Source organism: Microbacterium pollutisoli (genome assembly GCF_053586795.1).
This window is the reverse complement of the sequence record NZ_JBNYWT010000008.1, coordinates 1-54,084: the sequence shown is the minus strand read 5'-3', so window position 1 is coordinate 54,084 and position 54,084 is coordinate 1. Positions and strand designations below refer to the sequence as shown.

General features: G+C 71.5%; 54 protein-coding genes and 1 tRNA gene. 45 read left to right on the top strand and 10 right to left on the bottom strand.

Features of this window, described 5'->3' with window-relative positions:
• Positions 1–174: 174 nt before the first annotated feature.
• On the bottom strand, positions 175–789 hold the full coding sequence (locus ACQ143_RS14475) for a TetR/AcrR family transcriptional regulator (RefSeq protein WP_449571409.1): 615 nt from the start codon (positions 787–789) through the stop codon (positions 175–177).
• A gap of 106 nt (positions 790–895) precedes the next feature.
• On the opposite strand from ACQ143_RS14475, the gene paaZ reads away from it, so the two are divergent.
• From paaZ to ACQ143_RS14425, 10 genes are all read left to right on the top strand, one after another.
• Positions 896–3,028, top strand: a complete 2,133-nt coding sequence (paaZ, locus tag ACQ143_RS14470) for a phenylacetic acid degradation bifunctional protein PaaZ (RefSeq protein WP_449571408.1) — start codon at positions 896–898, stop codon at positions 3,026–3,028.
• A gap of 17 nt (positions 3,029–3,045) precedes the next feature.
• Positions 3,046–3,423 carry a hydroxyphenylacetyl-CoA thioesterase PaaI gene (gene paaI / locus ACQ143_RS14465; protein WP_449571411.1) on the top strand — a complete coding sequence of 126 codons (378 nt, stop codon included), beginning with the start codon at positions 3,046–3,048 and terminating at the stop codon, positions 3,421–3,423.
• Between the two features lie 82 nt (positions 3,424–3,505).
• A complete protein-coding gene (gene paaA, locus ACQ143_RS14460) occupies positions 3,506–4,477 on the top strand; it encodes a 1,2-phenylacetyl-CoA epoxidase subunit PaaA (protein ID WP_449571407.1) in 972 nt (323 codons plus the stop codon).
• A gap of 40 nt (positions 4,478–4,517) precedes the next feature.
• Positions 4,518–4,823 (top strand): 1,2-phenylacetyl-CoA epoxidase subunit PaaB, encoded by a 306-nt coding sequence (gene paaB / locus ACQ143_RS14455; protein WP_449571406.1) that lies wholly within the window; start codon positions 4,518–4,520, stop codon positions 4,821–4,823.
• On the top strand, positions 4,820–5,647 hold the full coding sequence (gene paaC, locus ACQ143_RS14450) for a 1,2-phenylacetyl-CoA epoxidase subunit PaaC (RefSeq protein WP_449571405.1): 828 nt from the start codon (positions 4,820–4,822) through the stop codon (positions 5,645–5,647). The genes paaB and paaC overlap by 4 nt, the downstream gene beginning before the upstream one ends.
• Complete coding sequence (gene paaD / locus ACQ143_RS14445; protein WP_449571404.1) at positions 5,644–6,144, top strand: 1,2-phenylacetyl-CoA epoxidase subunit PaaD; 501 nt, start codon at positions 5,644–5,646, stop codon at positions 6,142–6,144. Before paaC ends, paaD begins: the two co-directional genes overlap by 4 nt.
• A complete protein-coding gene (gene paaE / locus ACQ143_RS14440; RefSeq protein WP_449571403.1) occupies positions 6,144–7,370 on the top strand; it encodes a 1,2-phenylacetyl-CoA epoxidase subunit PaaE in 1,227 nt (408 codons plus the stop codon). The genes paaD and paaE overlap by 1 nt, the downstream gene beginning before the upstream one ends.
• Before the next feature lie 8 nt (positions 7,371–7,378).
• Positions 7,379–8,149 carry an enoyl-CoA hydratase/isomerase family protein gene (locus tag ACQ143_RS14435; protein WP_449571402.1) on the top strand — a complete coding sequence of 257 codons (771 nt, stop codon included), beginning with the start codon at positions 7,379–7,381 and terminating at the stop codon, positions 8,147–8,149.
• Between the two features lie 167 nt (positions 8,150–8,316).
• Positions 8,317–9,477, top strand: a complete 1,161-nt coding sequence (locus ACQ143_RS14430) for an alpha/beta hydrolase (RefSeq protein ID WP_449571401.1) — start codon at positions 8,317–8,319, stop codon at positions 9,475–9,477.
• 101 nt (positions 9,478–9,578) lie between these two features.
• Complete coding sequence (locus ACQ143_RS14425; protein ID WP_449571400.1) at positions 9,579–10,766, top strand: AI-2E family transporter; 1,188 nt, start codon at positions 9,579–9,581, stop codon at positions 10,764–10,766.
• A gap of 27 nt (positions 10,767–10,793) precedes the next feature.
• Here the strand turns inward: ACQ143_RS14425 and ACQ143_RS14420 are convergent, their stop codons facing one another.
• Both ACQ143_RS14420 and ACQ143_RS14415 read right to left on the bottom strand, forming a co-directional pair.
• Positions 10,794–10,907, bottom strand: a complete 114-nt coding sequence (locus tag ACQ143_RS14420) for a helix-turn-helix domain-containing protein (protein WP_449571399.1) — start codon at positions 10,905–10,907, stop codon at positions 10,794–10,796.
• Positions 10,904–11,461 carry a flavin reductase family protein gene (locus tag ACQ143_RS14415; protein ID WP_449571398.1) on the bottom strand — a complete coding sequence of 186 codons (558 nt, stop codon included), beginning with the start codon at positions 11,459–11,461 and terminating at the stop codon, positions 10,904–10,906. The genes ACQ143_RS14420 and ACQ143_RS14415 overlap by 4 nt, the downstream gene beginning before the upstream one ends.
• Before the next feature lie 140 nt (positions 11,462–11,601).
• Here ACQ143_RS14415 and ACQ143_RS14410 point away from each other — a divergent pair, with 140 nt between their 5' ends.
• From ACQ143_RS14410 to ACQ143_RS14395, 4 genes are all read left to right on the top strand, one after another.
• A complete protein-coding gene (locus ACQ143_RS14410; RefSeq protein WP_449571397.1) occupies positions 11,602–12,459 on the top strand; it encodes a sulfurtransferase in 858 nt (285 codons plus the stop codon).
• 16 nt (positions 12,460–12,475) lie between these two features.
• Positions 12,476–13,039, top strand: coding sequence for an NAD(P)H-dependent oxidoreductase (locus ACQ143_RS14405; RefSeq protein WP_449571396.1), 564 nt, complete (start codon positions 12,476–12,478; stop codon positions 13,037–13,039).
• A gap of 200 nt (positions 13,040–13,239) precedes the next feature.
• Positions 13,240–14,253, top strand: coding sequence for a pyridoxal-phosphate dependent enzyme (locus ACQ143_RS14400; RefSeq protein ID WP_449571395.1), 1,014 nt, complete (start codon positions 13,240–13,242; stop codon positions 14,251–14,253).
• 83 nt (positions 14,254–14,336) lie between these two features.
• Complete coding sequence (locus ACQ143_RS14395; RefSeq protein WP_449571394.1) at positions 14,337–15,491, top strand: cystathionine gamma-synthase; 1,155 nt, start codon at positions 14,337–14,339, stop codon at positions 15,489–15,491.
• A gap of 10 nt (positions 15,492–15,501) precedes the next feature.
• Here the strand turns inward: ACQ143_RS14395 and ACQ143_RS14390 are convergent, their stop codons facing one another.
• Entirely contained in the window at positions 15,502–16,104 is a 603-nt protein-coding gene (locus ACQ143_RS14390; protein WP_449571393.1) for a DnaJ family domain-containing protein, read from the bottom strand.
• A 148-nt stretch (positions 16,105–16,252) separates the two neighbouring features.
• Here ACQ143_RS14390 and ACQ143_RS14385 point away from each other — a divergent pair, with 148 nt between their 5' ends.
• The 7 genes from ACQ143_RS14385 to ACQ143_RS14355 all read left to right on the top strand — a co-directional run bounded on the left by ACQ143_RS14385 (position 16,253) and on the right by ACQ143_RS14355 (position 24,434).
• On the top strand, positions 16,253–16,870 hold the full coding sequence (locus tag ACQ143_RS14385; protein WP_449571392.1) for a PadR family transcriptional regulator: 618 nt from the start codon (positions 16,253–16,255) through the stop codon (positions 16,868–16,870).
• On the top strand, positions 16,867–17,586 hold the full coding sequence (locus ACQ143_RS14380) for an ABC transporter ATP-binding protein (protein ID WP_449571391.1): 720 nt from the start codon (positions 16,867–16,869) through the stop codon (positions 17,584–17,586). The genes ACQ143_RS14385 and ACQ143_RS14380 overlap by 4 nt, the downstream gene beginning before the upstream one ends.
• Positions 17,583–20,483 (top strand): FtsX-like permease family protein, encoded by a 2,901-nt coding sequence (locus tag ACQ143_RS14375; RefSeq protein WP_449571390.1) that lies wholly within the window; start codon positions 17,583–17,585, stop codon positions 20,481–20,483. The genes ACQ143_RS14380 and ACQ143_RS14375 overlap by 4 nt, the downstream gene beginning before the upstream one ends.
• Positions 20,484–20,646: 163 nt before the next feature.
• Positions 20,647–21,627 carry a Gfo/Idh/MocA family protein gene (locus ACQ143_RS14370; protein WP_449571389.1) on the top strand — a complete coding sequence of 327 codons (981 nt, stop codon included), beginning with the start codon at positions 20,647–20,649 and terminating at the stop codon, positions 21,625–21,627.
• Positions 21,628–21,693: 66 nt separating this feature from the next.
• Positions 21,694–22,608, top strand: a complete 915-nt coding sequence (locus tag ACQ143_RS14365; RefSeq protein ID WP_449571388.1) for a sugar kinase — start codon at positions 21,694–21,696, stop codon at positions 22,606–22,608.
• A gap of 102 nt (positions 22,609–22,710) precedes the next feature.
• The gene (locus ACQ143_RS14360) at positions 22,711–23,331 is read left to right on the top strand and encodes a bifunctional 4-hydroxy-2-oxoglutarate aldolase/2-dehydro-3-deoxy-phosphogluconate aldolase (RefSeq protein WP_449571387.1); all 621 of its coding nucleotides are present in this window, start codon (positions 22,711–22,713) and stop codon (positions 23,329–23,331) included.
• Positions 23,332–23,411: 80 nt separating this feature from the next.
• On the top strand, positions 23,412–24,434 hold the full coding sequence (locus ACQ143_RS14355) for a zinc-binding dehydrogenase (RefSeq protein ID WP_449571386.1): 1,023 nt from the start codon (positions 23,412–23,414) through the stop codon (positions 24,432–24,434).
• A 7-nt stretch (positions 24,435–24,441) separates the two neighbouring features.
• Here the strand turns inward: ACQ143_RS14355 and ACQ143_RS14350 are convergent, their stop codons facing one another.
• Positions 24,442–24,627 carry a hypothetical protein gene (locus ACQ143_RS14350; RefSeq protein ID WP_449571385.1) on the bottom strand — a complete coding sequence of 62 codons (186 nt, stop codon included), beginning with the start codon at positions 24,625–24,627 and terminating at the stop codon, positions 24,442–24,444.
• 49 nt (positions 24,628–24,676) lie between these two features.
• On the opposite strand from ACQ143_RS14350, the gene ACQ143_RS14345 reads away from it, so the two are divergent.
• The 9 genes from ACQ143_RS14345 to ACQ143_RS14305 all read left to right on the top strand — a co-directional run bounded on the left by ACQ143_RS14345 (position 24,677) and on the right by ACQ143_RS14305 (position 35,627).
• Entirely contained in the window at positions 24,677–25,696 is a 1,020-nt protein-coding gene (locus ACQ143_RS14345) for a LacI family DNA-binding transcriptional regulator (RefSeq protein WP_449571384.1), read from the top strand.
• A gap of 185 nt (positions 25,697–25,881) precedes the next feature.
• Positions 25,882–26,892 carry a substrate-binding domain-containing protein gene (locus ACQ143_RS14340; protein ID WP_449571383.1) on the top strand — a complete coding sequence of 337 codons (1,011 nt, stop codon included), beginning with the start codon at positions 25,882–25,884 and terminating at the stop codon, positions 26,890–26,892.
• A gap of 114 nt (positions 26,893–27,006) precedes the next feature.
• Positions 27,007–28,608, top strand: a complete 1,602-nt coding sequence (locus tag ACQ143_RS14335) for a sugar ABC transporter ATP-binding protein (protein WP_449571382.1) — start codon at positions 27,007–27,009, stop codon at positions 28,606–28,608.
• Complete coding sequence (locus tag ACQ143_RS14330; RefSeq protein ID WP_449571381.1) at positions 28,605–29,672, top strand: ABC transporter permease; 1,068 nt, start codon at positions 28,605–28,607, stop codon at positions 29,670–29,672. The genes ACQ143_RS14335 and ACQ143_RS14330 overlap by 4 nt, the downstream gene beginning before the upstream one ends.
• The gene (locus tag ACQ143_RS14325; protein WP_449571380.1) at positions 29,669–30,739 is read left to right on the top strand and encodes an ABC transporter permease; all 1,071 of its coding nucleotides are present in this window, start codon (positions 29,669–29,671) and stop codon (positions 30,737–30,739) included. The genes ACQ143_RS14330 and ACQ143_RS14325 overlap by 4 nt, the downstream gene beginning before the upstream one ends.
• Positions 30,736–31,434, top strand: a complete 699-nt coding sequence (locus tag ACQ143_RS14320; protein WP_449571379.1) for an L-ribulose-5-phosphate 4-epimerase — start codon at positions 30,736–30,738, stop codon at positions 31,432–31,434. The genes ACQ143_RS14325 and ACQ143_RS14320 overlap by 4 nt, the downstream gene beginning before the upstream one ends.
• On the top strand, positions 31,431–33,134 hold the full coding sequence (locus ACQ143_RS14315) for a xylulokinase (RefSeq protein ID WP_449571378.1): 1,704 nt from the start codon (positions 31,431–31,433) through the stop codon (positions 33,132–33,134). The genes ACQ143_RS14320 and ACQ143_RS14315 overlap by 4 nt, the downstream gene beginning before the upstream one ends.
• Before the next feature lie 39 nt (positions 33,135–33,173).
• Positions 33,174–34,676: an L-arabinose isomerase gene (araA, locus tag ACQ143_RS14310; RefSeq protein ID WP_449571377.1), complete on the top strand. Its 1,503-nt coding sequence runs from the start codon at positions 33,174–33,176 to the stop codon at positions 34,674–34,676.
• A gap of 3 nt (positions 34,677–34,679) precedes the next feature.
• Positions 34,680–35,627 carry an aldose 1-epimerase family protein gene (locus tag ACQ143_RS14305; RefSeq protein WP_449571376.1) on the top strand — a complete coding sequence of 316 codons (948 nt, stop codon included), beginning with the start codon at positions 34,680–34,682 and terminating at the stop codon, positions 35,625–35,627.
• Between the two features lie 169 nt (positions 35,628–35,796).
• Here the strand turns inward: ACQ143_RS14305 and ACQ143_RS14300 are convergent, their stop codons facing one another.
• Complete coding sequence (locus ACQ143_RS14300; protein WP_449571375.1) at positions 35,797–36,636, bottom strand: SDR family NAD(P)-dependent oxidoreductase; 840 nt, start codon at positions 36,634–36,636, stop codon at positions 35,797–35,799.
• A 67-nt stretch (positions 36,637–36,703) separates the two neighbouring features.
• Between ACQ143_RS14300 and ACQ143_RS14295 the strand changes: the two genes are divergently transcribed.
• Both ACQ143_RS14295 and ACQ143_RS14290 read left to right on the top strand, forming a co-directional pair.
• Complete coding sequence (locus tag ACQ143_RS14295; protein WP_449571374.1) at positions 36,704–37,315, top strand: asparagine synthase; 612 nt, start codon at positions 36,704–36,706, stop codon at positions 37,313–37,315.
• A 38-nt stretch (positions 37,316–37,353) separates the two neighbouring features.
• Positions 37,354–37,426: transfer RNA gene (locus ACQ143_RS14290), tRNA-Arg, on the top strand.
• A 110-nt stretch (positions 37,427–37,536) separates the two neighbouring features.
• On the opposite strand, the gene ACQ143_RS14285 is transcribed toward ACQ143_RS14290, so the two are convergent.
• On the bottom strand, positions 37,537–38,739 hold the full coding sequence (locus ACQ143_RS14285; protein WP_449571373.1) for an MFS transporter: 1,203 nt from the start codon (positions 38,737–38,739) through the stop codon (positions 37,537–37,539).
• A gap of 115 nt (positions 38,740–38,854) precedes the next feature.
• On the opposite strand from ACQ143_RS14285, the gene ACQ143_RS14280 reads away from it, so the two are divergent.
• The 12 genes from ACQ143_RS14280 (at position 38,855) to ACQ143_RS14225 (ending at position 48,684) form a co-directional block, all read left to right on the top strand.
• Positions 38,855–39,082 (top strand): RNA-binding S4 domain-containing protein, encoded by a 228-nt coding sequence (locus ACQ143_RS14280; protein ID WP_449571372.1) that lies wholly within the window; start codon positions 38,855–38,857, stop codon positions 39,080–39,082.
• Between the two features lie 138 nt (positions 39,083–39,220).
• Positions 39,221–39,802 (top strand): MarR family winged helix-turn-helix transcriptional regulator, encoded by a 582-nt coding sequence (locus ACQ143_RS14275; RefSeq protein ID WP_449571371.1) that lies wholly within the window; start codon positions 39,221–39,223, stop codon positions 39,800–39,802.
• On the top strand, positions 39,799–40,338 hold the full coding sequence (gene idi, locus ACQ143_RS14270) for an isopentenyl-diphosphate Delta-isomerase (RefSeq protein WP_449571370.1): 540 nt from the start codon (positions 39,799–39,801) through the stop codon (positions 40,336–40,338). Before ACQ143_RS14275 ends, idi begins: the two co-directional genes overlap by 4 nt.
• Positions 40,335–41,423: a polyprenyl synthetase family protein gene (locus ACQ143_RS14265; protein ID WP_449571369.1), complete on the top strand. Its 1,089-nt coding sequence runs from the start codon at positions 40,335–40,337 to the stop codon at positions 41,421–41,423. Before idi ends, ACQ143_RS14265 begins: the two co-directional genes overlap by 4 nt.
• Entirely contained in the window at positions 41,420–42,328 is a 909-nt protein-coding gene (locus ACQ143_RS14260; protein ID WP_449571368.1) for a phytoene/squalene synthase family protein, read from the top strand. The genes ACQ143_RS14265 and ACQ143_RS14260 overlap by 4 nt, the downstream gene beginning before the upstream one ends.
• Positions 42,325–43,950 carry a phytoene desaturase family protein gene (gene crtI, locus ACQ143_RS14255; RefSeq protein WP_449571367.1) on the top strand — a complete coding sequence of 542 codons (1,626 nt, stop codon included), beginning with the start codon at positions 42,325–42,327 and terminating at the stop codon, positions 43,948–43,950. Before ACQ143_RS14260 ends, crtI begins: the two co-directional genes overlap by 4 nt.
• Entirely contained in the window at positions 43,947–44,291 is a 345-nt protein-coding gene (locus ACQ143_RS14250) for a lycopene cyclase domain-containing protein (protein ID WP_449571366.1), read from the top strand. The genes crtI and ACQ143_RS14250 overlap by 4 nt, the downstream gene beginning before the upstream one ends.
• On the top strand, positions 44,288–44,617 hold the full coding sequence (locus tag ACQ143_RS14245) for a lycopene cyclase domain-containing protein (RefSeq protein WP_449571365.1): 330 nt from the start codon (positions 44,288–44,290) through the stop codon (positions 44,615–44,617). The genes ACQ143_RS14250 and ACQ143_RS14245 overlap by 4 nt, the downstream gene beginning before the upstream one ends.
• Positions 44,614–45,516 carry a prenyltransferase gene (locus ACQ143_RS14240; RefSeq protein WP_449571364.1) on the top strand — a complete coding sequence of 301 codons (903 nt, stop codon included), beginning with the start codon at positions 44,614–44,616 and terminating at the stop codon, positions 45,514–45,516. Before ACQ143_RS14245 ends, ACQ143_RS14240 begins: the two co-directional genes overlap by 4 nt.
• A gap of 44 nt (positions 45,517–45,560) precedes the next feature.
• Positions 45,561–46,724 carry a type III polyketide synthase gene (locus ACQ143_RS14235; RefSeq protein WP_449571363.1) on the top strand — a complete coding sequence of 388 codons (1,164 nt, stop codon included), beginning with the start codon at positions 45,561–45,563 and terminating at the stop codon, positions 46,722–46,724.
• A complete protein-coding gene (locus ACQ143_RS14230; RefSeq protein ID WP_449571362.1) occupies positions 46,721–47,449 on the top strand; it encodes a methyltransferase domain-containing protein in 729 nt (242 codons plus the stop codon). The genes ACQ143_RS14235 and ACQ143_RS14230 overlap by 4 nt, the downstream gene beginning before the upstream one ends.
• Positions 47,449–48,684: an FAD-dependent oxidoreductase gene (locus tag ACQ143_RS14225; protein WP_449571410.1), complete on the top strand. Its 1,236-nt coding sequence runs from the start codon at positions 47,449–47,451 to the stop codon at positions 48,682–48,684. Before ACQ143_RS14230 ends, ACQ143_RS14225 begins: the two co-directional genes overlap by 1 nt.
• 26 nt (positions 48,685–48,710) lie before the next feature.
• On the opposite strand, the gene ACQ143_RS14220 is transcribed toward ACQ143_RS14225, so the two are convergent.
• Complete coding sequence (locus ACQ143_RS14220) at positions 48,711–49,574, bottom strand: UbiA family prenyltransferase (protein ID WP_449571361.1); 864 nt, start codon at positions 49,572–49,574, stop codon at positions 48,711–48,713.
• The gene (locus ACQ143_RS14215) at positions 49,575–51,071 is read right to left on the bottom strand and encodes a DUF3459 domain-containing protein (protein ID WP_449571360.1); all 1,497 of its coding nucleotides are present in this window, start codon (positions 51,069–51,071) and stop codon (positions 49,575–49,577) included.
• A gap of 82 nt (positions 51,072–51,153) precedes the next feature.
• Here ACQ143_RS14215 and ACQ143_RS14210 point away from each other — a divergent pair, with 82 nt between their 5' ends.
• Positions 51,154–51,519, top strand: a complete 366-nt coding sequence (locus ACQ143_RS14210; RefSeq protein WP_449571359.1) for a VOC family protein — start codon at positions 51,154–51,156, stop codon at positions 51,517–51,519.
• Between the two features lie 258 nt (positions 51,520–51,777).
• On the opposite strand, the gene ACQ143_RS14205 is transcribed toward ACQ143_RS14210, so the two are convergent.
• On the bottom strand, positions 51,778–53,853 hold the full coding sequence (locus ACQ143_RS14205) for a prolyl oligopeptidase family serine peptidase (protein WP_449571358.1): 2,076 nt from the start codon (positions 53,851–53,853) through the stop codon (positions 51,778–51,780).
• Between the last annotated feature and the right edge of the window lie 231 nt (positions 53,854–54,084).

Sequence of the window (54,084 nt, the reverse complement as noted above, 5' to 3'; positions counted from 1 at the left end):
CCCGCACGCTGCCCACCGACACCGCCAGTCGCAACACCCCCACACGAGACTCCAACAACACCTCAGGACCCACGCCCCACCTCCAGATTCAGGTGTTGCACTGACCCCCTGAATCTGCCGCATCCATTCCCCACATGCGCGCCAAGTTGCGACGAAGAAGCAGCAGCAGCCGGGCTACGCGCGGGGGTGCAGGCCGTCGAGGGCGACGCGCAGCACGTCCTGGGCGAGCAGGTCGGGGTCGACGCGGCCGTCCGGGCGGTACCACTCAACGACGGAGTTGATCATCCCGAAGATGAGGCGCGTCGCGACCCCGGCGTCGACGTCGGCGCGGATGAGCCCCTCGTCCTGGGCGGCGCGCACCAGCGCGGTGACCTGCTGGTCGAACACGCGGCGGCGCTCGAGTGCGGCGGTCTCGACCGCGCTGTTGCCGCGCAGGCGCAGCAGCAGGGTCACCGAGGGCAGTTCGGCCGTCAGCACCTTCACGGCCCCGGAGATCACCGCGGTCAGGCGGTCGGATGCCGTTCCTTCGCGCTGCCGGGCGTCGGCGAGGACTGCTTCCAGACCGCTCAGTGCGGTCTCGAGGGCGATCGCGAGCAGCTCCTCCTTCGAGGAGAAGTGGTGGTACAGCGCGGACTTGGTCAGCCCCAGACGGGCGGCGAGGTCGGACACCGAGGTCGCGTCGTAGCCCTGCTCGTTGAACAGCTGCACCGCCACGGCGAGCACCTGGTCGCGGTCGTAGCCCGGGCGCCCGCGCCGCGTGGGGCCCTGGTCGGTCGGCTGCACAGTCATCGGCTCAGTCTCCCACTGCCTCGTTCTGCGGAACGGTTGCCCGCTCCGATCCCCTCTGAGAGTATTACTGAACGATAGGTCTGTAATCCCAACGGAGGGCGCACACATGACCGGCATCCTGCCCAGTTATCTCTGCGACCGATGGTGGATGCCGGAGCACGACGCCGAAGCCACCGTCATCCACGACTCCTCGACGGGCGAACCGATCGCACAGGTGAGCACCCGCGGCATCCCGCTCGCCGAGGCCCTCGAGCACGCCCGCACCGTGGGGCAGCGCAGCCTCGGCGCCCTCACCTTCCACCAGCGGGCCCTGCTGCTCAAGCAGTTCGCGCTCGTGCTCACCCAGCACAAGGCCGCGCTCACCGAATTGTCCAAGCGGGCCGGCGCCACCGCGCGCGACTCGCTCAGCGACGTCGACGGGGGCATCGGCGTGCTGTTCACCTACGCCTCGAAGGGGCGCCGCGAGCTGCCCAACGCCCAGGTCTACCTCGACGGTGATGTCGAGCCGCTGTCGAAGGACGGGACATTCCTCGGCCGCCACGTGTACACCCGGATGCCGGGGGTCGCGGTGCAGATCAACGCTTACAACTTCCCGATGTGGGGCGCGCTCGAGAAGTTCGCGCCCGCGTTCCTGGCCGGTGTACCGAGTGTCGTCAAGCCGGCGACCCCGACCGCGTACATCGCCGAGGCGTGGGTGCGTGTGCTCGTCGACGCCGATGTGCTGCCCGCCGGGACATTGCAGCTGGTCAGCGGCGGCGTGCCCGACCTGTTCGATCACCTGCGACTCGGCGATCTGGTCGGCTTCACCGGCAGTGCCGCCACGGCGGCCAGGCTGCGCGCGCAGGCGGGGCCGGGCGTGCGGTTCACGACCGAGACCGACTCGATCAACGCGTCGGTGCTCGGCCCCGACGCGGCCGTCGGCACGCCGGAGTTCGATGCCTATGTGAAGCAGCTGCTGGTCGAACTGACCAGCAAGGCGGGCCAGAAGTGCACCGCGATCCGGCGGGCGATCGTGCCGCACGCAATGGTGGATGCCGTGGCCTCCGCGCTGCAGGAGAAGATCGCCGAGCGGGTGGTGATCGGCGACCCGCACGCCGACACGGTCACGATGGGCCCGCTCGTGTCGGTCGCCCAGCGTGAGGAGGTGCGCCGGCAGGTCGCCGCGCTGCAGGATGCCGGTGGCCGCATACTGCTCGGCTCGACCGACGAGCCGGAGGTCGTCCGCGCCGACGGCACGACCGGCCCCGCGCCCGGCGGCGCCTTCGTGCAGCCGGTCGTGCTCGGCTTCGACGATCCGCGTACCCCGGCCGTGCACGAGATCGAGGCGTTCGGCCCCGTCGCGAGCATGCTGGGCTACGACACCGTGGCGGAGGCCGCGGAGCTCGTGAACCTCGGCGGCGGGTCGCTCGTGACCAGTGTCGCCACCGGCGACCCGGCCGTCGCCGCCGAACTGGTGGCCCGCATCGGCGCGTACAACGGCCGCGTCCTGATCCTCGGCAGCGAGAACGCCCGCACCTCGACGGGCCACGGCGCGCCCGTGCCGCACCTCGTCCACGGCGGACCGGGCCGCGCCGGCGGGGGCGAAGAGCTCGGCGGCATCCGCGCGGTGCTGCACCACATGCAGCGCACCGCGGTGCAGGGCTCGCCCGAGGTGCTCACCGCGATCACCGGGGTATGGCACTCCGGCGCGGCCGCGACCGACGGCATCCACCCCTTCCGCAAGTCGCTCACCCAGCTGCGCCTGGGCGACCGCTTCGCCTCGCCGCCGCGTGAGGTCACCCTCGACGACATCGAGACCTTCGCGCACTTCACCGGCGACACCTTCTATGCGCACATGGACGAGACCGCGGCCGCCGCCAACCCGTTCTTCCCCGGCCGCGTCGCCCACGGCTACCTGCTCGTCTCGTTCGCGGCGGGCCTGTTCGTGGACCCGGACCCTGGTCCCGTGCTGGCCAACTACGGGCTGGAGAACCTGCGGTTCACCACGCCGGTGTCGCCGGGCGATCAGATCCGCGTGACGCTGACCGCAAAGCAGATCACGCCGCGGGAGACGGACGAGTACGGCGAGGTGCGATGGGACGCCGTCATCCACAACCAGCGCGACGAGGTCGTCGCCGCCTACGACGTGCTGACGCTCGTCGCCAAAGAAGGGGTGGATGCCGCCGGCTCGGCCGACCGGGTGGATGCCACAGGCGCGGCCGGTGCCGATGCTGCGGCCGCAGGGGGAGCGGCCTCGTGAACGCCGACGTGCGTCCGATGATGCGTCGCGACCGCGCCTCGGCGGCGCTGGGCATGGCGGTCGAACTCGACGAGCCCGGACGTGCGCGCGTGCGGATGCCGGTGCGCGAGGACATGCTCAACGGGTTCGACATCACCCACGGCGGTTTCGTGTTCGCGCTCGCCGACACCGCCTTCGCCATCGCCTGCAACGAGGATGACCGGGTGACCGTCGCCGCCGGGGCCGACATCACGTTCCTCAAGGCGACCCGGTCCGGGCAGACCCTCACCGCGACCGCCGAACGTCGCACGGTCTCGGGCCGCACCGGGGTCTACGACGTCACGGTGACCGACGAGACCGGCGCGGTCGTGGCCGAGTTCCGCGGCCGCTCGCTGCGCACCGACCGCTCGCTCTGACCGGCCGGCACCGCGCCCCCTTGTCACTCCCACGGGGCGGCGACTACACTTACTGACCGAACGTTCTGTAATTAGGGGGTCGATGATGACCACGACGCAGATCGGCGCCGACGCCGAACAGCAGGCCGAGTTCGATGCGCTCATCGCCGCCGACCAGCGCATCGAGCCGCGCGATTGGATGCCGGAGGGCTACCGCAAGACCCTCATCCGTCAGATCTCGCAGCACGCGCACTCCGAGGTCATCGGCATGCAGCCCGAAGGCAACTGGATCACCCGCGCACCGAGCCTCAAGCGCAAAGCGATCCTCATGGCCAAGGTGCAGGACGAAGCCGGCCACGGGCTGTACCTGTACTCGGCGGCGCAGACCCTCGGCATCACCCGCGACGAGATGACGCAGCAGCTCATCGACGGCCGGGCGAAGTACTCGTCGATCTTCAACTACCCGACCCCGACCTGGGCCGACATGGGAGCGATCGGCTGGCTCGTCGACGGCGCCGCCATCGTGAATCAGGTGCCGCTGTGCCGCGCATCGTACGGCCCGTACGGCCGGGCGATGGTGCGCATCTGCAAGGAGGAGTCGTTCCACCAGCGACAGGGCTTCGAGATCCTGCTCGCGCTGATGCAGGGCACCGCCGCACAGCGGGAGATGGCACAGGATGCCGTCGACCGCTGGTACTGGCCCTCGCTCATGATGTTCGGGCCACCCGACGACGCGTCGCCCAACTCGGCGCAGTCGATGGCGTGGAAGATCAAGCGGTTCAGCAACGACGACCTGCGCCAGCGGTTCATCGGCATGCTCGTGCCGCAGGCCGAGATCCTCGGCGTCACCCTGCCCGACCCGGAACTGCGGTGGGATGCCGGGGCGCAGCGCTGGCACACGAGCGACATCGACTGGGACGAGTTCCACGAGGTGCTGGCCGGCCGCGGGCCGATGAACGCCGAACGCATCCGTCACCGCCGCGACGCCCACGACGAGGGCGCGTGGGTGCGGGAGGCCGCTGCCGCGTACGCCCGCAGGCAAGCCGACCGCGCGGCGAAGGAGGCGGCGGCATGAACGCACGGCACAGCCGGCATCCGGACAAGGAGGTGGCCGCATGACGACCCCCGGCGCATCCGACCGCGAGACGTGGCCGCTGTGGGAGGTGTTCGTCCGCGCGAACCGCGGGCTCAGCCACGTGCACGCGGGTTCCCTGCACGCGCCCGACGCCGACCTCGCCCTGCGCAACGCCCGCGATCTGTACACCCGGCGCGGGGAGGGCACGAGCGTGTGGGTCGTCCCCGCCGAGGCCATCACCACGAGCGACCCCGGGTCCAAGGGTGCGTTCTTCGAGTCGCCGGCGGGCAAGAACTTCCGCCACGCGACCTACTACACCGCCAGCGAGGGGGTGCCGCACCTATGAGTCATCCGCTGCAGACCCACGGCGAGGTCACCGTCGATCGCGTCGAACTGGCCGCCGAACTCATCGGCGCCGGTGACCGTGCGGCCACCGCCGACGTGGCCGCCTACTCGCTGTGGCTGGGGGACGACGCGCTGATCCTCGCGCAGCAGCTGAGCGCCTGGATCTCCCGTGCGCCCGAGCTCGAAGAGGATATGGCGCTGGCGAACATCGCGCTCGACCTGCTCGGCCACGCCCGCTCCCTCCTGCACTATGCGGGCACCTTCGACGGCCGCTGCGAAGACGACCTCGCGTACTTCCGCGACGAGCACGAGTTCCGCAGTGCGTGGCTGTTCGAGCAGCCCAACGGCGACTTCGCGCAGACCATCGCGCGGCAGCTGCTGGCATCCGCGTATCACTTTGAGCTCTACACCGCGCTGGCCGCCTCGACCGATCCGACGCTGCGCGCGATCGCGGCGAAGGCTGTCAAAGAGGTCGAGTACCACCGCGACCATGCCGTGCAGTGGACGCTGCGGCTGGCCGGCGGCACCGACGAGTCCCGGCACCGCTTCGCGCGCGGACTGCGCGACATGTGGCCGTACGTCGACGAGCTGTTCCGTGACGACGAGCTCACCGACCGGCTGGCGGGCGTCGCCGTGGCACCGTCGACGCTGCGAGCCGGCTTCGACGAGGTCGTCGCCGCCGTGCTGGCGGCGGCGGAGCTGGAGACCCCCTCCGTCATGCCGTCGGCCGGCGGTGGACGCCACGGGCGGCACTTCTCGCACCTGGGCTTCGTGCTCGCCGAGATGCAGGTGCTCGCCCGGCAGCATCCGGGGGTGACGTGGTGACCATCGCCGAACCGCTCACCGCCGACCTCGGCCACGCGTGGGCTGTAGCCGCGGCCGTCCGCGACCCCGAAGTGCCCGTCCTCACGATCGAGGACCTCGGAGTGCTGCGCGACCTCGAGGTCGACGGCACGCGGGTGACGGTCACCATCACCCCCACCTATTCGGGCTGCCCCGCCACCGACGCGATCCGCGACGACATCGTGGTCGCGCTCACGGCCGCCGGCTTCGCCGACGTCGAGGTGCGCATCGCGCTCGCACCGGCCTGGACCACCGACTGGATGAGCGCCGCCGGCGCCGCCAAGCTGCACGGATTCGGCATCGCCCCGCCGACCGGGCGCCGGGCGGTCGGCCCGATCCCGCTGACGCTGGCGGTCCGGTGCCCGCAGTGTGGATCGCTCGACACCCGCGAGATCTCCCGCTTCGGTTCGACCGCCTGCAAGGCGCTGTATGAATGCCGCGCGTGCCTCGAGCCGTTCGACCACTTCAAGGTGCATTGATGGCGGCGCACTCGAAGGCGGACGCCGGCGCCGTGGGCACGGCCGACGCGCCGGGCGTCGCCGCCGAGGCGGCCGGGGTGGATGCCGCGCCCATCGCCGACGCGTTCCTGCGCAGCGCGGTCGGCGGACCCACCGTTCCGGGCCGGCGGCGCACCCGCTTCCACTCGCTGGAGGTGCGCGAGGTGCGCCCGCTCACCGCCGACGCGATCGAGGTGACCTTCGCCGTCCCGGCCGAACTGCAGGGGGAGTACGACTACCTGCCCGGCCAGCACGTCGCGCTGCGCGCCACGCTGCACGGCCGTGAGCTGCGCCGGTCGTACTCGCTGTGCCGCCCGCCGCAACCCGGTTCGATCTCGATCGCCATCAAGCGCGACGCCGGGGGTGCCTTCTCGACCTGGGCGCAGACCGGGCTGCACGCCGGAGACCGGCTCGACGTGATGAGCCCGCAGGGCACCTTCACCTCCACGCTCGCCGCGCTCGACGGCGCGCACGTGGCGGGCATCGCAGCCGGCTCGGGCATCACGCCGCTGATGGCCCTGGCATCCACTGTTCTGGCGAGATCCGAGACCTCGCGGTTCACGCTCGTCTACACGAACCGATCGACCGTCGATGTGATGTTCGTCGAAGAGCTCGCCGACCTGAAGGACCGCTACCCCACGCGACTGGCACTGCACCACGTGCTCTCGCGCGAGCAGCGCTCGGCACCCGTGCTGTCGGGCCGCATCGACGAGCAGAAGCTGCGCACCATCCTCGACGCGCTCGTGCTCCCCGAGACGATCGACGAATGGTTCCTGTGCGGGCCGCTCGAGCTCGTGCAGCTGTGCCGCGACGTGCTGGCCGACATCGGCGTCTCCCACGAGCACGTGCGCTACGAGCTGTTCACCACCGGCGAGAACACCCCACCGGCGGGCGCCCGGCCGGTCGCCGTGCGCCCCGATGCCGAGGTCGTCACGATCGACTTCGCCCTCGACGGACAGTCGTCGCGGGTGACCAGCCCGGTCGACGCCCACGAATCGATCCTCACCGCGGCGCTGCGGGTACGGCCCGACGTGCCGTTCGCGTGCGCCGGGGGAGTGTGCGGCACCTGCCGCGCCCGCCTGGTGAGCGGGTCGGTGACCATGACGGAGAACTACGCGCTCGAACCCGACCAGCTCGAGAACGGCTACATCCTCACCTGCCAATCGCACCCGACCACCGCGACGGTGTCGGTCGACTACGACGTCTAGGAGTCCGCATGATCGAGCTGCACATCCGCGACGAGGTCGCGCACATCACCCTCGCCCGTCCCGACAAGCTCAACGCGCTCGACGAGCAGGCGGTGCGCGACCTGGGCGATGCGTACGCCGACGCCGAATCGGCCGGCGTGCGCGCGCTCGTGCTGCGCGGCGAGGGCCGGGCGTTCTGTGCGGGGCGCGACATCTCGGGCGTCGACCCGCGCACCGACGACGTGTCGGGATATCTGGACGGGCTCGTCACGCCCGTCCTGCAGCGCATGGCCTCCTTTCCCGCGCCGACCTTCGCCGCCGCGCACGGCGCCTGCCTGGGCGTGGGGCTGGGCCTGCTCATCGCCACCGATGTCGTCTACGTCGCGGAGAACGCGAAGATCGGGTCGCCGTTCGCGGTGCTCGGCGCGACCCTCGACTCGGGGGGCCACGCCCTGTTCTTCGAACGGCTCGGCGCGCACAAGACCCTCGACCTCATCTACACCGGCCGGCTCATGACCGGCGCCGAGGCGGTGCAGTCGGGCCTGTTCTCGCACGTGTTCCCGGCCGACGAGGTGGGTGAGGCCACGGTCGCTGCGGCGACCGCCGCGGCTGCCGGGGCGACGGCCGCGTTCCTCGCGAGCAAGCAGCTCATCGCCCAGGTGCGCGACGAACGGCTCGGGCTGTGGCGGTCGATGGATGCTGAGAACGCGGCCCAGGCCGCCCTGTGCGACACCGAGGACTATCGCGAGGGCTTCGCCGCCTTCCAGGCCAAGCGCCCCCCGGTGTTCCGCGGCCGCTGACCCGCCGCGCCCGCGCTCCGCCTCCTTGTCGCCGAGCCGCCTATATGTGTACGAGACGCCGAGCTCCGTACCGGCCGAAGGTAGGCGGCTCGTACGGAGGTAGGCGTCTCGCGAAGGGGTGGGGGAGGGGTTTACACGCAGGTGTGGGGGACGTAACGTGGCCCACCGTGTCTTACGGCTATCTCATCGGTCTTGCGATCCAGGGCGCCCTCGTCGGGCTCACCCTGTGGGCTCCGCGCCGGCCGTACTGGCTGGGCGGGCTGGCCTACCGGGTCGCCGCCGCGTACAACGAAGCTCCCCTCCTCTTCCTTGCCATCGTGCTGGTCTCGGCGGTCGCCACGTTCCTCGAGTATCCGCTGGTGACTCCAGCCGCGTGGCTGATGCTCGCCCTCACGGCCGCGCTCGTGGGCGCCCTCGTCGTCATCATCGTGCGGGGCGCGGCGGCCCGCCCGGTCATCGCCCGCAGCCTCGACGCGGGCCTCGGCGCCGGCTGGCGCGACGAGATCGACCCGTCGCTGCGCACCGGACTGCGCACGCGCCCGCCGTGGGGCCGCATCGTGCTGACCTTCGTGTTCCGCCCGCGCGGGATCGAGCGGCGCCGCAACGTCCCGTACGGTCCGGCCGGCCGCTTCCACCTGCTCGACGTGTACCGGCGCCGCGGCGGCAGTCCCGCGAAGGCCCCCGTGCTGGTGCACTTCCACGGCGGCGGCTACGTCGGCGGCGCCAAGAGCTTCGAATCGCGGGCGCTGCTGTTCCACCTCGCGCAGCGCGGCTGGGTCACGATCACCGCGAACTACCGCCTCCGCCCGGATGCCGGGTTCGGCGAGCATCTCTCCGACGCGAAGCGGGTCATCGCCTGGGTGCGTGCCCACGCCGACGAACTGGGCATCGATCCGGCCATGATCGTCCTCGCAGGGGGATCGGCCGGCGGACACCTCTCGACCATCGCGGCCCTGACCGCGAACGACCCGCGCCACCAGCCCGGCTTCGAAGACGCCGACACCACCGTGTCGGCGGTCGTCAGCCTCTACGGCTGGTTCGGCGGGTACTACGAGGTGGGCGGCGCGGACTCCGTCGCAGGACCGCTGGGACACTCCGCGGCGACCGCCCCGCCGATGTTCATCGCACACGGCGAGAAGGATTCGCTCGCGTATGTCGAGACCGCCCGCCGCGCGGTCGCCCACCTGCGCGCGGGCTCGGCCCACCCGGTCGTCTACGCCGAACTGCCCGGGGGTCAGCACTCCTTCGACCTGTTCCACTCGCTGCGGTACTCGGCCGTGGTGGACGGGGTGGACGCGTTCACCGCCTGGGTGCGCTCGCGCGCCTGATCCCGCCCCGCCGGCACAGCTTCGGCCACGGGCACGGCGCCCGGCATCCACTCGCCGTCCGCAACGCGGACATCCGGCATCCATCGTCTAGCGTCGTACCCATGGGACTGTTCAGCTCGACACCCAAGACCGTCCGCCTCGACAGTCGTGCGGAGCCGCTGCGCGTCGCAGCGCCCGGCAGGCCGTGGAGCCTGTGGGCCGACGGGCTGGGCGTGCTCGCGATCCGCGCGCTGCAGGTGATGATCGTCGTCGCGATCGCCGCGGCCGTGATCATCGGCATCCGACAGGTCACGGTGGTGACCATCCCCCTGGTGATCGCGCTGATCCTCGCCTCGGCGTTCGCGCCGGTGATGTCGTGGATGCGGCGGCGCGGAGTCCCGCCGCTGCTGGCGACGCTGCTCGCCCTGGCAGCGATCCTCGTCCTCCTCGGCGCGGTGTCGTGGCTCATCGTCTGGGCCGTCCGCGACCAGTGGGACGAGCTGTACACGCAGGCCGAACAGGGCTTCCAGGATCTGCTCGCGTGGGTGAACACGCTGCCGTTCCAGATCGATCAGGCCCAAGTCGACGAGTGGATCGCGGCCCTGACCGACTTCCTCACCAGCGCCCAGTTCGGCTCGGGCGCCCTGGCCGGCGTCAGCGCCGTCGCCAACTTCGTCACCGGCATGGTGCTCATGGTCGTCATGCTGTTCTTCTTCCTGAAGGACGGGCCGCAGATGTGGGCGTTCGTGCTGCGGCCCTTCCGCGGCGCCAACTACGAGCGTGCGGTGCGCATCGGCGACAAGACGGTGTCCACCCTCGGGTCGTACGTGCGGGGCACGGCGACGGTCGCGGCGGTGGACGCCATCGGCATCCTCATCGGCCTGCTCATCCTGCAGGTGCCGCTGGCGGTGCCACTGGCCGTGCTCGTGTTCCTGCTGGCGTTCATCCCGATCGTCGGGGCGACGCTGGCCGGATTCCTCGCCGCACTGGTCGCCCTTGTCGCGCACGGCTGGGTGGTCGCGCTCATCGTCGTGGGTGTGGTCGTGCTCGTGAACCAACTCGAAGGCAACTTCCTGCAGCCGGTGCTGATGGGGCGCTCGATGAAGCTGCACGCCTTCGTCGTGCTGGTCGCGCTGACGGTCGGCACCGTGCTGGCCGGCATCATCGGCGCGGTCTTGGCCGTGCCGCTCACCGCCGTGGCGTGGGGCATCATCCAGGTATGGGACGGCCCGCACACCCCCGCCCGCTGGGCGCGGCCCAAGCGCCGCGACCGGATGGTCGACCAAGGGACGCGAGCACCCATCGCGTGAGGTCAGCGGTGTGCGGATGCCGGAGGCTCAAACGCCGGGCTCCCACCGCAGCAGATCGCCGGGCTGGCACTCCAAGGCCTGACACAGCGCGTCGAGGCTGATCGATCTCGGGCCGGTGCGCAACCCCAGCCCCGCGGTCACCCGATCAGCGAATGCGCGCCCAGGCGGTGCCACGTGCGGTTGTGATAGACCAGCGCATCGGCGTCGTCGCGGGCGACCTGCGACTGCAGTGCGTGTGCCGCGATCACGGTGGAGCCGCCGGCATCCATGCGCCCGATGACCGCGCACCGCACCCAGGCCCGCACATCGTGGTAGACCGGCTCGCCGGTCACCAGCCGTGACCAGCGGTGGGTCTCGGCGAACCGGTCGATGCCGCTCGTGGCGCCCAGCTTCGCCACGTCGATGTCGTGCGCGTCGAGCAGGTGCACCACGACCGTCTCGGCCTCCAGCAGCACCTCCGACGCCGAGGACAGCGCCGACACCGAGAAGATCAGCAGCGGCGGCTCGGCGCTCACCGACGACACCGAGGTCGCCGTCAGGGCGACCGGCCCGTCGCCGGCATCGGCGGTGATGACGGCCACGCCCCCCGGATGGCCGCGGAACAGCCCCTTGAACTCCTCCGCCGACAGCGACATGCCGAAGCGGTGCTCCGGCGTCGGGGTGTCGGGGATCTGGTTCGCGGCGGGCGTTGTCATGTCCTCGAAGATAGGCGTGGATGCCGGTGCCCGGGGCCGGTGTGAGGGTTCGTGACCGTGTGTGAACGAATATGACGTCACGCGTTTCCGAGTGTTGCGACCCGCCTCGCATCTGCGGGGCGCCTGGGCACCATGGGGACATGTCCGCACTCGTCCGCGTCGATGAACTCGCCGCCGCGCTCACCGAAGGCGCCCCCGTGCGCCTGCTCGACGTGCGCTGGCGCCTCGACCGTCCCGAGGGGCGCCCGGACTACCTCGACGGCCACCTCCCCGGCGCCGTGTACGTCGACCTCGAACGGGAGCTGACCCGCCCCGGCCGCCCCGAGGAGGGCAGTCATCCGCTGCCCGACCCGGTGGATCTCACCGCCGCCGCCCGCCGCTGGGGGCTGCACACCGGCGACGACATCGTGGTCTACGACGACAACGACAGCGTGCCGGCCGCGCGCGCATGGTGGCTGCTGCGCCACCACGGCGTGAACGCGCGGGTGCTCGACGGCGGCTTCCGCGCGTGGGTGCAGGCGGGCCTCCGCCTCGAACGCAGCGACCAGGCGGTGCGCGGCGGCGACATCGTCCTGGGTGAGCCTGCCGCCGATGACCTCTCCACGATCGACCAGGCCGCCCTCGCCCCGCGCCACGGCGTCCTCATCGACGCCCGGGCGCCCCGGCACTATCGCGGATCCGACCCGGGGTTCGACCCGGTCAGCGGGCACATCCCGGGCGCGGTCAACCTGCCCGCCGCGACGCACATCACCGGGGACGGACTGCTGCGATCACCCGACGAGATCCGGTCCGCGGCGGCGATCCACGGCATCCGCGCTGGTGTCGACGTCGTCGTCTACTGCGGGTCGGGCATCGCCTCGATGCACACCGCCCTCGCGCTGCACACCGCGGGCATCGCCGCCCGCGTGTATGTCGGGTCGTGGAGCCAGTGGGCGCGCAGCCCCGGGCGCCCCGTCGCGCTCGGCCCCACCCCCGCCGACCTCATCGGCGCTGTCTGAACCTGAAGGAGCCGCTATGGCACTGCACCTCGTCACCGTCTCGGGCAGCCTGCGCTCGCCGTCGACCACCGACCTGCTGCTGGACGGCATCGTCGCGGAGATCGGCAGCCACCTGCCGGTGGAGCGTACCGCGGTCGAGCTGCACCCGCTGGCGGTCGACCTGGCCGTCGCGCTGACGCGGGGAGAGCGGTCGGATGCCGTGACGGCGGCCCTCGAGGCGGTCGCGGCCGCCGAGGTGCTCGTGGTAGCCACGCCGATCTATCGCGGGTCGTACACCGGCCTGTTCAAGCAGTTCATCGACCTCGTGCACCACGACGCGCTCGCCGGAACCCCGGTGCTGCTGGCCGCCGGCGGGGGCGACGACCAGCACGCGCTGTCGATCGACCACGAGCTGCGGCCCCTGTTCGCGTTCTTCCGCGCGCACACGCTCCCGGTCGGCGTGTACGCGCGGGCCGCCGATTTCGCTCCCGACCCCACCGCCCCGGCCGGTAAGCGCATCGCCGACGCGGGGGCGCTGCCGGGCGCCATCACCCGCGCGGTGGACGCCGCCCTCCCCGTGCTGCGTGCCGTCGGCGGCTGACCCGGGCCCGCGCGCGATCGGCGGCTGAGCCGGATTGTGACCGGCCGCCGTCGCGCGCCGGGCACGGATCGGCTACGGTGAACCTGTGCTTCTGATCTGTTGTTGTTGTCGCTGAGTGCTTCGGCACTCTGATCGACCACCCGACAGACCGCATCCGCTTGCTCTCGCCGAGCGTTGATGCCCCACCTCAGGACCCCCACATGCGCTATGCAGTCCACATCGCCGATCTCGTCGGCAACACCCCGCTCGTCCGCCTGAACCGCGTCACCGACGGCATCGCCGCCACGGTGCTCGCGAAGGTCGAGTACTTCAACCCCGGCGGTTCGGCGAAGGACCGCATCGCCGCGCGCATCATCGACGCCGCCGAACGCGACGGGCTCCTTGCACCCGGCGGCACGATCGTCGAACCTACCAGCGGCAACACCGGCGTCGGCCTGGCGTTGGTGGCGCAGCAGCGCGGGTACCGGATGATCTTCGTCGTGCCGGACAAGTTCGCCGGGTCGAAGGTCGCGGTGCTCCAGGCCTACGGCGCCGAGGTCGTCACGACGCCCACCAGCGTTCCGCCGGAGCATCCCGACTCGTACTACAGCGTCTCCGACCGGCTCGCCCGCGAGATCCCCGGCGCGTTCAAACCCAACCAGTTCGCGAACCAGAACGGGCCGCGCAGCCACTATGAGACGACCGGCCCCGAGATCTGGCGCGACACCGACGGTCGCGTCACCCACTTCGTCGCGGGCATCGGCACCGGCGGCACGATCAGCGGCACCGGCCGGTTCCTGAAAGAGGCGTCCGCCGGCGAGGTCACCGTCATCGGCGCGGACCCCGAAGGGTCGATCTACTCGGGCGGTCCCATCCACGGCTACCTCGTCGAGGGCGTCGGTGAAGACTTCCTGCCCGACACCTTCGACCCGACCGTCGTCGACGGCTACGAGCGCGTCGACGACGCGGAATCGTTCGCGATGACCCGGCGGCTCGCCCGCGAAGAGGGCCTGCTCGTGGGCGGATCCAGCGGCATGGCCATCGTCGCGGCGCTGCGCGTCGCCCGCGACCTGCCGAAGGATGCCGTGGTGGTGGCGCTGCTGCCCGACCACGGCCGCGGCTACCTCGACAAGGTCTTCGACGACCGGTGGCTCGAAGACCACGGGCTGGCCGTCCCCGATGTCACCGGCGCCGCGAACGGCGCGTCGACACCGGCCTCACCGGCCCGCGGCTGAGCCCACCGGCATCCACCCCCGACCGCCCGCGGCCGCGCCGCCCGGCATCCCTTCATCAGAGCATTCGCACCCCAAGGAGCATCATGACCACCGACGCCGCCCGCGGTTTCGCCAGCCTCGCCGTCCACGCCGGGCAGGAGTTCGACCCGGCCACCGGGGCGGTGATCCCGCCCGTGCACTTCTCCACGACCTACGCGCAGGACGGCATCGGCGGTCTGCGCGGCGGCTACGAGTACGGACGCAGCGGCAACCCCACCCGCACGGCGCTGCAGACGCAGCTCGCCGCCCTCGAGGGTGGCGCGCACGCCTTCTCGTTCGCGTCCGGGCTCGCGGCCGAAGACGCACTGCTGCGGGCGGTGCTCAGCCCAGGTGACGAGGTGCTGCTCGGCAGCGATGTCTACGGCGGCACGCACCGGCTGCTGGCCCGCGTGCTCGGACCGTGGGGCGTAGGGCTGCGCGTCGTCGACATGAGCGACCTGGAGGCCGTGCGCGCCGCGGTCGCCGACCGTGCGCCGCGCATCGTGTGGGTCGAGACGCCGTCGAACCCGCTGCTGCGCATCACCGACATCGCGGGGCTGGCCGCGATCGGGCACGAGGCGGGCACGCTCGTCGTCGTCGACAACACGTTCGCGACGCCCGCGCTGCAGCAGCCGCTCGCGCTCGGCGCGGATGTCGTCGTGCACTCGACCACGAAGTACCTGGGCGGGCACTCCGACGTCGTGGGCGGCGGGCTCGTTCTCAACGATGACGCCCTCGCCGAGCAGATCGGATTCCTGCAGTTCGCCGTCGGCGCTGTGTCGGGTCCGCTCGACGCGTGGCTGACCACGCGCGGCATCAAGACCCTGGCAGTGCGCATGCAGCGCCACAGCGAGAACGCGCTCACCGTGGCGTCGTTCCTGGCCGAGGCGCCGCGCGTGGCGCGGGTGTACTACCCGGGGCTCGCTTCGCACCCGGGCCACGAGCTGGCCGCGCAGCAGATGTCGGGCTTCGGAGGCATCGTGTCGCTCGCCCTCGAATCGGGGGAGGCGGCGCGCCGGTTCGCGGAGTCGACGCGGCTGTTCCAGCTCGCGGAGTCGCTGGGCGGCGTCGAATCGCTCGTGAACTATCCGGACGCGATGACCCATGCCTCGGTGCGGGGCACCGAGGCCGCCGTCCCCGTCGAGGTCGTGCGCCTGTCGGTCGGCATCGAGTCGGTGGACGACCTGCTCGCCGACGTCGAGCAGGCGCTCACGGCGTAGTCGCCCGCGGTCAGCGCCGGCGGAACCAGCGGCGAGTCCGCGGCTGTTCGCCCGGCGGGGGAGCGGATGCGGCCCGCGCCGCGCGGCGGTCCCGCCAGGCCGCGATCTCGGCATCCACGTCACGCGTCGCAGTCACCACGGGCGGTCCGCCCTGCAGCTGGCGGCGCGCCTCGATGACGCGGCGGTTGAAGTCGTCCACGTAGTCGCGCACGTCCTGCTCGCGCGTGAGGGCGTCGACTCGGTCGGCGAACTCGGCATCCTCGGTGCGCAGCATGAGTGCCGGCGGGCCGAGCCCGGTGAGTTTCTCGGTCTGGATCTTGCGCCGGATCCACCAGTCGGGGTCGTGGTGGTCGCCGAGTCCTTCGAGGGGCTTGCCGTACCCGGGCAGGTCGTCGAAATCGCCGCGGCGGATCGCCTGCTGGATCGCGGTCTCGACGTAGAGCGCGCGCTCGGTCGCCGTCGGCGCCTCCGAGTGCCGCAGATCGGACTCGTCTTCGACGACCTCGTATCCGGCCGCGCGCACCGCCTCTTCGGCCTGATAGCGCGCCGCGTCGAGCCGCGCGTCGCGGGGGCGTGCGGCCTTCGGTGTGCGGTGTGCGGCGTCGTCCGCCATGTCTCCAGCGTACGGGCGGTGGGGACGAGGGGGTGCGCACGCGTCGAAACTCGAATGGAGAAACCCTCGCACAAGATGCTCGGTATGCATATACTCAGAATCCAGATACCGAGTAAACACATACTCGGCATGCACAAGGGAGATGCGGATGTCGGTGCGACAGAGCCTGCTGGCCATCCTCGATCAGGGGCCGTGCTACGGCTATCAGCTGCGCGCGGAGTTCGACCGTCGCACCGGCTCGACCTGGCCGCTGAACGTGGGCCAGATCTACAACACGCTCGACCGTCTCGAGCGTGACGGTCTCGTCGAGAAGGGCGATGTCGACGAGCAGGGCCATGTGTACTGGCGCATCACCCCGGACGGAACGGCCGAGGTCCGCGCCTGGTTGGGCTCGCCGGTCGAGCGGGCGCAGGGCACCCGTGACGAACTGGCGATCAAGCTCGCCGTGGCCGCGACCCTGCCCGGCGTCGATGTGACGCAGGTCATCCAGACCCAGCGCCGTGCCTCGCTCGCCCAGCTGCAGGAGCTCAACCGCGCCAAGTACGCCGGCGCCAATCCCGACGGGCCCGAAGAGCTCGCCTGGGCCCTCGTGGTCGACTCGATGATCTTCGCGACAGAGGCCGAGGTCCGCTGGCTCGACCACACCGAGGAGCGTCTGAAGCAGCATCCCCGGCATGCCCTCGCGCTCGAACTCTCCACCGAGAAGCCCAAGCGCGGTCGCCCGGCCAAGGCCGAGACCCGCGACGCGCAGCAGGCGACCCGATGACCGCCCCGGTGCTGCAGCTGGTCGGCGTCACCCAGCAGTACGGCGAGGGCGCCACGAGCGTCTCCGCGCTGTCGGGCGTCGACCTGTCGGTCGCCCAGGGCGAGCTGGTCGCCATCATGGGGGCGTCCGGCTCGGGCAAGTCGACACTGCTGTCGATCGCCGGCGGCCTCCAGAAGCCGACGACCGGCGAGGTCATCGTCGAGGGCGCCTACCTCTCCACCGCCTCGGCGCGCGAGCTGGCGCAGCTGCGCCGCCGCTCCCTGGGGTTCGTCTTCCAGGACTTCAATCTCATCCCGACCCTCACGGCGCTCGAGAACGTCACGCTGCCACTGGAGCTCGACGGCTTCCGAGCCCGGGTGGCGCGCCGTGCGGGTCGGGATGCGCTCGCCTCGGTCGGCCTCGACGCGAAGTTCGACGCGTACCCCGATGACCTGTCCGGAGGACAGCAGCAGCGCGTCGCGATCGCCCGCGCCGTGGTCGGCGGGCGCCGGCTGATCCTCGCCGACGAGCCCACTGGGGCACTGGATTCGGTCACCGGCGAGGCGGTCATGCGGATGCTGCGCACCCGTGTCGACCAGGGGGCGGCCGGCATCCTCGTCACCCACGAAGCGCGCCATGCGGCGTGGGCCGACCGCATCGTGTTCCTCCGCGACGGGCGCATCATCGACGAAGCGCAGCGCGATGGCGCCGACGCGCTGCTGGCGAGCGCGCGATGACGGTCGCCGAGCGCACCGGGCCGCCGGCCGGTGCCGATCCCGAGACCGGTTCGAGAGTGGATGCCGGGCGTCGGCGCCCCGCCAAGACGAAAGACCGATCGCGCCTGGCGCGCCGGCGCGTCGCCGTGCGCCTCGCCTACCGGCAGGTGCGCCGCACCTGGGCGTCGAGTCTGCTGATCGTGCTGCTGATCGCGCTGCCGATCGCGGGGATGGCTGGTGTCGCTGTCTTCGTCGACAGTTCGACGGCCACGCCCGAAGACCGGCTGACAGTCCAGCTCGGGCAGATGGAGGCGTGGGTGCAGCCGATGGGCGTACCCGATGCCGGATTCTGGCAGGCGCCGGACGATCCGTGGTGGAACGGATACCCGATCACTGCGGACGGCTCGTGGCAAGAGCCCGAGGGTGAGCCTCTGGATGATCCGACCGAAGCGCTACCTGCCGGGACCGAGACGGTGGCGCTGTCAGAGGGCAACGCCCGCATCGAGACCGCGAGCGGCATCGGCGCCGTGTGGGGTTGGGGTGGCGCGGCCTGGGATGAGCGCTTTACCGGCCGGTTCGAGATGCTCGACGGGCGAGCCCCGCAGAGCGGTGACGAGGTCCTGGTGACTCCGGCGACACTCGATCGCGCGGGCACGGCGATCGGCGGCACCATCACCGACGCCGACAGCGGCGAGGCGTTCACCGTCACCGGGACGGTCGACGTCGCCACCCTGGCCGACTCCGAGAGCGGCGTCGTGTTCTTCGACTCCGACCGGTTCGGGCAGCCCCGCTGGTGTCTGCCCGAGTGGGCGCCGACCTGGACGGAGATCCAGCAGCTCAACGACCAGGGCGTGGCCGTCTATGCGCGCGAAGTCGTGCTCGACCCGCCTCCGTTCGAGGTCGACGGTATGCAGATGGGTACGTACGATCCTCGGGCATCGATGATGCTCGCGCTCGCCTCGGGCCTCGGCGTGGGAGGAGCGTTCGCGGCCTACATGGTCATCATGCTCGCGGGCGCCGCGTTCGCCGTGAGCGCGCGGCGACAGCAGCGCGCTCTCGCTATCGCGGCGAGTGTGGGGGCGGATGCGCGGGACCTGCGTCGCACGATCCGTCTGCAAGGCACGGTGCTCGGCGCCGTCGGCGGGGTGCTCGGGGTCGCGGCAGGCATCGGCCTCGCGGCACTCGTGATGCAGGTGACGGCGAACGGCGCGGCCACCCAGTTCTGGGGCTTCCACGTCCCCTGGCTCGTGCTCGCGGGCGTGCTTGTGTTCGCCGTGCTCGTGGGGACGGCATCCGCTGTCATGCCGGCGCGCACCGTCGCCAAGACCGATGCGATCAGCGCACTGCGAGGCGCTCGCCGTCCGCAGAAAGTGCAGGCGTCGCGGCCGCTGTGGGGATCACTCATGATCCTCGTCGGCATCGCGCTGACGATCGTCTCGGGCGTGCTCGCCGCCGCTGTCGCCGGCAACAACGAGATCCCGTACGACTCGCCGCTGCGGTGGTTGCCGTTCGTCGGCATCGTGGCCGGCCCGGTCCTCGCGCAGCTCGGCATCGTCCTCTCGGGCCGGTGGCTGCTGTGGCTCGCGTCCCGTGTGCTGTCACGCGTGGGCATCGCCGCACGCATCGCGTCGAGGGATGCTGTGGCGAACGGATCACGGACCGTGCCTGCTTTCGCGGCGATCGGCGCCACCGTGTTCGTCGGCGTCTTCGCCATGGGGCTCGGCTCGATGATCACCGCGCAGACCGCGCGCAATTGGACATACGGTGCGCCTGTCGGTACGGCCTGGGTGACTTCCTACTCCACCGCGCAGGACGGCACGGCGCTGAACGCCACCGATGCGGCCGATGCCGCAGCGTCCGCGGACCGGGCGCTGTCTGAAGCGGGCGCGACCGCGACAGCGCGCGTGTTGCGGCAGGTCGAGAACTGGGGCTTGGAGAATGAGGCAGAGGTGCCCGCCGACAGCTCGCGCGCGGTGGCGGTGACGCCGGAGCGTGAACTGCTCGATCCCGAGGTCGATGGATACGGCTCGATGTCGGAGCTCGACAACCCGCGGAACAACATCATCGTCCTGGCGGCTGACGATATCGAGACAGTGACCGGCATCGAGCTCGGGCCAGAGCAGCTGGACGCTTATCGGAACGGGGCCGCATTGGTCACCGGGCAGAAACTGGTCACTGACGGCAGGATCGAGGTGGCGGCGTGGACCGAGCGACAGTGGATGTTCGGCGGGGCCCCCGACAACATCTTCCATCCCTGGCCGGATGCCGAGATCGAAGACCCGCAGTGGACTGAGACGCTCGACGCGATCGTCGTCGACGCCCCGCAGCAGGCAGTTCACGTCGCCCTCGCGCCTGCCACAGCGCGGGATCTGGGCATTTCGGCGCAGCCGTGGGCCGTGTTCGGCGCGTTCGCCGAGCCGCCGACGACCGAGCAGACCGACCGTCTGTACGCGCTCGCGCAATCCGGCAGCACCGCCACGTACAGCCTCGGCGCGACCATCGAGAACGGACCCAGCGGGACCGAAGCATGGCTTGTTCCGCTCATGCTCGGCGTCGGCGGGCTTGTGCTGGGCGCGAGCGCCGTCGCCCTCGGGCTTGCACGGTTCGAGCGTCGCCCTGACGATGCGACGCTGTCGGCGGTCGGCGGCACCGCGTCGCTGCGCCGCCGCATCGGGTTTTGGCAGGGACTCGTCATTGCCGGATTCGGGACGTTCGCGGGTGCGGCCGCCGGCATCCTGCCCCCGCTGGGATTCGCACTGCAGTCGCAGACCGACTCACGGGGCCCGCTCGAGATGGCTGACTTCCCGTGGGTGCCGCTGGTCATCCTCGCCATCGGGCTGCCGCTGCTGATCGCCGTCGTGAACTGGCTCGTGCCGCCCCGGCGCCCCGAGCTCACGCGACGGACGGCGATCGCGTGACCTGCGCCGTGCGGGTTCGGCTGGCGTGAGTTGTGGGTGTCGTCGCGCGTGACCCGCGATTCGCGTCAGGCGGGTGGGCCGGTCGTGGCTCGTGCGATCGCTAGTGTCGAAGGATGACAGCAGCAGCCACGGCCGGTCCGATCCACAGCGCGGGGAGCGCCGGATGAGCGCGCGCTGGGCGGTGCTCGGCGCCGGCGTCATCAGCGGTGACTTCGCCACCGCGCTGCCGCACGCCGAGCTCGGATACCTGCACGCCGTCGGCGCCCGCGACGTCGCCGCCGCGCGTGCGTTCGCCGACGCGCACGGCGCCGCTGTCGCCGGCACGTACGACGACATCCTCGCCCGCGACGACGTCGACGCCGTCTATATCGGCACCGTCCACACCGCGCACGCCGACCTGGCCGTCGCGGCGCTCGAAGCGGGCAAGGCAGTCCTGTGCGAGAAGCCGCTGACCACGAACCTCGCCGACACCGAGAGGGTTCTCGCTGCGGCCGCCCGCACGGAGCTGCCGCTGCTCGAGGCGTTCAAGTACCGCTTCGGTCCGTTCGCGCAGCGCCTGCACGAGATTGTGACCGGCGGCGCGATCGGCGAGATCACCGCGGTCGAATCGAGCCTCGGGTTCGCGGCCGCCGAGCACACCGGGCGCCTGTTCGACCCGGCCACGGCCGGCGGCGCGATCCTCGACGTCGGCTGCTACCCCGTCTCGCTCGCCGTCGGCGTCGCCGCGTGGGCGGGACAGCCGCTCGATACCGCGCGCGTGGCCGAGACCGACGGCGTGATCGGTGCCACGGGCGTCGACGTCACGGCCTCCGCGACGCTCGAGCTGGGTGCGGTCACGGCGCGCGTGTCGACCTCGATCGTCGAAGACGTGTCGCGCGCGGCGGTCATCGAAGGCACGCAGGGACGCATCGAGATCCCGAACGTGTGGGGCAGCCGCAGCGAGAGCACCGACAGGGCGACCCTGACCCGCACCGACGGATCCGTCGAACGGGTGACGGCACCGACCGTCAGCCCGATGGCGGCCGAAGCGGATGCCGTCATCCGCGCCCTCGGCGACGGCCGCACCGAGGTGCCCGAGATGCCGTGGGCCCATACCCGCACGGTGGCGCGTCTGCTCGAGGCCTGGCTCTCCGGCATCCACTGACCGCGTGCTCAGCCCCGCACGTCCTGCTCCGACCCGGCGTCGCGGCAGACCGGGCATACTCGAGGTGTGAGTGTCGATGCGCGCGAGCCGGCCGGCCTGCTGCTGACGGCGGGGGAGACCATGGCCGTGGTCACGCCCGTCGAGCCGGTGGGCGTCGAGGAGGCGGACGTGTTCCGCATCGACGCCGGCGGCGCCGAGTCGAACGTGGCCGCCCACGTCGCGAAGCTCGGGCACCGGGCCCGCTGGCTCAGCCGCCTCGGCGACGATCCGCTCGGCCGGCGTGTGCTGACGCAGGTGCGCGACCGCGGCGTCGACACCTCGGCCGTCATCGTCGACCCTGACAGTAGCACCGGCCTCTACGTCAAGGACCCCGGCCGCGGCGTGCACTACTACCGCGACGGGTCGGCCGCCTCGTTCCTGAGCGCAGCCGACGCCGATGCCGCCGATCTGACCGGCGTGACCATCGTGCACGTGTCGGGCATCACCGCGGCGCTCGGCGGAACCGCCCCCGATTTCCTCGACCGGCTCATGGCCCGCGCGCGACAGGCCGGCGCGATCGTGAGCTTCGACGTCAATCACCGTGCCGCGCTGTGGTCCGCGGCATCCGCGGCCCCCGTGCTGGCCGCGCTCGTCGAGCGCGCAGACCTCGTGTTCGTGGGCCGCGACGAGGCCGAGTCGCTGTGGGGCACCGCGACCGTCGACGACGTGCGCGCCCTGTTTCCGGACGTGCCCGAGCTCGTCGTCAAGGATGGAGACATCGGGGCGACGGTGTTCGAGCCCGACGGCGAGGCGTTCGTCGCCCCGCCTGCCGTCAAGGTAATCGAGGCCGTGGGCGCCGGCGACGCGTTCGCGGGCGGCTACCTCGCCGGCCGCCTGGTCGGCGCGCCCGCCGAAGACCGACTCACCGCCGGGCACGCCCGCGCCGCCCTGACCCTGCGCACGACCGCCGACTTCCCGGTCGACGAGGACGACGAGGCGTGACCGGGCCGTGCGGGGACCCGTCCGGCGTGCGCCGTGACCGGGCGACGGACCTGCCATCGGGCTCCTGCGCCCCTGTGTGACCGCCGACGAAGGAGTTCTTCCATGACCGACACCGCCGCGTACTTCGATGACCTGTTCGCCGGCGCGCCGCTGATGGCGATTCTGCGCTGCGCGGGGGCGGAGCGCGCGGTGCGCGTGGCGACCACGACCTGGGACCTCGGCATCGGCTCGGTCGAGGTCACGATCCAGTCTGACGACGACGTCGAGGCGCTGCGCCGGGTCGCCGCACTCGGGCGCGAACGCGGCGCCATCGTCGGCGCGGGCACGATCGTCGACCCCGCGCAGGTCGCGGTGGCCGCCGAGGCCGGAGCCGGCTATCTCGTCTCGCCGGGGCTCGACCCCGACGTGGTGCGCGCGGCGCGCGAGGCCGGCGTGCCGATCCTGCCCGGCGTGGCCACCCCCACCGAAGTGCAGCACGCCGCGTCGCTCGGCCTCACGTGGCTGAAGGCCTTTCCCGCGCAGTGGCTGGGCACGGGCTGGTTCGGGCACATGCGCGGGCCGTTCCCGCAGGTGCGGTTCATCGCGACCGGGGGTATGGATGCCGGGAATGCGGGCGCCTTCCTCGACGCGGGCGTGCGGGTGGTCGCCGTCGGCTCCGCCCTCGAGGATGAGGCGCAGCTGCCGCAGCTCGCCGCCCTTCTCGCCGAACGCCGCGGGTCGTAGCCGGTCGCGGCCGGCGGTCGCGACTCGAGAGGCGCGGCGCGCACGGTGCTCACCTCCGGCATCCCTGCTTGACTGGGGTCATGCGAGCCACCTACATGTACGGCCCCGGCGACGTCCGCGTGATCGATGCGCCGGACCCGCAGATCGAGCAGCCCACCGACGCGATCCTGCGCACCGTCGTCGCGTGCGTGTGCGGCAGCGACCTGCATCCCTACCACTCGATGACGCCGAACGACCGCGGCACCGCGATGGGCCACGAGATGATTGGCGTGGTCGAGGAGGTCGGCGCCGAGGTGCAGACCGTCACGCCCGGCGATGTGGTCATCGTCCCGTTCAAATGGTCCTGTGGCGCGTGCGACTTCTGCCGCGAAGGCCTTCACAGTTCGTGTCGCTTCGGCCGCCAGCGCGGCGGCGGCGCCCAGGCGCAATATCGTCGTGCCCCGCTGGCCGACGGCACGCTCTATCGCGTCGACGTCGGCGAGCACGACGAGCGGATGCCGGGGATCCTCAGCCTGAGCGACGTCTACGGCACCGGATACCACGCGGCCCGCACCGGCGGAGTGGGCCCGGGAGCGACGGTCGCGGTGATCGGCGACGGCGCGGTCGGCCTGCTGGCCGTGCTGTCGGCGCGGCAGCTGGGTGCTGAGCGCATCATTCTGATGGGGCGCCACGAGGCGCGCACCGACCTCGGCCGCCGCTACGGTGCGACCGAGGTGGTCTTCGAACGAGGCGAGGAGGGCATCGCCGCCGTCCGCGACCTGACCGGCGGCGACGGCGCGCCGATCGTGATCGACGCCGTGGGACACCTGCCCGCATACGAGCAGGCGCTCGGCGCCGTGCGCGACGGCGGCACGATCGCCCGTGTCGGTGTGCCGCAGTACACGACGGCGCCGCTCGGGCGCGACCAGTTCATGCGCAACATCACGATCACCGGCGGCGTCGCTCCTGTCCGCGCCTACATCGACCGGCTGCTGCCCGGCGTGCTCGACGGCACCGTCGACCCCGGCGCCGTGTTCGACCGCGAAGTCGCCCTCGACGACATCGCCGAGGGTTACCGGCTCATGGACGACCGCGAGGCGCTCAAGGTGCTCGTGCGCCCCTGAGCTAGGGTCACCCCTCGGGCAGCCACACCCGCATGGTGGCCGCGGTGAGCCCATCCACGCTCACCCGCGGCAGCGGCAGGCGCACCTGACCGTCCCGCTCGACCGGTGCCCCCGCGACCGCGACGTCGGCAACGTCATCGGCCTGGCTGTCACCAGGTCGCGCCGAGCCGTGGTGGAATGTGAGCGCAAACATTTGCGCAGCGCGCGGCCACGGAGGGCGCGCGGAGAGGGAGCGGACCGGCATGTCTGAGCAGTCGACGCGTGGCTGGCAGCGGCCCAGCATCTATGACGTCGCGAAGCAGGCCGGGGTCTCGCACATGACCGTGTCGCGCGTGCTCAACGGTCATCCCAACATTCGCGAGTCGACGCGCGAGCGCGTACTGCAGGCCATCGACGACATGAACTACACGCGCAGTTCGATCGCGCGCGCTCTGGCCACCCGCCGGGCGATGCGCCTGGGCGTGCTCGTCGACGGCCCGCTGCAGCACGGCCCCAACCGCACCCTGCGCGCGCTCGAGACCGCCGCACGCCGCGTGGGCTATTCGATCAGCGCGTTCTCCATCTCTGACGACGACGACGCCCAGATCGACACCGGTGTCATGGATCTGGTGACCCAGGGCGTCGATGCGCTGTGCGTGATCGCCCCGCGTGCCTCGTCGCTCGACATCCTGCGCAAGCAGAGCACGGGCCTGCCCACGATCGTCGTCAAGGCCGAGCCCGACGCCGTCTGGCACACTGTCGCGGTCGACCAGCGCGCCGGTGCCCTGCTGGCGGTGACCCACCTGATCGAGCTCGGGCATCGCTCGATCGTGCACCTGTCGGGTCCGATCGACTGGTACGACGCCCGCGAGCGCGACCGCGGCTGGCGCGACGCGCTGGCGTTGGCCGGCCTGCCGATCGCCGAGCCCGTGGCCGGCGACTGGACCTCCGACTGCGGCTATCGCTTCGGCCAGAGCCTCGACCCCGAATCGGCCACCGCCGTGTTCGTGGCCAACGACCAGATGGCGCTGGGCGTCGTGCACGGTCTCGCCGAGCGCGGCATCAGCGTGCCCGGCGACATCAGCGTGGTCGGCTTCGACGATCTTCCGGACGCGCGGCACTTCCTGCCCCCGCTGACCACCGTCCGGCAGGACTTCGCAGCCCTCGGTGAGCTCGTGCTGCAGCAGATCGTCGCCGCGATCGAGGGCGAGGCGCGTCCCGCCCACGACATGATCGAAGCGCGTCTGATCGTGCGTCGCTCCACCGGCCGGCCGCGGCGCTGATCATCCGGCGCCGTCGTTCGGCTGCGCATCGCGAAGTGTTCGCGGTAACAACCTGATAACGAACGGGTGGATGCCGGTTGCGGGGGCGTGATGTTAGCGCGCACAATGGCGCTACATACCCGACGCTCCCCTCTGGGGGCACACACCCCGTCGACGAGGATCGTCGCGGGTCTCAAGGAGGAGAAATGACCCACAGCAAGCGCACGCGCGGTCTCGTCGGCCTCGCCGCGGTCGGCGCTCTCGCGTTCGGCCTCGTCGGCTGTGCCGGCGACAACGGCTCCGGTGACACCGAGCCGGGCGACTCGGGCGACGACGTGATCACCGTCGGCTACGTCGCCGTCGGCCCCGAGGGCGGCTGGCGCGACGCGCACGAGCAGGCCGTCAAGGACGCATTCACGACCGACGCCGGCTTCGACCTGAAGTACGCGCCGGCCGCCACCCCGACCGACCAGAAGTCGCAGCTCGATGCGTTCGCCACCTTCGTCAATGACGAGGTCGACGCGATCCTGCTCACGGCCACCGAGGCGTCGGGCTGGGATGACTCGCTCGAGCTGGCGCAGGAGGCCGAGATCCCGGTCATCCTCCTCGACCGCGGTGTCGACTCCAGCGACGACCTGTACGTCACGCGCATCGCGCCCGACAACATCACCGTCGCCACCTCGGTCGCCGAGTGGGCGTTGACCGCACTGCCCGACGGCGCGAACTACTACGTCCTCGAGGGCGTTCCCGGCCTTTCGGTCGTCAACGAGCGCAACCAGGGCTTCGAAGAGGGCCTGGGCGGCGCAGCCGGCTGGACCAAGGTCGGCGCGCAGACGGCCAACTGGAGTGCGGACGAGGGCAAGTCGGTCACCGAGACCGTGCTCAAGGCCAACAACAACGACATCCAGTTCATCTTCGCCCAGAACGACGAGATGGGCATCGGTGCGGCGCAGGCCGTGAAGGATGCAGGTCTGACTCCGGGCACCGACGTGAAGATCGCCACCATCGACGGCACCCAGGGTGCGCTCGAGGCGCTGGCCGCCGGCGACCTGAGCTTCGTGGCCCAGTACAACCCGTTCTTCGGCGACATCGCCGTGGACGCGGTCAAGAAGGCGCTCGCCGGTGAGACCCTGGAGCCGACCATCATCGTCTCGGGTGAGACCTTCGACTCGCCTGAGGCGGCCCAGGCCGCCATCGACGCGGGCAAGGGTTTCTGACCCGGATCCGCATCGCACCAGACGGCAACGTGAGCGGGGACCGCATCGTCGGTCCCCGCTCACCGCGCCCCGCCGTGCAGACACGCTTCCAGCAAGGACGAAGGAGTCACCCCGATGACCGAACCGGCCGCGATCGTCACCGTTCGAGGCGCCTCGATCACCTTCCCCGGCGTCAAGGCGCTCGACGACGTCAGCTTCCGCCTGCTCCCCGGTGAGGTGCACACCCTCATGGGCGAGAACGGCGCCGGCAAGTCCACCCTCATCAAGGCCCTCACCGGCGTCTATCAGATCGACTCCGGCCAGATCGAGGTCGACGGCGAGGTGCGGCACTTCACCGGCACCGCGTCGGCCCAGGCCGCCGGCATCTCCACCGTGTACCAGGAGGTGAACCTGTGCACGAACCTCACCATCGGTGAGAACGTCATGCTCGGCCACGAGGCCCGCTCGTTCGCCGGCATCAACTGGCACAAGACCCATGCACGGGCCCGCGAGGTGCTCGCCCGCATGGGCCTCGGGCGCCTCGACCCCCGCGCTCCGCTGTCGTCGCTGTCGATCGCGATGCAGCAGCTCGTCGCGATCAGCCGCGCGATGGTCACCGAATCGAAGGTGCTCATCCTCGACGAGCCCACCTCCAGCCTCGACGCCAACGAAGTCGAGGTGCTGTTCACCGTCATCCGTCGTCTGCGCGACGGGGGCGTCGCGATCCTCTTCGTCTCGCACTTCCTCGACCAGGTCTACGCGATCAGCGACCGCATCACGGTGCTGCGCAACGGCCGTTTCGTCGGCGAGTACCTCACCGAGCAGCTCGACCGCGCCGAACTCATCTCGAAGATGATCGGCAAGGACTTCGAATCGCTGCGCGCGCTCGGATCGAACCGTCAGACCGAGGTCCGCGACCGCACCGAGACCCCGCTGCTGGCCGCCGAAGGGCTCGGCCGCACCGGCGCCCTGCACCCCACCGACGTCGAGATCCACGCCGGCGAGGTCGTCGGCTTCGCGGGGCTCCTCGGCGCCGGCCGCACGGAGCTGGCGCGTCTCATCGCCGGTGCCGACAAGGCCGACAGCGGCACCGTGCGCGTGAAGGGCCGCAAGACGTCGCTGAACTCGCCCGTCGCCGGCCTGTCGCACGGCATCGCCTACTCGACCGAGAACCGTCGTGAGGACGGCATCGTCGGCGACCTCAGTGTGCGTGAGAACATCATGCTGGCCGTCCAAGCCCGCCGCGGCTGGCTGCGCCGCGTGTCCGCGCGCGAGGTCGACCAGCTCGTCGCCACCTACATGGAGCGCTTCAGCGTGCGGCCCAACGACCCCGACCGGCCGATCCGCCTGCTGTCGGGAGGTAACCAGCAGAAGGTACTCCTCGGGCGCTGGCTGGCCACCGACCCGGATCTGCTGCTGCTGGACGAGCCGACCCGCGGCATCGACGTGGGCGCCAAGGCCGACATTCAAGAGACGGTCGCCGAGCTGGCCGAAGGCGGCATGGGCGTCGTGTTCATCTCGTCCGAACTCGAAGAGGTCGTGCGGCTGTCGGAGCGCATCGTGATCCTGAAGGATCACGAGAAGGTTGGCGAGGTCGTCAACGGTCCCGAGGTGACCGCCGAGAGCATCGTAGCCGTCATCGCCGCCGAGAGCGAGGACGAGGCCGTCGCCCGCGCCGACCACATCGCCGACACCGGCGACCAACCCGACACCATCCAGGAAGGAACGCCGTCATGAGCCGAATCATCGCGTCCCTGCGCACGCCCTGGTTCTGGGCCGTCATCGGCATCGTGCTGCTGCTGGTGATCAACACGATCAAGGACCCCGGTTACCTCGCCATCGGCATCAACCCCACGACGGGTCTGCTCACCGGCAACGTGCTCGACATCCTGCGCGTGTCTGCGCCGATCATCATGATCGCGCTGGGCATGACCTTCGTCATCGCCACCGAAGGCATCGACCTGTCGGTGGGCTCGATGATGGCCGTCGGCGGCGCTGTCGCGATGCAGACCCTCAGCGCGCTCGACGCCCCGACATCGGTGGGGGCGATGTTCACCGCCATCGGACTCGCGATCGCGCTCGCCGTCGTGCTGGGCCTGATCAACGGCCTGCTGGTCGCCGTCGTCGGCCTGCAGCCGTTCATCAGCACCCTGGTCATGATGATGGCCGCCCGTGGCATCGCCCGCGTCATCACCGGCGGTCAGAACACCAGCGCGACCAACGAGCCGTTCCGGCAGCTGGCCAACGGGCAGATCCTCGGCCTGCCCACGAGCTTCGTCATCGCCGTGGCGCTCGTGGTGCTCGTCGCGGTGCTGATGCGCCGCACGGCCCTGGGCCTGATGATCGAATCGATCGGCATCAACCCGCAGGCCAGTCGGCTCGCCGGCATCCGCCCCCGCCCCATTCTGGTCGCGGTGTACGTGCTGGCCGCCGCGCTGGCCGCTGTCGGCGGATTGTTCAGCGTGTCCGAGGTGATGACGGTGAGCGTCGGCAGCACGGGTAACCTCATGGAGCTCGACGCGATTCTCGCGGTGGTCATCGGCGGCACGTCGCTGGCCGGCGGCAAGTTCTCGATCCTCGGGTCGACCATGGGCGCCCTGCTGATCGCGACGCTCAACAAGACGGTCGTGTTCCTGGGGGTGCCGGCCGCGGCGACTCCCGCGTTCAAGGCGCTCGTCATCATCGCGTTGGTGCTGCTGCAGTCCGAGCGCATCCGTGCGCTCGTGTTCCGCAGACCCGCACTGCCCACGCCCCCCGCCCCGCCCACCCGTTCCGCGCAGTCCCAGGAGGTGTCGGCATGACCACCCCGAGCACCCTCGCCGAAGCCGTTCCCCCCACACCCGAGCTGCCCGAGGCCGCCGCCGCCCGCACCTCGTCGGCATCGCAGCTGTGGGAGCGCAGCCAGCGGCTGCTGCCCACCCTGACCGCACTCGCGCTGCTGATCGGCATGCTCGTGTATGCCGAGATCGCCTACGGCCGGGTGTTCCACGCTGGCACGATCTCGAGCCTGCTGGTCAGCTTCGCACCCACGATCATCCTCGCCGTCGGCATGACCATCGTGATCGTCTCGGCCGGTATCGACCTGTCGGTCGGCGCGGTCGTGGCCTTCAGCTCGGTCGCCGGCGTCATGGTCATGAACATCGGTCTCGGGGGCTGGGTGGGCATTGCGGTGATGATCCTCTCCGGCGCCGCGTTCGGCCTGATCGCCGGCGTCATGGTGCAGCACTTCGGCGTGCAGCCGTTCATTGCCACCCTCGCCATGATGTTCCTCGCGCGGGGGCTCGCCTCGATCCTGTCGACCACGCCCGTGCAGGCGCCCGAGGACTCGCCACTGCTGCTGCTGGCCACCGACTGGAAGATCTTCGACGGTCCCAAGATCAACGACTTCACTATCACGCCGGGCCTGGTCATCGCGATCGTGGTCGTGCTGGCAGCCATGTTCTTCATGCAGCGCACCCGCATGGGCCGCACCGTCTACGCGATCGGCGGCAGCGAGGCGTCGGCGCAGCTGATGGGCCTGCCGATTGCCAAGACGCGGGTGTGGATCTACATCATCTCGGGCGGGCTGTCGGGCCTGGCCGCGGTCGTCTACACCGCCGAAGTCGGCGGCAAGGCGCAGAATGTGACGGGGATCGGGTGGGAACTCGACGCCATCGCCGCCGTCGTCATCGGCGGCACGCTGCTGACCGGCGGCGTCGGCTATGTGCTCGGCTCTGTCGTGGGCGTGTTCGTGATCGCCACCCTGCGGTTGATCATCACGAAGGACGGCACGATCAACCCCGAGTACCTGACGATCATCACCGGCGCCGTGCTGCTGGTGTTCGTGCTGCTGCAGCGCGTGCTGTCCCGAAGGAAGGGAACGTCATGACACCTCAGAGCCAGAACGCGATCGACGCCGTCCGCGCCGATGTCGCCGCGCTGCACGCCGAGCTCGTCCGCTACGGACTGATCGTGTGGACCGGCGGAAACGTCTCGGGCCGTGTGCCCGGCGAGGACCTCTTCGTCATCAAGCCGTCGGGGGTCAGCTACGACGACCTGGCGCCTGAGAACATGATCCTGTGCGACCTCGATGGAAACGTCGTTGCCGGTTCGCCCGGCAGTGAGCGGTCGCCCTCGTCCGACACCGCCGCGCACGCGTATGTCTACCGGCACATGCCCGAGGTGGGCGGCGTCGTGCACACCCACTCCACCTACGCGGTGGCCTGGGCGGCGCGCGGCGAGGAGATCCCGTGCGTCATCACCGCGATGGCCGACGAGTTCGGCGGGCCGATCCCGGTCGGGCCGTTCGCGATCATCGGCGACGACTCGATCGGACGGGGCATCGTCGAGACGCTGCGCGGGCACCGTTCGCGGGGTGTCCTCATGCAGAACCACGGTCCGTTCACGATCGGTGCGACCGCGAAGGATGCCGTGAAGGCGGCCGTCATGCTCGAAGACGTCGCCCGCACGGTGCACATCGCGCGGCAGGCCGGGCCCCTCATCCCCATTCCGCAGGAGGCCATCGACAGCCTCTACGACCGGTACCAGAACGTCTACGGCCAGAGCACGGACGACCGCCGATGACCGCCGTGAGCCCGACGACCGACGACCGGCAGCCCACTGCCGCAGTGCAGATCAGCGCGGGCCGCACGGCCTTGGGCATCGAACTCGGCTCGACCCGCATCAAGGCGTGCCTGATCGACGCCGACGATCCGGCGCGGGTGCTGGCCACCGGCAGCCATGCGTGGGAGAACGAGTTCGTCGACCGGCTGTGGACCTACTCGGCGGATGCCGTGTGGTCGGGCCTGCAGGCCGCCTACGCCGACCTGGTGGCCGACGCCGAGCGGCAGCACGGGGTCCGTCCGACGACCTTCGGCGCGCTCGGTGTCTCGGCGATGATGCACGGCTACCTCGCGTTCGACGCCGCAGGCGAGCTGCTGGTGCCGTTCCGCACGTGGCGCAACACCAACACCGGCCCCGCCGCCGCCGAGCTCACGGATCTGCTGGGTGTGAACATCCCGCTGCGCTGGTCGATCGCTCACCTGCACCAGGCCGTGCTCGACGACGAACCGCATGTGCGGCAGATCGCCTCGATCACGACGCTCGCCGGATGGGTGCACACCGCTCTCACCGGCCGCCGCGTGCTCGGCGTCGGCGACGCGTCGGGCATGTTCCCGATCGATTCGGCCACCGGCGACTACGACGACGAACTGCTGCGCCGCTACGACGCGAACGCCGCCGGTCGCACGCCCGCGCCGCTGCGCGATCTGCTCCCCGAGGTCCTGTCCGCCGGGGAGGATGCCGGAGTGCTCACCGCCGCCGGCGCCGCCCTGCTCGATCCGACCGGAGCGCTGCAGCCCGGCATCCCGCTGTGCCCGCCCGAGGGCGACGCCGGCACGGGCATGGTCGCGACCAACGCCGTCGCGCCGCGCACCGGCAACGTCAGCGCGGGCACGAGCATCTTCGCGATGGTCGTGCTGGAGCGGCCTCTGCGGCACACCCACCACGAGCTCGACCTGGTCACCACCCCGGCCGGGGCTCCGGTGGCCATGGTGCACTGCAACAACGGCGCGAGCGAGCTGGCCGCGTGGGCCGACATGTTCGCACGGTTCGCCGCGGCCGCGGGCACCCCGATGGATGCCGATGACGTCTTCGACGTGCTCTTCCGTGAGGCGCTCGCCGGCGACGCCGACGCCGGAGGACTGATCGCGTACAACCACTTGGCCGGGGAGCCCATCGCCGGTCTGACCGAGGGCCGGCCCCTGTTCGTGCGCACGCCCGACAGCGCGCTCACCCTCGCCAACGCGATCCGCGCACAGCTGTACGGCGTGTTCGGCACGCTCGCGCTCGGCATGCGGGTCCTCACCGACACCACCGGGGAGAACGAAGGGGTCGAGATCGACCGGCTCTTCGCGCACGGCGGCATGTTCCGCACCGCCGGCGTCGCCCAGCGCTTCCTCGCCGGTGCCCTCGACACCGCGGTAGCGGTCGGCGAGACGGCATCGGAGGGCGGGGCGTGGGGCATCGCGGTACTCGCCGCGTTCCGGGCATCCACGGGCGCCGCCGCCCCGGCATCCACCCCCGACCTCCGGGCATCCACCGCCGGCTCCGACACCCCGGCATCCACCCCCGACCTCGCCCGCTACCTGGACGAGACCGTCTTCGCCGGCGCGACCGTCGACGTCGCCGACCCCGACCCGGCCGACGTCGCCGGCTTCGCCGCGTACCTCGACCGGTACCGCGCAGGGCTGGCGATCGAAGCCGCCGCCGTCTCCGCTCTCTGACCCGCCTTCCGCACGACTGCCTGAAAAAAGGACCCCGCAATGCCCCTCAACACCTCGCTCGACGGCTACACCGTCTGGTTCGCCACCGGCAGCCAGCACCTCTACGGCGAGGAGACGCTGCGGCAGGTCGCCGAGCAGTCCCAGGCGGTCGTCGCCGGGCTCGCCGGACTCCCCGTGAAGATCGAGTGGAAGCCGGTGCTCACCGACGCCGATGCGATCCGTCGGCTCGCGCTCGAGGCCAACGCCGACGACTCGGTGATCGGCGTCATGGCGTGGATGCACACGTTCAGCCCCGCCAAGATGTGGATCGGCGGGCTCGACGCGCTGCGCAAACCCCTGCTGCACCTGCACACGCAGGCCAACGTCGAACTGCCGTGGGCCGACATCGACTTCGACTTCATGAACCTCAACCAGGCCGCGCACGGCGACCGCGAGTTCGGGTACATCCAGTCGCGGCTGGGCGTGCCGCGCAAGACCGTCGTCGGCCACGTGTCGAACCCGGCCGTGCGGCAGCAGGTCGAGGACTGGCAGCGCGCCGCCGCCGGTTGGCAGGCCGTGCGCACGCTCAAGCTCGCCCGGTTCGGCGACAACATGCGCTACGTCGCCGTCACCGAGGGTGACAAGACCGAGGCCGAGCTGCGGTTCGGCGTGCAGGTGAACACGTGGGGCGTGAACGAGCTGGCCGACGCGGTCGCGCAGGCCACCGACGCGCAGATCGACGCGCTGGTGCAGACCTACCTCGACGAGTACGACGTGGCCGACGAGCTCAAGCCCGGCGCCGCGCGCCACCAGTCGCTGCGCGACGGTGCGTCCATCGAGATCGGCCTGCGCTCGTTCCTCGAAGCCGGGGGGTTCGGAGCGTTCACGACCTCGTTCGAAGACCTCGGCGCGCTGAAGCAGCTGCCGGGCCTGGCCGTGCAGCGGCTCATGGCCGAGGGCTACGGGTTCGGCGCCGAGGGCGACTGGAAGACCGCGATCCTCGTCCGCGTCGCGAACGTGATGGGCGCCGGCCTGCCGGGCGGCGCGAGCCTCATGGAGGACTACACCTACGACCTGGTCGCCGGAGACGAGAAGATCCTCGGCGCGCACATGCTCGAGGTCTCCCCGTCGCTGACCACCGCCAAGCCGCGTCTGGAGGTGCACCCGCTGGGCATCGGCGGCAAGGACGACCCCGTGCGCCTCGTGTTCACCGCAGACCCGGGCCCGGCGCTCGTGGTCGCCATGAGCGACATGCGCGACCGGTTCCGCCTGGTGGCCAACGTCGTCGAGAACGTCGACGCCCCCGACCTGCCCCGCCTGCCGGTGGGCCGGGCCGTGTGGAAGCCCGCGCCGGACTTCGCGACGAGCGCCGCCTGTTGGCTCACGGCCGGTGCCGCACACCATACTGTGATGACGACCGCCGTCGGCATCGAGGTCTTCCGGGACTTCGCCGAGATCGCCGGCACCGAGCTGCTGGTGATCGACGAGGACACGACGGTGCGCGGCTTCCAGAAGGAGGTCCGCTGGAACCAGGCCTACTACCGACTCGCACAAGGACTCTGATCGATGGCACGCACCCCCCTTTCCGGCACGCAGTACACGCTTCGGGCGGGTGATTACGAAGCCGTCATCGCGAGTGTCGGCGCATCGGTTCGTGGGCTGTGCCATGACGGGCGTGACCTGGTCGTCCCGTTCGAGCCCGACGAGGTGCGGCCGGCATATCGCGGCGCGACGCTCGTGCCGTGGCCGAACCGCGTCGTCGACGGACAGTACACCTTCGGCGGCACCGACTACCAGGTGCCGCTGACCGAGCCCGGGCGCGGTCACGCCCTGCACGGGCTCGGCGCGTGGCTCGACTACGAGGCGATCGACCGCGGTCCCGACCATGTCGCTCTCGCCGCCACGATCGAGGCGCAGACCGGCTACCCCTGGCGCGTGCGCATCGAAACCACGTTCGCCCTCAGCGCCGATGGATTGACGCAGACGGTGCGCGCGGTCAACGAGTCCGACGCGCCGGCGCCGTTCGGCACCGGCCCTCATCCGTACCTCGTGGCCGGGCCGGGCGAACTCGACTCGTGGACGTTCGAGCTGGCCGCAGCACGGGTGCTCGAGGTCACGCCCGACCGCCTGTCGCCGGTGGGGCTGCGCCCGGTCGGTGTGGATGCCGCACGCTTCGACTACCGCGCGGGACGCACGCTGGGGCCGGTCGAGATCGACCACGCCTACACGGGGCTGACCCCCGACGCCGAGGGATCGTACCGCGTGCGCCTGACCGACCCGGCGGGCACCGGCGTCGAGATGGTGTGGGATGCCGCGTGCCCGTGGGTGCAGGTGCACACGGCCGACCAGCCCACCGGCCCCGGAACGCCGGGCCACCGGGCGGGCCTTGCCGTCGAACCCATGACCTGCGCGCCCGACGCGTTCAACGCCGACCGGTACGACTTCGACGCGGGGCTTCTCGTGATCGAGCCGGGCGAGGCCGTCGCCGCTTCCTGGCGCATCGCCGCGCTCTGAGCGCGCGCCGCGTGGTCCCCAAGTTCACAGAATCGCATGAACTTCGCAGAGAATCCGCGAAATCCTGCGAACTTGGTGCGATTCTGCGAACTTCGTGGATGCCGGTGCGCGACGGCCACGCCGGTGCCTGACGGCCCCGCCGGGCCGGCATGCGCCCGCCCGCGACGTCTCACCGCACAGGCGTCGTCGTGTCGATCGCGTCGCGCAGCGGGCGCCGCATGAACGCCCAGTAGCGCGTCGGCGTGAGGCGGCTGAGCACGTCGACCAGCCGCGCTTCACGCCCGATCATGGTGCGCGCCCGGCGGCGCAGCACCGAGTCGACGATGCGGGCCGCGGCATCGGCCGGTTCGGTGTGGTACATCCGCGCCTGGGCCTCGGCCGCTCGGGCAGCGATCTCGGGGTCGAGCGCCGCGGCATAGCGGCCGTGCAGGATGATGCCGGTCTTGACGCCGGCCGGGTAGATCGCCCCCACGCTCACGGTCGTGTTCTCCAGCTCGTGCCGCAGCGCTTCGGTGAACCCGCGCACGGCGAACTTGCTGGTCGCATACGGGATGCGTCCGGCCGGCGCGGCCAAGCCGTAGATAGACACCAGGTGCGCGATGTGCGCCTGCGGCGCGGCGCGCAGGGCCGGCAGAAGCGCCTGGGTGATGTTCACGGTGCCCCACAGGTTCACGTCCATGAGCCAGCGCATCTCGGCCATCGTGAGCTGGTCGATGCTGCCGAGCATCGACGATCCGGCGCAGGTGACGAGCACGTTGATGCGGGGGTGGAATGCCGTGATCTCGGCCACCGTGGCGGTGACGGCGTCGTCGTCGGTGAGATCGACGGCGTGGGTGGTGTGACCGGCTCCGGACAGGGTCGCGGCCACGGCGGCAAGACCCTCGGCGTTGCGGTCGACCAGGGCGATGCGCGCGCCCTCGGCGGCAAGCCGGCGCGCCGTCTCGGCCCCCATGCCGGCGGCCGCTCCCGTGATGACGCTGGTCGCATCCTGGACTTCTAGTCGTGGCATCCTCGCCCCTCTCCGTCCTTCGATTCTGGTGCACCCGCGGCCGTAGGATCGAAGGGAGGGGGTGTCCGTGGCCGAGCAGCAGAAGCCGAAGCGCGTGCGGACGCGCGATGTCGTCGCCGAAGGCCTGTACATCGCGTCGGCGGCCACCCGGCTCACCCTCAAGAATCGGATTCTGGTCGACATTCTGGCCGAGGGGGAGGACTTCGATTCGGAGCGCTTTCTGCCCGAAGCCCGCGCGGCGCTGCTCATGCTGGCCGACGAGGCGGAAGCCGACGCCGAGCGCACCGAGGCCGAGCGCAAGCGGGCGCGGCGCCGCCACTCCGACTCGGACGGTACGCACGACTACCGCAGCCGGGATGTGCGCAACCTGCGCCGCCGCGAGCGGCAGTCCCGGCATGTCGCCGAGCGGCTGCGGGAGCGCGCCGAAGACGAGGAAGAGCTGCGCAAGCTCGTGGCCGACGCGCGGGACGCGGCCTGGGCGGAGGTCGCGAAGAACATCGACCGGACGCTGCGCATCGAAGCGGCGCGCCCCGACCTCGAGCCCGACTACGAGCGCATGCGCGAGGCCCGGATGCAGGCGCTGCGGCTCGTCGATCTGCCGAAACTGCGCGCCCATCGCCGCAGCGTCGAGAAGCAGGCGGAGAAGCGGGAGGCCGATTCGGCGGATGGCTCCGCGTGAGGTAAGCTGTTCGACGGCCATCCCGCAAGGAATGCCACGCGCCTCTAGCTCAATGGATAGAGCATCTGACTACGGATCAGAAGGTTGGGGGTTCGAGTCCCTCGAGGCGCGCACTGTGTTGAGACAGTAGAAAAGCCCCGGTCGCCCGGGGCTTTTCGCTTGTCCGGGCGCTCTAGGGGTTGCCGTGGCGACAGAGCGGTCCGAGGGCGCTGTCGCCAGACTCACGCAACCGGGTCGTGCTGACGCACGAGGCGGTTGAGGCGCTCGGACATGGCGAGCCCCAGCACCAGGAGTGCGGCGAGGAAGACGGGCAGGATCCACAGACCCGTCCACACCGAGATCGCGCCGAAGAGCGGGGGTGCGAGCGTCGAGCCGGTGTAGGCGGCCGCCATCTGGATGCCGATGATGGCCTGCGAGTTGCGGCGCCCGAAGTTCACGGGGGTCGAGTGGATGATCGCCGGGTAGACAGGCGCGCAGCCGAGCCCCACGATGACGAGTCCGACCAGGGCCAGGACGGTGGTCTCGACCGGCAGCGCGAGCAGGACGATGCCGAGCCCGACGGTGAGGAATCCGCCGCGGATCATCCAGCGGTCGCCCACCCGGTCGGCGACGAAACCGGCCAGGAACCGTCCGACGGTCATCCCCAGCAGGAAGAGCGCGCCGAACGCGGCCGCAGCCGCGGCATCCACGTCGCGCACGGTGGCGAGGTACGTCGACGCCCAGAGGATCGCGGTGCTCTCCAGCGCACAATAGGCGAGGAAAGCCGCGAGGATCAGCCCCACCCCGCGGATCCGCAGCGCCTGGGCGAGGGGGACATGAGAGGTGCTCGGCGTCGCCGTATCGGCGTCGTCGTGCTGCCCGGCAGGCACGATCGGGTTGACCTTCGTCCATAGCGGGAGGCTGATGAGCAGCCCGAACGTGAGGACGGCCTGGATCACGCCGACGATGAGGTAGGCCCCCGGCCAGCCGGCGCCGCCGGTGATCGTGAAACTCATGATGAACGGGCTGATCGAGGCGCCGAGGCCCCACGAGGCGTGCAGCCAGTTCATGTGCCGCGCGGCGTAGTGCAGCGCGACGTAGTTGTTGAGCGCGGCGTCGACCGCCCCGGCGCCCAGACCGTAGGGGATCGCCCACAGACAGAGCATCCAGAACGAGTCCGACGCGGAGAATCCGAGCAGCGCCGCCGCCGTCATGCCGACGCTGACCGCGGTCACCAGGCCGGCACCGAACCGGCGGGTGACCCGCTCGGACGCGAGGCTCGACAGGATCGTGCCGCCGGCGATGATCATGGTGATGATGCCCGCGAAAGCGATCGGCACGTCGAGATCGCGGTGCATGACCGGCCAGCCGGCGCCGACGAGCGAATCGGGCAGGCCGAGGCTGATGAACGCGATGTAGATGATCGCGAGCAGGAGGGAGTACACGGCCGGACGGCGCCTTTCATCAGGGGGACCGATCTACTCTACGAACTCGCGCGGACCTTGGTCGCTCCCACACCGGGCCCCGCCGGAGCATCGGCGCCGGCGCTACCATGCGACCATGGGCAACCCGGCACCGATCGACGACGTCTCCATCGGCGGAGAAGGCATCCGCCTGGGGCAGTTCCTGAAATTCGCCGGCATCCTCGACTCGGGTGGTGACGTCAAGGAGGCCATCATCGACGGCTTCGTGACCGTGAACGGAGAGGTCGACCGCCGCCGGGGACGACAACTGCAGCTCGGCGACGTCGTCGAATACGAAGGGCGTCGCGTCCGCGTCTGCGCGTGACGGCGGGCAGCGCCCTACGCGCGCCGCGGTCCTCCCGACAAGGGGCTTGTAAATTCCGGTCGGACCCATTTTACTAGCCAGGTAACTAATAAACCTGGTTAGGAATATCCCATGTATTCGCCCGACGTCCAACGGATCGTGGAATCTCTGCATGACCACGCGCTGATGGACCCCGGGGGCACGCTGCTCGACCGTACGGGTCTCGGACCCGCCGACCTCGACGGGATCAAGCAGGTGCTCGATGCGCTGCGCGCGTGGAAAGCCGAGGAGGCGCGGCAGAGCCGCGCGTCCAGCGAGTACATGGCCCTGCCCGAGCGGGACATGCACGCGGTGCGGTTCATCATCGGGGGCGAGCGCGCCGGCATCGTCGTCACGCCGGCGATGGTCGCCGAGTACCTGGGAATCACCAGTGCCGCCATCACGAAGATGGTCGACCGGCTCCACGCGCGCGGGCACATCGATCGCTCCGCGCATCCCCGTGACCGCCGCGCGGTTGCGCTGCGGGTGACCCCGCAGACGCGGGAGAGCGCGCGCAGCGAGGTCGGGGTCAAGCACGCCCGGCGCTTCGCCGCCGCCGCCCGGCTGACCGCGACCGAACGCCGCATCGTCACCCGCTTCCTCACCGACCTGGCCGCGCCGCCGGCCGACACCGACACCGACACCGCGGGTGAAGCCGACGCCCCTCACGCCGCCACCGCCACCGAAGGGACCTCCCCATGACCGAACAGGTCGTGCTGCTCGACGACGACGGCCAGCCGATCGGCACCGCCGACAAGGCCACCGTGCACACCGCCACCACGCGGCTGCACCTCGCCTTCTCGTGCCACGTCCGCAATCGGCGCGGGCAGGTGCTGGTCACCCGCCGTGCGCTGAGCAAGCCGACGTGGCCGGGGGTGTGGACCAACGCGTTCTGCGGGCATCCCGGCCCGGGGGAGGACCCCGAGGAGGCGATCGCCCGCCGCGCGCGCACCGAACTGGGCATCGAGGTGCGCGACATCGCACTGCTCCTGCCCGACTTCCGCTACGAGGCGGTCGACGCTTCCGGCATCCGCGAGAACGAGGTCTGCCCCGTCTACACGGCGGTCACCGACGATGAACCGCGGCCGCACTCCGAAGAAGTCGCCGAGTATCGGTGGGCCGACGCCGGCGACCTGGCCGCCGCGCTTGCGCACGCGCCGTGGGCGTTCAGCCCGTGGCTGGTATGGCAGGACGAACAGCTCCGCACGCGGGGCCTGACGACAGGAGGGATGCAGTGACCGTCGCCATCGCCCACCGCGAGCGCAGCTCCGGTGTCGACCACTCGGCGCTCGACACCCGGATGCGCGGCCTGCTCGCCGACCTCCGGAAACGGGCGAGCATCCACCACCCGCGATTCGAGGAGATGAGCGCCGTCATCGAACGGCTCACCCTCGGCGGCAAGAAGCTGCGGCCGGCCGTGTTCAACGCCGCGCTGCGCGGTCTCACCGGCGACCGCACCGCCGCCACCGACCGCGACGCGGTCGACGTGGCCTGCGCTCTCGAACTGCTGCACGTCGCGCTGGTCGTCCACGATGACGTGATCGACAGTGACGTGCTGCGCCGCGGGGAGCAGAACGTGTCGGGCCAGGCGCGCGACGCGGCGATCGCCCTCGGCGCGTCGGCGGCCAGTGCCGAAGGCTTCGGCCGGGCGGCGGGCATCATCGCCGGCGATCTGCTGCTGAGCACCGCACTCTCTCTCGTGGGGGCATCGGACTACGACCCGGCCACCCGCCGCGCGCTGATCACCCTGTTCGAGCAGACGATCTTCGCATCGGCCGCCGGTGAGCACGCCGACGTGTGGTTCAGCCTCGGGCTCGAAGAAGCCGACGCGACCCGGCTGCTGCGCACGATCGAGCTGAAAACGGCCTGTTACTCGTTCCAGGCGCCGCTGGAGGCTGCCGCGATCCTGGCCGGCTGCGACGCCGACACCGTCCGGCGCCTGCGGGGCATCGGCTGCGGGCTCGGCATCGTGTACCAGCTGCGCGATGATGTGCTCGGGGTCTTCGGGTCGACGGATGCCACGGGCAAGACCGTCAGCGGCGACCTGCGCGAGGGGACCCAGACCCTCCTGGTGGCCCTCGCCCGCGACACCCCGCAGTGGCAGGCGGTGGCGCACCGGTTCGGCGCCGCGGACCTCGACGAGGCCGATGCCGAAGCGCTGCGCGCCGCGCTCGACGACAGCGGCGCGCGCGAGCGCGTCGAGCGGGCGATCGAGGCCGAGTGCGCGGTCGTGCGCCGCCGCATCAGTCGGGGCCGCTTCTCTCCGGAGATGACCGGATTCCTGCTCGACCTGCTCGAGCGCTGCGCGGAGCGGGACCGATGACCGCGGTGTCCGACCCGCCGGTCGACGAGGCGGGGCTGCGCCGGTACGACGCCGCCGCGGTCGCCGCCGCCACCTTGATACTGCGGCGCTACTCGACGTCGTTCGGCCTGGCCACCCGCCTGCTGGCACCGCCCATGCGTCCGCACATCGCCGCGGTGTACGGCCTCGTGCGCATCGCCGACGAGATCGTCGACGGGCCGGCGGCAGCCGCCGGGCTCGACGTCGACCGCCGCCGCGAGATGCTCGACCGGCTCGAAGCGGACGTGCGGGCCGTCCGCGACGGGGGCTACAGCGCCAACCTCATCGTGCACGCGTTCGGCCGCACGGCGGACCGCTTCGGCATCGGCGAAGACCTCACCGCGCCGTTCTTCGCGTCGATGCGCGCCGACCTCTCGCTCACGTGCTGCACGCCCGAGGAGTTCGACCGGTACGTGTACGGATCGGCCGAGGTCATCGGTCTCATGTGCCTGCGCGTGTTCACCGGTGTCGAGCTGTACACCGGCCCGGACGCCGCGGCGCGCACGGCGCGACTGGAGGAGGGAGCGCGCCGCCTGGGCTCGGCCTTCCAGAAGATCAACTTCCTGCGCGACCTGGGCGACGACGTCCGCACGCTCGGCCGCTCATACTTTCCCGGTGTCGTCGACGGGGTGCTCGACGAGCAGACGAAGGCGGACATCACGGCATCCATCCGCGCCGATCTCGACGCCGCCGCCCGCACCCTCGCCGAGCTGCCGCGCGGCGCCCGCCCGGCCGTGGCCGCTGCCCACATGCTGTTCGCGGCGCTGACCGACCGCGTCGAGAAGACGCCGGCCGACACCCTGCTCGAACAGCGCGTGCGGGTGCCCGACCCGGTCAAGCTGACCATCCTGGCCCGAGCGCTGCTCCGCCGCGGGGGCCGCCAATGAACCGCCATGAGCCTCGGCGCGTCGTCGTGATCGGCGGGGGCATCGCGGGGCTGGCCAGCGCCGCACTGCTGGCCCGCGACGGACACGACGTCACCCTGCTCGAACGCCACGACCAGGTCGGCGGCCGCGCCGGCCGATGGCAACAGGACGGGTTCGTGTTCGACACCGGACCGTCGTGGTACCTCATGCCCGAGGTGTTCGAGCACTTCTTCCGGCTGTTCGGGACGACCACCGCCGACCACTACGACCTCGTCCGGCTCGACCCGGCGTACCGCGTGCTGTACGAGCCGGAAGGGGCCGCCCGCTCTGCCGCACAGCTGGTCATGCGCGCCGACCGCGCGGCCACGATCGCCACCTTCGACGAGGTCGAACCCGGGGCCGGCGCCCGCATCGCGCGCTACCTGGACTCGGCCGCCGACACCTACACCACCGCCGTCGGCGCCTTCCTCTACAACCCGTTCGTCGACCCGCGTGGCCTGGCCCGCCGCGACGTGCTGCAGCGGCTCCCGCGCCTGGCCAAGTTGCTGACGACCTCACTGCACCGCTACGGCGCGAAGGTCGCGGCCGACACCCGGCTGCAGCGGATCCTCGACTACCCCGCGGTCTTCCTCGGCGCCTCGCCGTACACCGCGCCGGCGATGTACCACCTGATGAGCCACATGGACCTCGCCGACGGCGTGTTCTACCCGCGCGGCGGATTCCGCGCCGTCATCGCCGCGATCGAGAAGCTCGCGCGCGCCCAGGGGGTCCGCATCATCACCGGTGCCGAGGCGACGCGCATCACGACGCGGCAGGGCCGGGTCACCGGTGTCGAGTGGATGCCGGCGGCCGCACCCCTGGCATCCCGTTCGTCGGAGGCCACGCACCTGTCCGCCGACCTCGTGGTCTCGGCCGCCGACCTGCACCACACCGAGACCCGGCTGCTCGACCCCGCCGACCGGGACCGCCCACCCCGCCACTGGCGGCGCCTCGACCCCGGGCCCAGCGCCGTGCTCGCCATGCTGGGTGTCACCGGCAGCCTGCCCCAGCTCGACCATCACACCCTGCTGTTCGCCCGGGACTGGAAGCGCGGGTTCACCCAGATCTTCGGACCGGACCGCGGTGTGCCCGACGTGCCGTCGCTGTACGTGTGCAAGCCGAGCGCGAGCGATGACAGCGTGGCCCCCGCCGGTCACGAGAACCTGTTCGTGCTGGTGCCGGTGCCCGCCGACCCGGGCCTGGGTGCCGGGGGCGTGGACGGTGGCGGTGACGCGCGCGTCGAGCAGGTGGCCGACGTCGCCATCGCGCAGATCGCCGACTGGGCCGGCATCCCCGACCTCGCCGACCGGATCGTCGTGCGCCGCACGGTGGGGCCGCGCGACTTCGAACGCGACTTCTCGTCGTTGCGCGGGGGCGCGCTCGGGCCCGCGCACACCCTGCGCCAGAGCGCGTTCCTCCGGGGGCGCACCGCCTCGCGCAAGGTCGCCGGGTTGCTGTCGGCCGGGGCCACGACCGTGCCGGGCATCGGGCTGCCGATGTGCCTCATCAGCGCCGAACTCGTCCTCAAGCACGTGCGCGGCGACCGCACGGCCGGGCCGCTTCCCGAGCCGGTCGGCGCCGCGACGGCGGAGGCGGCACCGTGAGCTGGGTGTACCCGGTCGCCCTGCTGATCTCCCTTGCGGGCGTGGGCACGCTCGACGCGCGGTACCGGCTCTTCCTGTGGCGGCTGCCCCGGCGCGCGGTGCTCGTGGTCGCGCTCGGATTCGCCTTCTTCGTGGTCTGGGACCTCGCCGGCATCGCCCTCGGGCTGTTCCGCCACCTCGACTCGCCGTATGCGACCGGGGTGATGGTCGCCCCCCACCTGCCGATCGAGGAGCTCGTCTTCCTGGTGTTCCTCAGCTACCTGACGATGGTGCTGCTGTTCGGATGCCGGCGGATCACCGCGCAGGTGCGCTCCCGGCGGGTGGAACGAGGCGTCCGATGACCTCCGTCATCCTGAGCATCGTGTTCCTGCTCGCCGCGCTCGCCGTGCTGGCGGCGGGGCTGATCCGGTCCGGACGCGCTGCGGCGCTCCTGCGTGACTGGTGGCCGGCGGGGGCGCTGGCCGCCGTGATCCTGCTGACCCTCACGGCGGTGTTCGACAACATCATGATCGCGGTGGGGCTGTTCGACTACGACTGGGAGAACATGTCGGGTCTGATCCTGGGGCGGATGCCGGTGGACGACTTCGCGTACCCGCTCGCCGCGCTCCTGCTGCTGCCGGGCCTGTGGCTGCTGCTGAGCCCGCGCCGCGGTGAGGACCGGTCGTGATCGGCACCCGGCGGGCGAGCCTGCCCCGCGCCCTGCTGCTGGCCTCGCGTCCGGTGAGCTGGATCAACACGGCGTTCCCGTTCGCGGCGGTCTATCTGCTCACCACGGGGCGGATCGACCTCGCCCTCGTGGTCGGCACGCTGTTCTTCCTGATCCCGTACAACCTCGCGATGTACGGCATCAACGACGTGTTCGACTACGCCTCCGACCTCGCCAACCCGCGCAAGGGCGGTGTCGAAGGAGCCCTGCTGCCGCCGGACCAGCACCGTGCGGTGCTGGTCGCCGTCGCGGTGACCACGCTGCCGTTCGTCGCCGTGCTCGTCGCGCTCGGAGGCCCGGCGTCGTGGCTCGTGCTGGCGGTCAGCCTGTTCGCGGTCGTCGCCTACTCGGCACCGGGCCTGCGGTTCAAGGAGATCCCGTTCGTCGACTCGGTGACCTCGAGCGCGCATTTCGTCACGCCGGGACTCTACGCCGCGGCCCTGGCCGGCACCGACATCACCGCCGGGTTCGTCCTGTTGTTCACGGCGTTCTTCCTGTGGGGCATGGCCAGCCACGCCTTCGGCGCCGTGCAGGACGTCGTGCCCGACCGGGAGGGCGGCATCTCTTCGATCGCCACGGTGCTGGGCGCCCGCTGGACGGTGCGCATCGCGGTTGCCCTGTGGCTGGCCGCCGGCATGCTCGTGCTCTGGCTGCCCTGGCCGGGCACGCTCGCCGCCGCCCTGTGCCTGCCGTACGTGGCGACGGCGCTGCCGTTCGTGAACGTGACCGACGCGCAGTCCCCGGTCACCAACCGGGGCTGGCGGCGCTTCCTCGTGCTCAACTACGCGTGCGGATTCCTCGCCACGATGCTGCTGATCTGGTGGGCCGCGACGGGCGGCATAGCGTCCCGGGGCCCATGATGCAAGGCCGCGACGGATCGCCTGCGATGTGGTGGAGTGGCACCATGACCGCGCGCATCGTCTCGATCGCCACGGCGGTTCCGTCCACGCACATCCCCCAGGAACACGTCCGCGACCTGTTCGTCCGGCAGCCGTGGGCCGGCCGGCTCACGCAGCGCCTCATCGGTGCCGCGTTCGACGCTGCCGCGATCGACACGCGCCACACCGTCCTCGCCGAACTCGGTCCCCGCCCGGCCGCCCCGGTCGACCCCGCCGCACCCTTCCTCGACGGCGAGGGCGTGCTCCTCTCGCCCGGCACCGGGGCCCGCAACGACCTCTACATCGCCCTGGCGCCGCCGCTGTCCGCGCGCGCCGCCCGCAACGCGCTGGAGGATGCCGGCGTGACGACCGACGAGGTCACCCACGTGGTCACGGTGTCGTGCACCGGATCGTTCGCGCCCGGACCGGACTACCGGTTGGTGCGCGACCTGTCGCTGCCGACGACGGTCGAGCGGTACCACCTCGGGTTCATCGGCTGCGCCGCCGCGTTCCCCGCCCTGCGGCTCGCGGCGCGCATCACCGCCGCGCAGCCCGAGGCGGTCGTGCTGGTGGTGTGCACCGAACTGTGCTCGCTGCACATCCGCGCATCCGCCGACCCCCAGCAGATCGTGGCGGCCTCGGTGTTCGGCGACGGTGCTGCCGCCGCCGTCGTCACCGCCGACCCGCGCGTCGGCGCCGACGGCGGACTCGAGCTCGACCGGTTCGGCACCGCACTCACCTCCGAAGGTGAGGAAGACATGGTGTGGACCGTCGGCGACCACGGCTTCGACATGACCCTGTCGGCCGAGGTGCCGCGCATCATCGGCCGGGAGATCCGCGCCGCGGTGAGCGACTTCTTCGCGGGCGACGCCGCGCCGACGGCATGGGCGGTCCACCCCGGAGGGCGCAGCGTGCTCGACCGGGTGGAGCAGGGGCTCGGACTCGACTCGACCGCGCTGGACCACTCACGGGCGGTGCTGCGCGACTTCGGCAACATGTCCAGCGCCACCGTCCTGTTCATCCTGCAGCGTCTGCTCGCCGACGACGCCGTCGGCGACGGCGCCCGCATCGGCGGGCTGGCGTTCGGCCCCGGTCTCACGGTCGAATCCATGGCCCTCACCAAGCGGCAGGGGCTCGACCCGGCGCACCTCGCCGGCGAGCGCGCGGCGTTGGCGGCCGGACGCAGATGAGCCTCGCCACCCGCGCCGCGACCCTCACCGAGTTGATGGACGACCCGGACTGCGACCCGGTGCGCCTGCGGGCGACACTGCGCAGATTCGACGTGGTCAACCGGCTCGTGGCGGGCTGGGGCGTGACCTACCGGGACGTGCTGCGCCCGTATCTGGCCGGGCTCGACCGCCCTGCGCGGGTGCTCGACCTGGGCTCGGGCGGCGGCGACCTGGTCTGCCGTCTCGCCGGCTGGGCGCGCCGGGACGGCCTCGACGTGCACTGGGTCGGTGCCGACCCCGACCCCCGTGCCCACGCCGTCGCGCTCGAACGCGACGCCGACCCGGCCGTGAGCTTCCGCTGCGTGGATGCCGGGGCGCTCGTGCGCGCCGGCGACGCGTTCGACATCGTCGTGTCGAACCACGTCCTGCACCACCTCGGAGCCGACCTCGAGCCGTTCCTCACCGACTCGCGGGCGCTCGCCCGCACCCTGGTGGTGCACGGGGACATCGCGCGCAGCCGGCTCGCCTACGGCCTGTACGGCGTCGGCATCCTGCCGCTGGCGCCGGGCACATTCCTGCGGACGGACGGGCTGCGCTCGATCCGGCGCAGCTACACCCCTGATGAGCTGCAGCAGGCGCTCGAGCGACAGGCGCCGGGGGCGTGGGAGGTGCGCGTCCCCGCACCGTTCCGGCTGCTCGCCGTCGCTGCCGGCACCGCCGATGCACGCGGCACCGCGGCGACGTGATGCCGGGCCGCGGGGATGCCGGGGGCGGGACGGCGCGCGTCGACGCGGACGTGATCGTGGTGGGCGCCGGCCCCGTCGGCATGCTGCTGGCGGCCGAACTGGCCCGCCACGGTGTCGACGCCGTCGTGCTCGAGCGTCGGCGGGCAGCCGGGAGCGGCACGCGTGCGATCGGTATCCATGCCCCCGTGCTGGCCGCCCTCGAACCATCGAGGGTGACCGACGAGCTGCTCGCACACGCCGTGCGCGTGCGGCGCGGGGAGGCGTGGGCAGGTGGTCGCGTGCTGGGCGTCGTGCGGTTCGACCGGATCGATTCGCGGTTCCCGTTCGTGGCGACCTTGCCGCAGGCCGAGACCGAGGCGGCGCTGGTGCACCGCGTGCCGGCGGTGCGGCGCGGCGTGGAGGCCGAGCAGGTGACACGCGCCGGCGATGTGGTGCACGTGCATGCGTCGGGCGACGCGGGACCGGTGGAGCTGTCCGCCCGGCTCGCCGTGATCGCCGCCGGTGCGGCCGGCCGCGCACTCGTCTACCGACCGGGTGCGCTGCGCGGGCGGGAGTACCGCGACCGCTACCTCATGGCCGACGTGCCCGACGACGACGGCTCGGGCTTGGCCTTGAGCGGCGGCGGCGGGGATCGCGACGACGGCGGCCCCCGTCCGGATCGCGACGTCGCCCTCGTCCACCTCGACGCCGGGGGAGTGCTCGAGTCGTTCCCCCTGCCCGGGGGCCTGCGACGCTTCGTGGCGTGGGACCACCCCGGCGCCGACCCCTCCCCGGCATCCCGCACCGCGCGCCTGCGCAGTGCCCTGCGGCTGCGCGACGAGGCCGCGGCGGCGCGGGTGACCTCAGCCACGGCGTTCGGTGTGCGCCGGCTCATCGCGCCGCGCCTGCGCACCGGCCGCATCTTCGCGATCGGCGACGCCGCGCACGAGGTGAGCCCCATCGGCGGGCAGGGCATGAATCTCGGGCTGCTGGACGCCGCGCGCCTGGCCCCGCTGCTGGCCACCTGGCTGCGTCACGGCGCGGCGCCGGAGGCGCGGCTGCGGGAATGGGAGCGACGCCGCGTCGCCGCAGCGCGCACAGCGGCGCGGCTGGCCGCCGTGAACACCATGCTGGGGCGTCCGATGCCACACGTCTTCGACGCCGTGCGCCGCACCACCGTGCGTGCGATGCTCGGCCCGGCGACCGGCCCCCTGCTCGCGCGTGCCTACGCCATGCAATTCGACCGCGACGCCTGACCGTGGCATGCCCCGCTGCGCGCACTTCAGGCGCTCAGGCTCCCGCCCGAGAGCACGAGCTGCACGGCCAGCAGCAGCGCCGCGAACATGACGAGCCGGAACAGCAGGCGGCTCGGCGGCCACCCCAGCGCGCGCACGACGGTCGCCAGCGCGACGGCCACGACGGCGCCGAAGCCGATCCACGCCACCACCGCCACCTGCGCGACCGCGCCGCCGGTCGGGCCCAGCAGCACGGCCACGGCCCCGGCCACCACTCCGAGCGCCGCCACCACGGCCGACAGCCGCGGCCCCAGCCGATGCGGCAGCCCGCGGATGCCCGTGCGCGCGTCGTCCTCCAGGTCGGGCAGCACGTTCGTCAGGTGCACCGCGGCGCCCAGCGCCGCACCCGCGACCCACGCCCACCCCGCCGCGAACGACGGCTCGGCCGCCGACAGCGGCGCGAAGGAGGGGAACACGCCGAAGCTCACCACGAACGGGACGATTGACGCCGCAGAGGCCTTGAGCCCGGCGTTGTAGGCCCAGGCGCAGCCGAGCGCGAGGGCGTGCGCGGCCAGCATCCGCCATCCCAGCGGCACCGACAGCAGCAGCGCCAGGCCCAGGGTCGCGAACGCCGCGAGCGTGGCCGTCCGGTCGCTCACCGCGCCGCGCGCGACCGGCTTGTCGGTACGGCCGACCGCACGATCGCGCCCCGCATCGAAGGCGTCGTTGGAGAGGCCGACCGAGAGCTGCCCGCTCTGCACCGCCGCCGTGAGCAGTCCCAGACGCCAGGGTTCCAGACCCACCGCGACGCCGAGCGCGAGCGCGAGCACCGTGACCACGAGGGTGGGGCCGGGGTGCGATGAGGCCCATAGCGCCGCCCAGACCTGCGGCCGCGCCGCCGTCGCCCCCATCTAGAGCGGCCTGACGCGCAGCCACACGAATCCGTGCGGGGGCAGCGCGATGCCCTCGTCGAGGTCGATCGCCACCCCGTGGACCAGGTCTTCGGCGTCGCGTTCGAACCCCGACAGCGTCAGCGGATCGACGAGAGCGTCCAGCTCGCCCACGTTGGCGAGCACGAGCACCACCGACTCCGGGCCGGGCCGCTGGAACCCGAGCACCGAGCCGGCCGGCACGTGGAATCCGATCAGCTCATCGCCGGCGAACTCGTCCGCCGCCTGCCGCGCGGCGATCAGCCTCGTCACGCGTCGGAAGACCCGACCGGCCGGGGTCCCGGCATCCCCTCGCTCCGCGTAGCGGTCGCGCGGCTTGTTGCCGCGGTGCACCCAGCGCGGATCGTGACGGCGTTCGGGGTCGTCGGCGTACGTGGGGTCGTTCAGCTGCGCCACCTCGTCGCCCAGGTACAGCATCGGCAAACCGCCCATCGAGAACGTCAGGGCGTGGGCGAGCAGGATGCGGGCCTCGCCGCTGGCGTCGCCGGCCTCGACCCCGGCGAGGGATGCCGTGGTCCCGGCCACCTGCGTTCCGTCGGTGTCGAGGAAGGGCACGCCGCGCGCGAAACTGCCGGGCTCGCGGCCCAGGTAGAAGTCGGTGAGGAAGGCGCGGTGGGCGTCGTCGATGCCGAGGGCGCCGTCGGCCAGGCTCCAGTCCAGGACCTCGGCGTCGCGGACCGCGACCACGCGCACGCGCGCCGCTTCGGCCGAACGCGTTTCGAGCGCCCGCTGGAGACGTCGCGGATCGCGGGTGGCGAGCGCGTCCCAGATCAGCAGGCCGGCGGTCCGGTCGGGAGCCCACCGGCATCCCGTCGCTTCGTCTATGCCCACCAGCTGCACCGACGGGGCGGCGAGGGCCAGCACCGCGGCCAGCACGGCGATCTGGTCGCCGTCACCGTCGACGCGCAGCAGGTCGACGCCCAGGTTGGCCAGCGCCAGGGCATCGGCGATGGGGTCGGGGCCTGCGGGCAGATCCAGGGAGAGGGCGATGCCGGCCAGGCGCAACGCGGCGGCCAGGTCGGCCAGGCGGGCGAGGCTGCCGATACCCGGATCGACGGTGCGTGCGTCGATGAGCACGTCGGACAGGTGCAGGACGGTCACGCCCAGCTCGCGCAGGTAGGCGGTCTCATCATGCATGCCGGCGAGGTTGCCGGCGTACCGGGCCGGCGAACAGGTCGCGCCGAGCGCGCGCTGCGACCGGTATCGGTCGAGGGTGCTCGCTCGTCGATCGTGCACCTTGAGGTCGATCGGGCGCTGGTTCCACGAGGCGGATGCCGCTTCGACCAGGGCCGTGAGCTGTTCGAGGCCGTCGTCGGCGGCCGTGCGCGCGAGCGCGTCGTGCAGGCGGGGGAACCCGGCATCCAGTCGCTCGCGGAAGGCGTCGTCGACCGGCCCGAGCGCGTCGAGGGACTCGTCGACGGCGACACGGTCCTCGTCGACCGTGGTGAGCGTGGTCATGGCGATGAGCTCCTCCTGCCTCCAGACTAGGGGGAGGCCCGGTCGGGTGCGACGGGCCGGGCGACCACGATCGGAGACCGCCATGAACCTCCTGCAGATCGCGCAGCACGTCGACGACCTCGACCAGGCGTCGGAGTTCTACACGACGCTGCTCGACCGGCCGCCGCTGGCGCGCTTCGACGAGCCCGGCCTCGTGTTCTTCGACCTCGACGGCACGCGCCTGCTGCTGGACAGGGCCGCGCCTTCGGCGCACATCTACCTGCGCGTGGACAACGTGCATGTGACGCTGGAACGGCTCGACGGCCTGGTCGAGGTCATCAGCCCGCCGCGGGTGATCTACACGCACGACTCGAACCTGCTCGGCCCGGAGGGACACGAGGAGTGGCAGGCGTTCATCCGCGACTCCGAGGGCAACACCGTCGGGCTCGTGGCGTTCCAGAAGCCCTGAGGGCGTTGCGCGCGGCGGGGTTGCGCGCGGCGCCCCAGGCGTAAGTTGGCGCATATGTGGGGTATCGCGAGGGGACAAGCCCCCTACGCGCCAAGTTGCGAGGTTGCGCGCGGCGCCCCCAGGCGCAAGTTGGCGCATATGTGGGGTATCTCCAGGGGATAAGCCCCCTACGCGTCAAGTTGCGGGGTTGCGCACGGCGCCCCCAGGCACAAGTTGGCGCGTATGTGGGGTATCACCGCGGGATAAGCCCCGGACGCGTCAAGTTGCGGGCGCGGCGGGCCGCGTCAGGACGGCGTCGAGGAACGCGTGGATAGTCGCATGCAGCGCGGCGGTCGCGGCGTTGTCGATGGTGCCGGCGTGGCCGCCCTCGACCGGCTCGAGGTAGTACGCCTCGGCGCCGGCCTCCTCGCGCAGGCGCGCGGCCATCTTGCGCGCCTGCACCGGGCCGACCCGGTCATCGCTGGCGGCCGCGTAGATGAGCGAGGGCGGGTACGAGCGCTCGGGGTCGACGAGGTGGTACGGCGAGAACGTGCGGAGGAACTCCCAGTCGGCGGGCACGTCGGGGTCGCCGTACTCGGCGATCCAGCTCGCCCCGGCCGACAGGCGGGTGTAGCGTCGCATGTCCAGCAGTGGCACGCCGCAGACGACGGCGCCGAAGTCGTCGGGGTACTGCGTGAGCATGTTGCCCACGAGCAGTCCGCCGTTGCTGCGCCCGTGGCATCCGATCTGTGGAGGCGTGGACACGCCGCGGGCGACCAGATCCCGGGCGACGGCGACGAAATCCTCGTACGCGCGGTGCCGATTCTCGCGCAGCGCCGACAGGTGCCAGCCGGGCCCGAACTCTCCGCCGCCGCGGATGTTCGCGACCACGAACACCCGGCCCTTCTCGAGCCATGCCGGGCCGACGAGGCTGGGATACTCCGGCGTGAGTGCGTGTTCGAACCCGCCGTAGCCGCTCATGAGCACGGGCAGGGTCGTGTCGAGTTCGCGCGGGCCGACCTCGAAATAGGGGATGCCGGTGCCGTCGGCGCTGGTGGCCCAATGCTGCGTGGCGACCAGGCCGGTGGCGTCGAAAGCGGGCGCTGCCTGCTGCACGACCCGGGGGTCGCCGACGACGGCGTCGGTGACGATGAGCGTCGGCGGAGTGAGGAACCCGCGCGCCACGACCCACAGCTCGTCGTCGACCTCATCGTCGAGGGTGACGACGCCGGAGGAGAACAGGTCGTCGGCGCCCAGGTCGAGTTCCAGTGGGGTGTGGGCGATAGCGCCCTCGGGCCCCGAGAGGGTGGCGGGATCGACGGCGACCAATCGGGACTGCACCCGGTCGAGCACGGTGAGCACGAGCCTGTTGCGCGTCCAGCACCAGGTCTCGAGTACCGCGTGCTCGGTGGGCGCGAAAGCGACGCGGAGCGCCGAGCCGTCGCCGGTGGTGAGGGTGTGGAGCGGACCGACCAGCAGCGTGCCGCCCGGGTGCGTCGCGCCGGCCACTTCCCAAGGGGTCGTCGTGCGCACGGCGACGAGATCACCGTGGATGTCGACGCGCGCGTCCTGCGGTGCGTGGACCGTGACCGGTTCGGGCATCGTGGCCGAGTCTGCGGCATCCCACGTCCAGACCTCGAAATGGAAGAAGTCATGTGCGACGACGACACTGGCCGCATGCCGGGCCGGGTCGGTGGAGAGGAAGACGCCGACGTCGGCGCGGGCGCCTTCGACCACGGTCTGCGCGTTGCGCAGGGGCGTGCCGCGGCGCCACACCCGCGCGGAGATCGGGTAGCCCGAGTCGCTCACCGCTCCGCCGTCGAGTGCGCTCGCCACCAGCAGGGTGTCGGGGGCGAGCCAGGCGACGCCGTGCTTGTGGACGTCGAGGCGGAACGGCTCGTCGTCGACGAACGCGACCTTCTCGAGGTCGAACTCGCGGACCACGACCGCGTCGCCACCGTCGGGACTGAGTCGCACGAGGGCTCGGCCGCTGCCCGCGGGTCCGTGGACGGCGCCCCCGAAACTCCACGGCGTGCCCTCGGCGCGGCCAAGCGCATCGAGGTCGAGCAGCACCTCCCATTCGGGAGTTCCCGCGGTGAAAGCCGCACGGGTGGTCCGGCGCCACAGCCCGCGCGGGTTGTCGGCGTCGCGCCACAGGTGGTACATCAGGTCGCCGTGCCGTGCGGGCACGATGAGCCGGTCCGGGTCGTCGAGGATGTCGCGCAGCCGGAGTTCGAGTGCCTCATCGTGGAAGGCCGCCTCGGTCTCGGCGGTGCGCTCGGCCGCCCAGGCCAGCGCCTCGGGTGCGGTGATGTCCTCAAGCCAGAGGTGGGGATCGGCTGCGTCGTGGATCACCTCGTCAGCCTATGCCGCAGCGCGGGGCTCCGAGCCCGCGAGGACTCGGCGCCTCTTGGGCCTGTGCTCGCGCGGAAGTTGGCGCGTGTATGGGGTATGACGTGGGCAGATTCAGGGGGTCAGTGCAACACCTGAATCTGGAGGTGGGGCGTGGGTCCTGAGGTGTTGTTGGAGTCTCGTGTGGGGGTGTTGCGACTGGCGGTGTCGGTGGGCAGCGTGCGGGAAGCGGCT

What these genes read in the sequence shown, in the direction of transcription:
- paaA (WP_449571407.1), top strand. Translation starts at nt 3,506, where the DNA reads ATGATGACCACGACGCAGATCGGCGCCGACGCCGAACAGCAGGCCGAG.
- ACQ143_RS14225 (WP_449571410.1), top strand. Translation starts at nt 47,449, where the DNA reads ATGCCGGGCCGCGGGGATGCCGGGGGCGGGACGGCGCGCGTCGACGCG.
- ACQ143_RS14260 (WP_449571368.1), top strand. Translation starts at nt 41,420, where the DNA reads ATGACCGCGGTGTCCGACCCGCCGGTCGACGAGGCGGGGCTGCGCCGG.
- paaZ (WP_449571408.1), top strand. Translation starts at nt 896, where the DNA reads ATGACCGGCATCCTGCCCAGTTATCTCTGCGACCGATGGTGGATGCCG.
- paaI (WP_449571411.1), top strand. Translation starts at nt 3,046, where the DNA reads ATGATGCGTCGCGACCGCGCCTCGGCGGCGCTGGGCATGGCGGTCGAA.
- ACQ143_RS14230 (WP_449571362.1), top strand. Translation starts at nt 46,721, where the DNA reads ATGAGCCTCGCCACCCGCGCCGCGACCCTCACCGAGTTGATGGACGAC.
- araA (WP_449571377.1), top strand. Translation starts at nt 33,174, where the DNA reads ATGCCCCTCAACACCTCGCTCGACGGCTACACCGTCTGGTTCGCCACC.
- ACQ143_RS14390 (WP_449571393.1), bottom strand. Translation starts at nt 16,104, where the DNA reads ATGGCGGACGACGCCGCACACCGCACACCGAAGGCCGCACGCCCCCGC.
- ACQ143_RS14330 (WP_449571381.1), top strand. Translation starts at nt 28,605, where the DNA reads ATGAGCCGAATCATCGCGTCCCTGCGCACGCCCTGGTTCTGGGCCGTC.
- ACQ143_RS14415 (WP_449571398.1), bottom strand. Translation starts at nt 11,461, where the DNA reads ATGACAACGCCCGCCGCGAACCAGATCCCCGACACCCCGACGCCGGAG.
- ACQ143_RS14350 (WP_449571385.1), bottom strand. Translation starts at nt 24,627, where the DNA reads ATGTTTGCGCTCACATTCCACCACGGCTCGGCGCGACCTGGTGACAGC.
- ACQ143_RS14315 (WP_449571378.1), top strand. Translation starts at nt 31,431, where the DNA reads ATGACCGCCGTGAGCCCGACGACCGACGACCGGCAGCCCACTGCCGCA.
- ACQ143_RS14360 (WP_449571387.1), top strand. Translation starts at nt 22,711, where the DNA reads ATGACCGACACCGCCGCGTACTTCGATGACCTGTTCGCCGGCGCGCCG.
- ACQ143_RS14400 (WP_449571395.1), top strand. Translation starts at nt 13,240, where the DNA reads ATGCGCTATGCAGTCCACATCGCCGATCTCGTCGGCAACACCCCGCTC.
- ACQ143_RS14355 (WP_449571386.1), top strand. Translation starts at nt 23,412, where the DNA reads ATGCGAGCCACCTACATGTACGGCCCCGGCGACGTCCGCGTGATCGAT.
- ACQ143_RS14220 (WP_449571361.1), bottom strand. Translation starts at nt 49,574, where the DNA reads ATGGGGGCGACGGCGGCGCGGCCGCAGGTCTGGGCGGCGCTATGGGCC.
- ACQ143_RS14280 (WP_449571372.1), top strand. Translation starts at nt 38,855, where the DNA reads ATGGGCAACCCGGCACCGATCGACGACGTCTCCATCGGCGGAGAAGGC.
- ACQ143_RS14235 (WP_449571363.1), top strand. Translation starts at nt 45,561, where the DNA reads ATGACCGCGCGCATCGTCTCGATCGCCACGGCGGTTCCGTCCACGCAC.
- ACQ143_RS14245 (WP_449571365.1), top strand. Translation starts at nt 44,288, where the DNA reads ATGACCTCCGTCATCCTGAGCATCGTGTTCCTGCTCGCCGCGCTCGCC.
- ACQ143_RS14380 (WP_449571391.1), top strand. Translation starts at nt 16,867, where the DNA reads ATGACCGCCCCGGTGCTGCAGCTGGTCGGCGTCACCCAGCAGTACGGC.
- ACQ143_RS14325 (WP_449571380.1), top strand. Translation starts at nt 29,669, where the DNA reads ATGACCACCCCGAGCACCCTCGCCGAAGCCGTTCCCCCCACACCCGAG.
- ACQ143_RS14370 (WP_449571389.1), top strand. Translation starts at nt 20,647, where the DNA reads ATGAGCGCGCGCTGGGCGGTGCTCGGCGCCGGCGTCATCAGCGGTGAC.
- ACQ143_RS14475 (WP_449571409.1), bottom strand. Translation starts at nt 789, where the DNA reads ATGACTGTGCAGCCGACCGACCAGGGCCCCACGCGGCGCGGGCGCCCG.
- crtI (WP_449571367.1), top strand. Translation starts at nt 42,325, where the DNA reads ATGAACCGCCATGAGCCTCGGCGCGTCGTCGTGATCGGCGGGGGCATC.
- ACQ143_RS14435 (WP_449571402.1), top strand. Translation starts at nt 7,379, where the DNA reads ATGATCGAGCTGCACATCCGCGACGAGGTCGCGCACATCACCCTCGCC.
- ACQ143_RS14425 (WP_449571400.1), top strand. Translation starts at nt 9,579, where the DNA reads ATGGGACTGTTCAGCTCGACACCCAAGACCGTCCGCCTCGACAGTCGT.
- idi (WP_449571370.1), top strand. Translation starts at nt 39,799, where the DNA reads ATGACCGAACAGGTCGTGCTGCTCGACGACGACGGCCAGCCGATCGGC.
- ACQ143_RS14405 (WP_449571396.1), top strand. Translation starts at nt 12,476, where the DNA reads ATGGCACTGCACCTCGTCACCGTCTCGGGCAGCCTGCGCTCGCCGTCG.
- paaE (WP_449571403.1), top strand. Translation starts at nt 6,144, where the DNA reads ATGGCGGCGCACTCGAAGGCGGACGCCGGCGCCGTGGGCACGGCCGAC.
- ACQ143_RS14395 (WP_449571394.1), top strand. Translation starts at nt 14,337, where the DNA reads ATGACCACCGACGCCGCCCGCGGTTTCGCCAGCCTCGCCGTCCACGCC.
- ACQ143_RS14320 (WP_449571379.1), top strand. Translation starts at nt 30,736, where the DNA reads ATGACACCTCAGAGCCAGAACGCGATCGACGCCGTCCGCGCCGATGTC.
- ACQ143_RS14385 (WP_449571392.1), top strand. Translation starts at nt 16,253, where the DNA reads ATGTCGGTGCGACAGAGCCTGCTGGCCATCCTCGATCAGGGGCCGTGC.
- ACQ143_RS14305 (WP_449571376.1), top strand. Translation starts at nt 34,680, where the DNA reads ATGGCACGCACCCCCCTTTCCGGCACGCAGTACACGCTTCGGGCGGGT.
- ACQ143_RS14340 (WP_449571383.1), top strand. Translation starts at nt 25,882, where the DNA reads ATGACCCACAGCAAGCGCACGCGCGGTCTCGTCGGCCTCGCCGCGGTC.
- ACQ143_RS14345 (WP_449571384.1), top strand. Translation starts at nt 24,677, where the DNA reads ATGTCTGAGCAGTCGACGCGTGGCTGGCAGCGGCCCAGCATCTATGAC.
- ACQ143_RS14210 (WP_449571359.1), top strand. Translation starts at nt 51,154, where the DNA reads ATGAACCTCCTGCAGATCGCGCAGCACGTCGACGACCTCGACCAGGCG.
- paaB (WP_449571406.1), top strand. Translation starts at nt 4,518, where the DNA reads ATGACGACCCCCGGCGCATCCGACCGCGAGACGTGGCCGCTGTGGGAG.
- paaC (WP_449571405.1), top strand. Translation starts at nt 4,820, where the DNA reads ATGAGTCATCCGCTGCAGACCCACGGCGAGGTCACCGTCGATCGCGTC.
- ACQ143_RS14410 (WP_449571397.1), top strand. Translation starts at nt 11,602, where the DNA reads ATGTCCGCACTCGTCCGCGTCGATGAACTCGCCGCCGCGCTCACCGAA.
- ACQ143_RS14335 (WP_449571382.1), top strand. Translation starts at nt 27,007, where the DNA reads ATGACCGAACCGGCCGCGATCGTCACCGTTCGAGGCGCCTCGATCACC.
- ACQ143_RS14215 (WP_449571360.1), bottom strand. Translation starts at nt 51,071, where the DNA reads ATGACCACGCTCACCACGGTCGACGAGGACCGTGTCGCCGTCGACGAG.
- ACQ143_RS14300 (WP_449571375.1), bottom strand. Translation starts at nt 36,636, where the DNA reads ATGCCACGACTAGAAGTCCAGGATGCGACCAGCGTCATCACGGGAGCG.
- ACQ143_RS14375 (WP_449571390.1), top strand. Translation starts at nt 17,583, where the DNA reads ATGACGGTCGCCGAGCGCACCGGGCCGCCGGCCGGTGCCGATCCCGAG.